At 28.4% G+C, this 51458-nt stretch carries 47 protein-coding genes, 1 rRNA gene and 1 pseudogene (1 of these 49 running past the window's edge); 43 read left to right on the forward strand and 6 right to left on the reverse strand.

Features of this window, described 5'->3' with window-relative positions:
• The 7 genes and pseudogenes from IC174_RS02925 to IC174_RS02955 form a co-directional block, all read left to right on the forward strand.
• Positions 1 to 1234, forward strand: partial view of an Eco57I restriction-modification methylase domain-containing protein gene (locus IC174_RS02925; protein WP_227434475.1) — the 3' portion only. It extends 500 nt beyond the left edge of the window; only the last 1234 of its 1734 coding nucleotides appear in the window; the start codon falls outside the window, past its left edge; it ends in the stop codon at positions 1232 to 1234.
• 230 nt (positions 1235 to 1464) lie between these two features.
• A complete protein-coding gene (locus tag IC174_RS02930) occupies positions 1465 to 2676 on the forward strand; it encodes a patatin-like phospholipase family protein (RefSeq protein ID WP_227434476.1) in 1212 nt (403 codons plus the stop codon).
• Positions 2677 to 2867: 191 nt separating this feature from the next.
• On the forward strand, positions 2868 to 3128 hold the full coding sequence (locus IC174_RS02935; RefSeq protein ID WP_003422895.1) for an HPr family phosphocarrier protein: 261 nt from the start codon (positions 2868 to 2870) through the stop codon (positions 3126 to 3128).
• 261 nt (positions 3129 to 3389) lie between these two features.
• Positions 3390 to 5102: a phosphoenolpyruvate--protein phosphotransferase gene (gene ptsP / locus IC174_RS02940; protein WP_227482129.1), complete on the forward strand. Its 1713-nt coding sequence runs from the start codon at positions 3390 to 3392 to the stop codon at positions 5100 to 5102.
• A 492-nt stretch (positions 5103 to 5594) separates the two neighbouring features.
• Positions 5595 to 5837, forward strand: a pseudogene (gene tnpA / locus IC174_RS02945) (IS200/IS605 family transposase); the annotation flags it as partial.
• Positions 5809 to 6873: an IS200/IS605 family element RNA-guided endonuclease TnpB gene (gene tnpB, locus IC174_RS02950; protein WP_227482130.1), complete on the forward strand. Its 1065-nt coding sequence runs from the start codon at positions 5809 to 5811 to the stop codon at positions 6871 to 6873. The pseudogene tnpA and the gene tnpB, both read left to right, overlap by 29 nt.
• Before the next feature lie 139 nt (positions 6874 to 7012).
• Positions 7013 to 7225 (forward strand): hypothetical protein, encoded by a 213-nt coding sequence (locus IC174_RS02955; RefSeq protein WP_227434479.1) that lies wholly within the window; start codon positions 7013 to 7015, stop codon positions 7223 to 7225.
• Positions 7226 to 7666: 441 nt separating this feature from the next.
• On the opposite strand, the gene IC174_RS02960 is transcribed toward IC174_RS02955, so the two are convergent.
• Positions 7667 to 8332: a hypothetical protein gene (locus IC174_RS02960; RefSeq protein WP_227434480.1), complete on the reverse strand. Its 666-nt coding sequence runs from the start codon at positions 8330 to 8332 to the stop codon at positions 7667 to 7669.
• Positions 8333 to 8675: 343 nt separating this feature from the next.
• On the opposite strand from IC174_RS02960, the gene IC174_RS02965 reads away from it, so the two are divergent.
• The 20 genes from IC174_RS02965 to IC174_RS03060 all read left to right on the forward strand — a co-directional run bounded on the left by IC174_RS02965 (position 8676) and on the right by IC174_RS03060 (position 30886).
• A complete protein-coding gene (locus tag IC174_RS02965) occupies positions 8676 to 10106 on the forward strand; it encodes a DUF4116 domain-containing protein (protein ID WP_227482131.1) in 1431 nt (476 codons plus the stop codon).
• A gap of 304 nt (positions 10107 to 10410) precedes the next feature.
• Positions 10411 to 11019 carry an accessory gene regulator ArgB-like protein gene (locus tag IC174_RS02970; RefSeq protein WP_227434482.1) on the forward strand — a complete coding sequence of 203 codons (609 nt, stop codon included), beginning with the start codon at positions 10411 to 10413 and terminating at the stop codon, positions 11017 to 11019.
• A 3-nt stretch (positions 11020 to 11022) separates the two neighbouring features.
• Entirely contained in the window at positions 11023 to 11169 is a 147-nt protein-coding gene (locus IC174_RS02975; RefSeq protein WP_227434483.1) for a cyclic lactone autoinducer peptide, read from the forward strand.
• 369 nt (positions 11170 to 11538) lie between these two features.
• The gene (gene scfB, locus IC174_RS02980; RefSeq protein ID WP_227434484.1) at positions 11539 to 12918 is read left to right on the forward strand and encodes a thioether cross-link-forming SCIFF peptide maturase; all 1380 of its coding nucleotides are present in this window, start codon (positions 11539 to 11541) and stop codon (positions 12916 to 12918) included.
• Positions 12919 to 12946: 28 nt separating this feature from the next.
• Complete coding sequence (locus tag IC174_RS02985; RefSeq protein ID WP_227434485.1) at positions 12947 to 13441, forward strand: gamma carbonic anhydrase family protein; 495 nt, start codon at positions 12947 to 12949, stop codon at positions 13439 to 13441.
• A 301-nt stretch (positions 13442 to 13742) separates the two neighbouring features.
• Positions 13743 to 15407, forward strand: a complete 1665-nt coding sequence (locus IC174_RS02990) for an ABC1 kinase family protein (protein WP_227482132.1) — start codon at positions 13743 to 13745, stop codon at positions 15405 to 15407.
• 12 nt (positions 15408 to 15419) lie between these two features.
• Entirely contained in the window at positions 15420 to 17870 is a 2451-nt protein-coding gene (recJ, locus tag IC174_RS02995) for a single-stranded-DNA-specific exonuclease RecJ (protein WP_227482133.1), read from the forward strand.
• A gap of 12 nt (positions 17871 to 17882) precedes the next feature.
• Positions 17883 to 18395, forward strand: a complete 513-nt coding sequence (locus tag IC174_RS03000; protein WP_227434488.1) for an adenine phosphoribosyltransferase — start codon at positions 17883 to 17885, stop codon at positions 18393 to 18395.
• Positions 18396 to 18468: 73 nt separating this feature from the next.
• Entirely contained in the window at positions 18469 to 20676 is a 2208-nt protein-coding gene (locus tag IC174_RS03005; RefSeq protein WP_227434489.1) for a RelA/SpoT family protein, read from the forward strand.
• A gap of 24 nt (positions 20677 to 20700) precedes the next feature.
• Positions 20701 to 21150, forward strand: coding sequence for a D-aminoacyl-tRNA deacylase (gene dtd / locus IC174_RS03010; protein ID WP_227434490.1), 450 nt, complete (start codon positions 20701 to 20703; stop codon positions 21148 to 21150).
• 14 nt (positions 21151 to 21164) lie between these two features.
• Positions 21165 to 21779 carry an MBL fold metallo-hydrolase gene (locus IC174_RS03015; protein WP_227434491.1) on the forward strand — a complete coding sequence of 205 codons (615 nt, stop codon included), beginning with the start codon at positions 21165 to 21167 and terminating at the stop codon, positions 21777 to 21779.
• 92 nt (positions 21780 to 21871) lie between these two features.
• Positions 21872 to 23431, forward strand: a complete 1560-nt coding sequence (locus tag IC174_RS03020) for a coproporphyrinogen III oxidase (RefSeq protein ID WP_227482134.1) — start codon at positions 21872 to 21874, stop codon at positions 23429 to 23431.
• Complete coding sequence (hisS, locus tag IC174_RS03025) at positions 23421 to 24683, forward strand: histidine--tRNA ligase (protein WP_227434493.1); 1263 nt, start codon at positions 23421 to 23423, stop codon at positions 24681 to 24683. Before IC174_RS03020 ends, hisS begins: the two co-directional genes overlap by 11 nt.
• 73 nt (positions 24684 to 24756) lie before the next feature.
• On the forward strand, positions 24757 to 26544 hold the full coding sequence (aspS, locus tag IC174_RS03030) for an aspartate--tRNA ligase (protein ID WP_227434494.1): 1788 nt from the start codon (positions 24757 to 24759) through the stop codon (positions 26542 to 26544).
• 333 nt (positions 26545 to 26877) lie between these two features.
• Complete coding sequence (locus tag IC174_RS03035) at positions 26878 to 27630, forward strand: GntR family transcriptional regulator (protein WP_227434495.1); 753 nt, start codon at positions 26878 to 26880, stop codon at positions 27628 to 27630.
• Between the two features lie 24 nt (positions 27631 to 27654).
• The gene (locus tag IC174_RS03040; protein ID WP_227434496.1) at positions 27655 to 28068 is read left to right on the forward strand and encodes a PTS sugar transporter subunit IIA; all 414 of its coding nucleotides are present in this window, start codon (positions 27655 to 27657) and stop codon (positions 28066 to 28068) included.
• A 3-nt stretch (positions 28069 to 28071) separates the two neighbouring features.
• On the forward strand, positions 28072 to 28815 hold the full coding sequence (locus IC174_RS03045) for a BtpA/SgcQ family protein (RefSeq protein WP_227434497.1): 744 nt from the start codon (positions 28072 to 28074) through the stop codon (positions 28813 to 28815).
• Complete coding sequence (locus IC174_RS03050; protein WP_227434498.1) at positions 28815 to 29285, forward strand: PTS sugar transporter subunit IIB; 471 nt, start codon at positions 28815 to 28817, stop codon at positions 29283 to 29285. Before IC174_RS03045 ends, IC174_RS03050 begins: the two co-directional genes overlap by 1 nt.
• A gap of 16 nt (positions 29286 to 29301) precedes the next feature.
• Positions 29302 to 30060 (forward strand): PTS mannose/fructose/sorbose/N-acetylgalactosamine transporter subunit IIC, encoded by a 759-nt coding sequence (locus IC174_RS03055; RefSeq protein WP_227482135.1) that lies wholly within the window; start codon positions 29302 to 29304, stop codon positions 30058 to 30060.
• Positions 30044 to 30886, forward strand: a complete 843-nt coding sequence (locus IC174_RS03060; RefSeq protein ID WP_227434500.1) for a PTS system mannose/fructose/sorbose family transporter subunit IID — start codon at positions 30044 to 30046, stop codon at positions 30884 to 30886. Before IC174_RS03055 ends, IC174_RS03060 begins: the two co-directional genes overlap by 17 nt.
• Before the next feature lie 6 nt (positions 30887 to 30892).
• Here IC174_RS03060 and IC174_RS03065 read toward each other — a convergent pair whose 3' ends face one another.
• Positions 30893 to 31090 carry a hypothetical protein gene (locus IC174_RS03065; RefSeq protein WP_227482136.1) on the reverse strand — a complete coding sequence of 66 codons (198 nt, stop codon included), beginning with the start codon at positions 31088 to 31090 and terminating at the stop codon, positions 30893 to 30895.
• A 505-nt stretch (positions 31091 to 31595) separates the two neighbouring features.
• Here IC174_RS03065 and IC174_RS03070 point away from each other — a divergent pair.
• Both IC174_RS03070 and IC174_RS03075 read left to right on the forward strand, forming a co-directional pair.
• Positions 31596 to 32828 carry a cytosine permease gene (locus tag IC174_RS03070; protein ID WP_227434502.1) on the forward strand — a complete coding sequence of 411 codons (1233 nt, stop codon included), beginning with the start codon at positions 31596 to 31598 and terminating at the stop codon, positions 32826 to 32828.
• A gap of 13 nt (positions 32829 to 32841) precedes the next feature.
• A complete protein-coding gene (locus tag IC174_RS03075; RefSeq protein ID WP_227482137.1) occupies positions 32842 to 33648 on the forward strand; it encodes a nitrilase-related carbon-nitrogen hydrolase in 807 nt (268 codons plus the stop codon).
• 121 nt (positions 33649 to 33769) lie between these two features.
• Here the strand turns inward: IC174_RS03075 and IC174_RS03080 are convergent, their stop codons facing one another.
• On the reverse strand, positions 33770 to 34639 hold the full coding sequence (locus tag IC174_RS03080) for a LysR family transcriptional regulator (RefSeq protein WP_227482138.1): 870 nt from the start codon (positions 34637 to 34639) through the stop codon (positions 33770 to 33772).
• Between the two features lie 171 nt (positions 34640 to 34810).
• Between IC174_RS03080 and IC174_RS03085 the strand changes: the two genes are divergently transcribed.
• From IC174_RS03085 to IC174_RS03110, 6 genes are all read left to right on the forward strand, one after another.
• The gene (locus IC174_RS03085) at positions 34811 to 35872 is read left to right on the forward strand and encodes a DUF917 domain-containing protein (RefSeq protein ID WP_227434505.1); all 1062 of its coding nucleotides are present in this window, start codon (positions 34811 to 34813) and stop codon (positions 35870 to 35872) included.
• Positions 35873 to 36136: 264 nt separating this feature from the next.
• Complete coding sequence (locus IC174_RS03090) at positions 36137 to 37072, forward strand: DUF1177 domain-containing protein (RefSeq protein ID WP_227482139.1); 936 nt, start codon at positions 36137 to 36139, stop codon at positions 37070 to 37072.
• 109 nt (positions 37073 to 37181) lie between these two features.
• Positions 37182 to 38609 carry a cell wall-binding repeat-containing protein gene (locus IC174_RS03095; RefSeq protein WP_227482140.1) on the forward strand — a complete coding sequence of 476 codons (1428 nt, stop codon included), beginning with the start codon at positions 37182 to 37184 and terminating at the stop codon, positions 38607 to 38609.
• 373 nt (positions 38610 to 38982) lie between these two features.
• A complete protein-coding gene (locus tag IC174_RS03100) occupies positions 38983 to 39384 on the forward strand; it encodes a hypothetical protein (protein WP_227434508.1) in 402 nt (133 codons plus the stop codon).
• Positions 39385 to 39426: 42 nt separating this feature from the next.
• The gene (locus tag IC174_RS03105; protein WP_227434509.1) at positions 39427 to 39720 is read left to right on the forward strand and encodes a metal-sensitive transcriptional regulator; all 294 of its coding nucleotides are present in this window, start codon (positions 39427 to 39429) and stop codon (positions 39718 to 39720) included.
• 14 nt (positions 39721 to 39734) lie between these two features.
• Entirely contained in the window at positions 39735 to 40175 is a 441-nt protein-coding gene (locus IC174_RS03110) for a SoxR reducing system RseC family protein (protein WP_227434510.1), read from the forward strand.
• An 88-nt stretch (positions 40176 to 40263) separates the two neighbouring features.
• Here IC174_RS03110 and IC174_RS03115 read toward each other — a convergent pair whose 3' ends face one another.
• On the reverse strand, positions 40264 to 40737 hold the full coding sequence (locus IC174_RS03115; protein WP_227434511.1) for a threonine/serine exporter family protein: 474 nt from the start codon (positions 40735 to 40737) through the stop codon (positions 40264 to 40266).
• A complete protein-coding gene (locus IC174_RS03120; RefSeq protein WP_227434512.1) occupies positions 40737 to 41525 on the reverse strand; it encodes a threonine/serine exporter family protein in 789 nt (262 codons plus the stop codon). Before IC174_RS03120 ends, IC174_RS03115 begins: the two co-directional genes overlap by 1 nt.
• 317 nt (positions 41526 to 41842) lie before the next feature.
• Here IC174_RS03120 and glyA point away from each other — a divergent pair, with 317 nt between their 5' ends.
• From glyA to IC174_RS03155, 7 genes are all read left to right on the forward strand, one after another.
• Positions 41843 to 43087 (forward strand): serine hydroxymethyltransferase, encoded by a 1245-nt coding sequence (gene glyA / locus IC174_RS03125; RefSeq protein WP_227434513.1) that lies wholly within the window; start codon positions 41843 to 41845, stop codon positions 43085 to 43087.
• Positions 43088 to 43334: 247 nt separating this feature from the next.
• Positions 43335 to 44432 (forward strand): MGDG synthase family glycosyltransferase, encoded by a 1098-nt coding sequence (locus IC174_RS03130; protein WP_227434514.1) that lies wholly within the window; start codon positions 43335 to 43337, stop codon positions 44430 to 44432.
• The gene (locus IC174_RS03135; protein ID WP_227434515.1) at positions 44423 to 45121 is read left to right on the forward strand and encodes a polysaccharide deacetylase family protein; all 699 of its coding nucleotides are present in this window, start codon (positions 44423 to 44425) and stop codon (positions 45119 to 45121) included. Before IC174_RS03130 ends, IC174_RS03135 begins: the two co-directional genes overlap by 10 nt.
• Positions 45122 to 45123: 2 nt before the next feature.
• Positions 45124 to 46188, forward strand: coding sequence for a lysylphosphatidylglycerol synthase transmembrane domain-containing protein (locus tag IC174_RS03140; protein ID WP_227434516.1), 1065 nt, complete (start codon positions 45124 to 45126; stop codon positions 46186 to 46188).
• A gap of 179 nt (positions 46189 to 46367) precedes the next feature.
• Positions 46368 to 47072 carry a response regulator transcription factor gene (locus tag IC174_RS03145; protein WP_227434517.1) on the forward strand — a complete coding sequence of 235 codons (705 nt, stop codon included), beginning with the start codon at positions 46368 to 46370 and terminating at the stop codon, positions 47070 to 47072.
• Positions 47065 to 48387 carry a sensor histidine kinase gene (locus IC174_RS03150; RefSeq protein WP_227482141.1) on the forward strand — a complete coding sequence of 441 codons (1323 nt, stop codon included), beginning with the start codon at positions 47065 to 47067 and terminating at the stop codon, positions 48385 to 48387. Before IC174_RS03145 ends, IC174_RS03150 begins: the two co-directional genes overlap by 8 nt.
• 112 nt (positions 48388 to 48499) lie before the next feature.
• Positions 48500 to 49873: a hypothetical protein gene (locus tag IC174_RS03155; protein ID WP_227434519.1), complete on the forward strand. Its 1374-nt coding sequence runs from the start codon at positions 48500 to 48502 to the stop codon at positions 49871 to 49873.
• A gap of 233 nt (positions 49874 to 50106) precedes the next feature.
• On the opposite strand, the gene pdaA is transcribed toward IC174_RS03155, so the two are convergent.
• A complete protein-coding gene (gene pdaA / locus IC174_RS03160; protein WP_227482142.1) occupies positions 50107 to 51048 on the reverse strand; it encodes a delta-lactam-biosynthetic de-N-acetylase in 942 nt (313 codons plus the stop codon).
• 343 nt (positions 51049 to 51391) lie between these two features.
• Between pdaA and IC174_RS03165 the strand changes: the two genes are divergently transcribed.
• Positions 51392 to 51458 (forward strand): 16S ribosomal RNA (locus IC174_RS03165); the annotation flags it as partial.

Consider the following 51458-nt stretch of genomic DNA (forward strand, 5'->3'; position numbering starts at 1 on the left):
GTATATTGGACATAAAAAACTTGAAAAAAAATATAAAAAATTTCTTTTAGAAAAGTACAGTGAAGTTTATAAAGATAAAGCTGACTTATATTTTTGTTTTTATAAAAAGATTATAGATATCTTAAAATGTGGAGGAACTGGAAGTGTTATAACGCCGAGATATTTCTTAGAAAGTTTGTCAGGAAAAGATTTGAGAGATTATATTAAGTCAAATGTTAATATTAAAGAAATAGTAGATTTTTTGGGTGCAAATATATTTAAAAATATAGGTGTTTCTAGTTGTATTCTTACTTTTAATAAAAAAAAATTGAATGATACGCCTATAGATATATTTAGAATAAAGAATGAAGATGTATCTATAAATAAATTTGAAACACTAGAAGAACTTTTAAATAGTAGTAAATTTGAATATTTTAATATAAATCAAAACTTGCTTTCTGATGAATGGATAATTGTAAATAAGGATAATGAATCTTTTTATAATAAAATACAAGAAAAAGGTAAATATAGCCTAGAAGACATAGCTGTAAGCTTTCAAGGCATAATTACAGGATGTGATAAGGCTTTTATTTTAAGTGAAGGGGATTTAAAATTAAATTTTGTAGATGAGAAGCTTTTAAAAGATTGGATAAAAAGCAAAAATATAAACAAGTATGTAGTAGAGAAAAGTAAATATAAGTTAATATACTCAAATGATATAGATGACGAGGTTAAAAACAAAAAAATACTTGATGAAATTATAGGTGTGTATAAGACTAAATTAGAAAACAGAAGAGAATGTAAAAGTGGAATAAGAAAGTGGTATGAGCTTCAATGGGGTAGAGAAAAGCTTTTTTTCGAAAGAAAAAAGATAATGTATCCATATAAATCCAAAGAAAATAGGTTTGCTATAGATTATGATAATAATTTTTCAAGTGCAGATGTATATTCTTTTTTCATAAAAGATGAGTATTTAGATAAATTTTCATATGAATATTTAGTTGGAATTTTAAATTCTAGTGTATATGATAAATACTTTAAAATAACAGCTAAAAAAATGAGTAAAAATATATATGATTATTATCCTAATAAGGTTATGAAGATAAGAATTTTTAGAGATAATAATTATGAAGCAATAGAGGATTTATCAAAACAAATAATATCAATTTTATTAAATGAAACAATAGACAAAGACAGAGTAGAAAAATTGCAGATAAAAATAGATAAATTAGTAATAGATTCTTTGGGAATATAAATAAGTATGGATATGAAAAAATATGTTGAATGTTAATAATTTATCTAAATTGATAAAGAAAAAGTTAACCATATAAAAAATATTAAAAATATATACTTTTGAATATTTTTTTGATAAAATAAAAATAAATTTGTACAATTTTATTTTTCTCCAATAGCTAAAAGTAGTTTTTTGAATTAATATTTGCTGAGGAATATAAATTAGGAACGCTTTAAATAGTAGGTGATAATATGAAAGGATTAGTTTTAGAAGGTGGAGGAACAAAAGGAGCTTATCAAATAGGTGCGTATAAAGCTTTAAGAGAACTTGGTATAGAATTTCAAGGAGTAACAGGAACATCAATTGGGGCTTTGAATGGAGCATATATAATTCAAAACGATATTGAGGTAATGGAAGATATATGGCTAAACTATGATTATACTCATTTTATGAATATTGACAAAGAAAGCTATGAGAGATTTAAAAATGTAGATTTTACTACGAAAAATATCAATGCAGTTTTTGAACTTATAAATAAAGCCAGAAAAAATGAAGGTATAGATATAAGCCCATTAAGACACTTGATGGAAACTACATTAAATGAAGATATAATAAGAAAATCAAAAAAAGACTTTGGACTTGTTACGGTTTGGTGGGATAAAAAAATTAATCCTCATCCATTGTATATAGAAGATATGCCACAAGGTAGATTGGTTGATTATTTAATTGCTAGTTCTAGTTTGCCTATTTTCCAAACAAATGTAATGGATGATAAATTGTATTTGGATGGAATGTTTTGTGATAATATGCCAATAGGGCTTTTAGAAGATAAAGGATATGAAGATGTTGTTGTAATTAGGTTAATTGATGATTTTCTTGGAAAAATGAACCTAAATAAACATCAAAATATAAATATAAAAACCATAATACCATCAGAATATTTAGGCGGTTCTCTTAATAAAGATAGAGATAATGTAGAAAAAAATATTCGATTAGGATATTTAGATACTATGAAAGCTTATGAAAGATGCGATGGTATTAAGTATTACTTTGATGTAGAGTATAAGTATGATGAAGAGTATTGTTTTGATAGATTTAGAAGAATGAGTAATGAAACAATACAATGTATTTGTAACTTATTGAATATAAAAAGAGATGTTTCGCTTAGAACTGTTATGGAAAATGTAATACCAAAGCTTGGTGAGACACTTGGTTTACCCAAAAATTTTTCATATAAAGATTTATTTTACTGTGTATATGAGAAAAAACTTGAAGAAAATAGTATAAATAGGGTAAAATTATATGATTTTAATAAGGTTATAGATGTTGTAAATACAAATATTGATTCTAATAAGAATTTAGCATCAAATTTTGAAATTAGACCTAAAATCAGTATTAAAAAGAACAAAAACACAAAATTATTGACAAATTGTATTATAAAAGACTTAAAAAGTCAAAGTTAAATAAAAAACAAAAAAAAATTTGTAATTATACTCGAAAAAAGTGTATATTAGTAGTATAATATTTTTGTAGCACTAGTGGGAACAAAAAATGACCATAGGACAAAAAAGTACCACTAAGTGCCATTAAAGTAAAAAATAGGAAAACAATTTTAAAAAATATAAAATGTTAGGTTTATAGGAGGATTTAAAAAATGGAAAAAGTAGTTAGTATCAAAAATGCAAGTGGATTACATGCTAGACCAGCAGGAATGTTTGTTAAGAAGGCTGCTGAGTTTAAATCAACAGTAGAAGTTGTGGCAAAAGACAAAACTGTAAATGCAAAATCAATCATGGGAATAATGAGTTTAGGTTTAGCTCAAGGAGAAGAATTAAAATTAGTTGTAAATGGAGAAGATGAAGAAGTAGCTTTAGCAGCAATGGTTGAATTAGTTGAAAGTGGATTTGGAGAGTAGATATAATAATTTCTAAAAATTTGGTATTTATAATCTAATCATTGCTTAGAGTAAAAGTAACAGAGAAACATTAAAAATGTACAGACAAAAGTTTGTAAATATTTAGTTTCTTTGTTACTTTCATGTTTATTTAATCAGAAGATTAAGATTATTATTAATTGGGTATGAAAATATAAATATTTTAAATGATGAAATAAGTAAGATATTTTTAATTATAAATTTGGAATCAAAATACAGAAGATATTTTTAGGAGGTAGGGTTATGGCTTACAAAGGAATAGGAGCTTCTCCTGGTATTGCTTTAGGGAAAGCGTTAGTAGTTGAGCATAGTGAATTAGTAATTGAGAAAAAAACTATAGATAATGTTGAAGCGGAAGTTGCTAAATTAGAAAATGCAGTTGTAGTTTCTAAAGAAGAATTAATAAAAGTTAAGGAAAAAGCTTCTCAAGAATTAGGAGAAGAAGAGGCAGAAATATTTGAAGCACATTTATTAGTTTTAGAAGACCCAGAGTTAATTGGTTCTGCAATTGATAAAATCAAAACTGAAAATGTAAATGCAGAATATGCTTTAAATGAAATAAAAGAAATGTTTGTTAGTATGTTTGAGTCTATGGACAATGAATATATGAAAGAAAGAGCAGCAGACATAAAGGACGTTACAAATAGAATACTTAGACATATACTAGGAATCAAAGTTGTTGATTTATCTGCTTTAAGTGAAGAAGTAGTATTAATAGCACATGATTTAACTCCATCAGATACAGCAACTATGAACAAAAAAATGGTTTTAGGATTTTTAACTGACATAGGTGGAAGAACTTCTCATACAGCTATAATGTCTAGAACTTTAGAAATCGCTGCAATCGTTGGACTAAGTGATATAACTTCAAATGTTAAAGATGGAGATTTTGTAGTTTTCAATGGAGATACTGGTGAAGTAATCGTTAATCCAGATGAAGAAACTATAAACAAATACACTGAGTTAAAAGCTAAGTATGAAGAGGAAAGAAAAGCATTACAATTATTAAAAGGAAAGCAATCAGTAACTCTTGATGGGAAACACGTGGAATTAGCTGGTAATATAGGAACTCCTAATGATATAGAAGGTCTAATAAAGAATGATGCTGAAGGTGTTGGTCTTTATAGAACAGAATTTTTATATATGGATAGAGATTCTTTCCCAACTGAGGAAATACAATATGAAGCTTATAAAGCTGTATTAGAAGGAATGGAAGGTAAACCTATAGTTATAAGAACATTAGATATAGGTGGAGATAAAGAGTTAAGTTACTTGACTATGGAACCTGAAATGAATCCATTTTTAGGTTACAGAGCAATAAGACTTTGTTTAGATAGAACAGATATATTTAAGACTCAATTAAGAGCTTTATATAGAGCAAGTGTTCATGGAAGATTGAGAATAATGTTCCCTATGATTTCATCTTTAGAAGAATTATTACAAGCTAAAGAAGTTGTAAAAGAAGTTTTAGCAGAACTTGATTCTGAAGGTATAGCTTATGCTAAAGATGTAGAAATCGGTATGATGATAGAAGTGCCATCTGCTGCTGTAATATCTGATATACTTGCTAAACATGTAGATTTCTTCTCAATAGGAACTAATGATTTAATACAATATACTTGTGCAGTTGATAGAATGAATCAAAAGATAAGCTATCTTTACAATCAATTTAATCCAGCTGTTTTAAGACTTATAAAGACAGTTATAGATAATGCACATAAAGAAGGTAAATGGGCAGGTATGTGTGGAGAATCTGCTGGAGACCAAAAAATGATACCAATACTTTTAGGTATGGGATTAGACGAGTTTTCTATGTCTCCAATATCAATACTTCCTGCTAGAAAATTAATAACTTCAGTTAAAGAAGCGGATATGAAAAAATTAGCTGATGAAGTACTTAATATGGGTACTGCGGAAGAAATAAAAAGATATATTGAAACAACTTTTAACATGTAATTTATAAAATATATAATATGTAATTTACAAACTTATATTATATAAAATATCCATGTAGATATGTTATAAATAATATGAATAACTTAATAAGTAAAGAAAAGCCATAGTTTATTTTATATGCTATGGCTTTTTTATTATTATAAATTAAAATTTATAATACCTTAATTATAGTTTGTGTTTTTTGTAGACTTATTTTTTAGGTAATTGCACCTGAATATGTATTAATGTTATGTGGATGTACTCTTGAAATATGGTAATATATATTAAGGGTGAATGGTTTAAAGAGTATATATTTAACCTCCTATGGCGAAATTCCTCTTCCTCGTCATAGGAGGTGGAGGATGTAAGCCTAACCGATAGGTTATTTATTTTACTTGATTTTCAAAAAATGTATTGTATTATAAAATCAGTAGTAAAAACTGAAAGGAAGTAACTACAATGAAATTAGATAGTAATAATCATTAAGTATTTTTGTTACACTATCACTTAGTTATGTGTATAAAATATAGAAGAAAAGTAATAGATAACTCTATATCAGATAGACTAAAAGATATATTTGTAGATATCTCCCAAAATTATGGAGTGGAGTTGCTAGAATGGAATCATGATATTGACCATGTGCACTTGTTATTCAAAGCAAAACCAAATACAGAGATATCTAAACTCCTAAATGCTTATAAATCAGCATCAAGTAGAAGAATAAAGAATGAATTTCCAAGTATTCGTAAGTCTTTATAGAAAGAATACTTTTGGATGTAGCAGACTTATATATAATCTTATGTTATCCGATAGGATTAAAGCATATGAGGAAAACAAGGACTTAGATATTAAAAAAATAAAATATCCTACACCTGCACATTACAAAAAGGAATATGAGTTCCTAAAAGAAGTTGATAGTTTAGCACTAGCAAATGAACAAATGAATTTAGATAAAGCCTATAAAAACTTTTTTAGAGATAAATCAGTAGGTTTTCCTAAATTCAAATCTAAGAAAATAAACTACCATAGTTATACTACTAACAACCAAAAAGGTACTGTAAGGATTGAAAATGGATATATAAAATTACCTAAACTAAAATCGATGGTTAGGATAAAACAACATAGAATGTTTGATGGAGAAATAAAGAGTTGTACTATATCGAGAACACCAGGTAATAGATATTATATTTCTATATTAGCAGAAACTGAAATAGAGAAACTAAAAACTATTGATAAGAAAATAGGTGTAGATGTTGGATTGAAAGAATTTGCAATATGTAGCGATGGATTTAGAGTAGATAATCCTAAACACTTTAGAAAATCAGAGAAAAGATTAACTAAACTACAAAAGGACTTACCAAGAAAACAAAAAGGAAGCAATAATAGATATAAAGCAAGATTGAAGGTAGCAAGGTTGCATCAAAAGATATCAGACCAAAGAGCAGATTTCCTAAATAAGTTATCAACTAAACTAATACACGAAAACCAAGTTATAGTTATTGAGGACTTGAAGGTAAAGAATATGGTGAAAAATCATAAGTTAGCGAAAGCTATAAGCGAAGCAAGTTGGTCGGAGTTCAGAAGAATGTTAGAATATAAAGCTAATTGGTATGGTAGAGAAATAATAGTAGCAGATAAGAATTTCGCATATAGTCAATTATGTTCTAAATGTGGATATAAAAATCCATTAGTGAAGAACTTAGGACTAAGAGAATGGGAATGTCCAGAGTGTGGAGCATTCCACGATAGAGATATCAATGCAAGTATCAATTTACTAAACTTAGCCATATAAATGGTAATCATAAGGGTTAGGAACTAGCCCAATAGCTTGGAGATACTGATAACAATAGTTATCTTGACCAAGAAGCCACCACTTCAAACATTACCGTAGGTAGTTAAGTGGATGGTAGTTCACTGATACTAGATTTGAAATGAATTTACCAGATTATATTAATAGCGATACAATTGTATATATAGAAAAAATGGATTTAGGAGAAGAAGAAGAAAAAGATAAAAGAAGTTATAATGTAATATTTGCCAATGATGGGGTAGAAAAAGCTGGTGGGAAGTTAGGTTTTTCTGATATTAATATTGATGTTATAAATGATGGTGGAGTGTGGAAAGTATCTGGATTTACGAAATAAATTTAAACTTAAAATTATTAATGTTAAAATTTGATATTATATTGAAAAATAATTAAAAGTATTTAATAATAGAATTAAGGGTAAAATAAATTAAGAACTTAAGATATTGAATATGAATGTATAATTCTAATGTGATATCCAGATAAATCCTGAATTTAATTTGAGTTTTAATATATATGGTCTAAGGTTTGATTATTAAAGATTTAATTGTAAGTGTTACAGTTGATGATATTGATGTAGAGATTAAAGTTTAGAGTAGAAAGTGCACCTTAAATTTTAAAATGTAAATTTAAAAATGTAAGCTAGTACAATCTAAAAATTATAATCACTCAATAGATTCAGGGATTTATTTGTTTATTATAAATAAGTGGGAGTAGATTTTTCTACTCCCACTTTGTATATTATTATTTAATCAAAAATTATCACATTAAAATCCTAAGATTAGTTGATATTTCCTGCTTTATTAGCAAATAACTCCTTAATAACATTGTTTCTAGTAGCTAAATCTCCATTAGAATTATTTGTTTTTTTCATAATTACAGAATAACGCTTTTTATTTATAAAAAATATTAAAATCTTATCATCATCAAAGTTATATTCTTTGTATCTATCAATAGATTCATAACCTAAATTTAAGATGTTTTTATCTTTTATGCTATCTACATCCAAAACATATGATGGGTCAGCCTTTAGTAATATATTAATTAAACATTTTTCTTCACCAGCACAAAATAAATCAACCTTATTTGATATAGACTTAGATTGTTCTGAAGTTATTTTTACAGGAATAAGATTACTATTGCTATCTCTTAAAAGAGAACCATATGTGTCTTGTTGATATACTAAATTAACTTTTTTCTTAGGAACACTTACCATCTTATCCAAATGTACATAATGATGATTTTCAACAAAGCCTTCATTTAATATTTCAACAAAGTTGTCAATTTTACCTAAACAAAAAGATTCTATAGATTCTTTACAGAATTTATTTGTAAATGGTATAATGTTTACGTTTTCCTCGTCTATATTCCATGCTATAGCATAATCCAATGAATATACTTCTTCCTCTATATCTGCAAAATTATATTGTACTATGTTTCCTTTCAAAATTACTCGACCTCCATCTTATAATATATTTAATATACTTTATAAAACTTATATTATACTTAAATAATATCATAAATTAAATGAATATGATATAGTAAATGATGAAAAAATTGAAAAAAATAACTATAAATGAGTATTAAATATAAATAGTATATACTAATGGGATGAAAAATGTCCACTATTAACTTTATTACCCCGCATGTTTATAATTAAATTATTAATATAAAATAGAATCTATCGACAATGAATGGACTTTTAAAAGAACTTAATATAAAATTAATTAAATAAATACTTAAAAATGATTTACTTTAATGATAAAATCGTATTAAAGGAGGTTAATTTTATGGATATAAAAAATAAAATTAAATCTATGTTTTTGCCAGATAAAGATGACTATTTAGATGATGAAGAATTTGAGGATGATATAAAAATTAATGAGGATAATTCAGAAGAAGATAATAATGTACATTTAAATGACTTAAGCAGAGTGAAATATGACTATAGAGAATTAAAAGACATAGAAAATCAAACTGAAGAAATGTGTTTACTAGCAGTAAGGCAAGATGGTACAATAATAGAATTTGTAAAAGATAAGACTGATAGGGTGTGCATGGAAGCAGTAAAGCAGACTTATAAAGCTCTCAAATACATAACAAATCAAACCGAAGCTATATGTATAGAAGCTGTAAAACAGAATTATAGAGCCTTATATTACGTAAACGACAAGACAGAAAATATATTAATTGAAGCTATAAGAAGTGCATCAACTCATGATGTTATGGAAGTTTTTAGATTTGTTGAAGAGCAGACAGAAGAGGTATGCTTAGAATTAATAGAAAGGGCATCAAAAAATGATGTGGCAGAAATATTAAAGGATATAAAAGAACAGACTCCAACAATATGCTTAGAAGCAGTAAAAAAAGATGGAAAGTCTTTAGCTTATGTTAAGGAACAAAATAATAGTATATGTTTAGAAGCAGTAAAGGAAAACTACAGTGCATTGCCTTGTGTAGAAGAACAGACAGAAGAAATATGTATAGAAGCAGTAAAGCAAAATGATTTTGCCTTGTATTATGTAAATGAACAGACAGAAAAAATATGTATAGAAGCAGTAAGACGAAGTTATATGGCTCTTCAATATGTAAATAAGCAGACAGAAGAAATCTGTTTAGAGGCAGTAAGAAATGATGGAAGAGCACTACAATATGTAAAAGAGCAGACAGAGAATATTTGTTTAGAGGCAGTAAGACAAAATGGGAAAGTATTACAATATGTAAAGAAACAGACAGAAGAAATATGTATAGAAGCTATAAGGGGCTCATTTAAAGATTTTGAAATAAAAGAAATATTGACCTATATAAAGATACTAACAGAAAAAGTATGTTTAGAGGCAGTAAAGCAAAATGGAAATATTCTTAAATATATAGAAGAGCAAACAGAATCAATGTGTATAGAGGCGGTAAAAGAAAATTACAGTGCTATACAATATGTAAAAGAGCAAACAGAAAAGGTTTGTTTGGAAGCAGTAAATCAAAGTTTTGAGGCACTTAAATATGTAAAAGAACAAACAGAGGATATTTGTTTAAGGGCAGTAAGACAAGATTATAGAATGATAAAATATGTTAAAAATCAAACAGAAAAGATATGTTTAGAAGCAGTAAAACAGAATTATAGAGCTTTGGAATATGTAGAAAATCAAACAGAAAAAGTTTGTTTAGAGGCAGTAAAACAGAATAGAAAAGCACTTCAATATGTGAAGCAAAAACAAAGTTAAACATATATATTACGAAAATAAAAGCAAAACTAAGGTATATCATAAAAATAAATATAAAATTAAGGATTTATAATAAAAATAAAAGCACATAACTTTATGCTATAAGTTATGTGCTTTTATGCATATAAAGCTTAATAAAACTCTTTTATTATAACTTTTTTATTATATAAAAAATAACAAAATGATTATATAGGTCTTTTTTTGACCAGTTTTACAATTTCAATAACTAGTTTTGAAAAATATATTGAATTTTCTCAAAAAAGACGCTATTCTATATATGTAAAATTTTTTTCTGGAGGTAATAATGTTTAAGAGATATGCTGATAAAATGACATCTGTTTTAATTTATAACAACATGATAGATAACCATGAATCTAGGGTGTATTCTTATGGATTTGAAATATTAATTGCTTTTATAGTTAATATAACGACCATACTACTCTTAGGTTTTTTATTTGGGAAATTTACATATATATTATTTTTTTTAATATGTTACTGTCCAATAAGACAATTTTCTGGAGGGTATCATGCAAATAACTATTTTAGATGTCTATTAACCTTTATTTTTATAATCTTATCTACAATATTTATTATAGAAAATCTAAATGTATATTTATTTAAAAATATTATTATGATTATTGCTAGTATTAGTTGGATTGGAATTTGCATCATGTGTCCAGTAGAGCATAAAAGTAATCCTATAAGTGAGATAGAAAAGTTAACTTATAAAAAAATTGCTATATCTATGTCTACAGTAGTCTTGTTAATGACAGTTTCAAGTTTTTCATCAAATGTATTTATGGATTACTTTATATATAGTGCTTTTGCAATGTTTTGGATTTGTATAATGCTAGTATTAGGTAAATTAAAATCTAAAAAGAATATAAGTAAAATGTGTACGAGGGAGAATTAAATTATGAAAAAGTTTATTGTGAAAATTATGAAGTGTGCTAGTTCATTAGCACTGAGTACTGCAATTTTGTCAGCAAATAGCACTTGTCCATGGATTATACATCAACCCAAGGTACCAAAAGAAATTAAGAATTTAAAAAAGATAAATTAAAAACAAGCAATTATTTATAAGAAATAATTATAAGAAATAATTATAAGAAATATTATGGTTTAATAAATACAAAATAAGCAAATTATTTATATAGAATTATTATAAAAAGAACTTATTATACTTTTAATAAATATAAAATAAGTAATTAGATACAAAAATTTTATTTTATGAGTACATAATATACTTTATTCTGTAATGTATAAGTGTGCTAATTTAGGGGGATATAGTGTATCCATTGAAATGACTTACGAGTAGTAAGTCATTTTTGTATTGTATGTATTTTAAGCAAACTGTATGATATAATGAAGGGTAAAGTTTAATTAAAACAGTAAAAAACTTTAGTATAGATAGTAGTTTAGGAGGTAGGTTATGAGTATAATACATAAATTTTCTATGAATGGATATAATATCGTTTTAGATGTGAATGGAGGAGCTGTTCATGTATTAGATGATGTTGCATACGATTTATTAGATTTTTATAAAGAAAAAAGTAAAGAAGAAGTACTAGATATATTAAAATCTAAATATCAAGAAGAAAAAATAAATGAAGCATATGAAGAAATATTAAATTTAGAAAAAGAAGGTCTTTTATATACAGAAGATACATATCAATATCATCCAAGCTTTGTACATAGAGAGCCTGTAGTAAAAGCATTATGTTTAAATGTAGCACATGATTGTAATTTGAAATGTAAGTATTGCTTTGCAGCTCAAGGGGATTTTGGTGGAGAAAAAGAACTTATGAGTTTTGAAGTCGGTAAAGCAGCAATAGATTATTTGATTGCCAATTCTGGAAGTAGAAAAAACTTAGAGATAGATTTCTTTGGTGGAGAGCCTCTAATGAACTTTGAAGTTGTAAAGCAATTAGTTGAATATGGAAAAAGTATTGAAAAGGATTATAATAAAAATATAAGATTTACAATAACTACAAATGGTGTGCTGTTAAATGATGAAATTATAGATTATATAAATGAAAATATGCATAATGTAGTTTTAAGTTTAGATGGAAGAAAAGAAGTCAATGATAATATGAGACCAACTTTAAATGACAAAGGTAGTTATGATATTACATTGCCAAGATTTAAAAAACTTGTAGAAGGAAGAGCAAAAGATAAGTATTACTATATAAGAGGTACATTCACAAGAGATAACTTAGATTTTTCTAAAGATGTTATGCATTTTGCAGATTTAGGGTTTAAATTAACATCTGTAGAGCCAGTTGTTGGAGATGAAAGTAATCCATATGCACTTAGAGAGGAAGATTTACCAAAAATATTTGATGAATATGAAAAATTTGCGGTGGAGTATGCAGATAGACAGTTACAAGGAGATGGATTTAAATTTTTCCATTTTATGATAGATTTAAATCAAGGACCATGCGTAATAAAGAGAATAACTGGATGTGGTGCTGGAAATGAGTATCTTTCTGTAACACCAAGTGGAGACATATACCCATGTCATCAATTTGTTGGAAATGAAGAATTTAAAATGGCAAATATATTGGATAAAGAAATTGTACTTCCAGAAAAGTTAAAAAATACATTTAGAGAAGCTCATGTATATACTAAGGAAGAGTGTAAAAAATGTTGGAATAAGTTCTATTGTTCAGGTGGATGTCATGCAAATGCAATAAACTTCAACAATGATATATCAAAACCATATGAGTTGGGCTGTGAAATGCAAAGAAAGCGTACAGAATGTTCTATTATGATACAAGCAAAATTAATGTTAGAAGGAGCAAATAATTAAATTTATATCTTAAAGGAGTTGTTTATATATGATTAGAGAGTATTTAGAAGATAAACCTTTAATTGATGAAAGTGTCTTTGTAGCAAAATCAGCAGATATAATTGGAAATGTTAAAATCGGTAAAGATTCAAGTGTATGGTACAATGCAGTAGTTAGAGGAGATGAAGGACCAATAACTATTGGAGAAAATACTAATATACAAGACTGTTCAATAGTACATGGAGATGAAAATACTGTAATTGGGAATAATGTAACAGTAGGGCATAGGTCAATAGTTCACGGTTGCAAAATTAGTGACAATGTTTTAATTGGAATGGGTTCAATAATACTAGATAATGCTGAAATAGGAGAATACACTTTAATTGGAGCAGGTACATTAATTACATCCAATAAAAAGTTCCCACCAGGAGTTTTAATAATGGGCTCTCCCGGAAAAGTAGTTAGAGAACTTACTGAAGAAGATAAAAAATATATTGATGAGTCATATCAATGGTATTTAGAAGCAGCACAAAATCAAAAATAACAATTAAAGAGTGGTTGTTTCAAAACATGCTTAAATTTGTTTTGAGGCAACCACTAATTTATTTTATTAGGTTAGTTGGTATTTTAATTTTGAGAAAGCAGTTGTTTAGAATAGGTATGAAATGTCAAAAATAAAAATTAACTGAGTTAAAGAAATTTAATAAAATTACTAGTATATGTGATAAAATTAAATATTAAAGAGGATATAAGATATTAGAGTATTAATTAGTAAAATAATGTCGTAGACAGAGATAAATTAAGGTGTAAGTTTTTGGGTATACCTATTCTAGGAGTGAAAAAATTTGAGAATAAGTTATAGGAATTTAAAGAGATATAGAGAAATTGGATATATTTTGATAAAGTATGGTTTTAGTTTTATTGTAGAAAGATTAAATATAGAGGGCATAGCATATAAAATACCACTATTTGACCCACCAGAAGAAATAAAAAATATGACAACTGGTGAGAGAATGAAAAGAGTCTTAGAAGAACTAGGACCTACATATGTAAAAATAGGTCAAATATTGAGTACAAGAAAAGACTTGTTAGACCAAGATATAATTGATGAAATATCAAAGCTTAGAGATGATGTAGAAAAATTTGATTCAAATATAGCCATTGAAATATTTAAAGAAGAAGTAGGCTTAAGCATAGAAGAAGTATTCTCAGAATTTAAAAAAGAACCAATAGCAGCAGCTTCAATTGGTCAAGTTTATGAAGGAATACTTAAAACAGGAGAAGAAGTGATTGTAAAAATTCAAAGGCCAAATATAGAGAAGATAATAAAATCTGACTTGGAGATTCTTAGAACTATTGCACATACATTAAAAGACTTAAAAAAAGATTTTAATTTAGATTTAGAGCAAATGATAGAAGAATTTCAAACTCAATTAATGAGAGAACTTGACTACAATTTTGAATCTATAAATGCAACTAAATTTTCTAGGATATTTAAAAATAGTGATGAAGTATATATACCAAAAGTATATTCAGAATATAACAGTAAGAGAATTTTAGTAATGGAGAAAGTTAATGGCACAAAGTTAAGTGATGTAGAAAAAATAAGAAAATTAGGCTACAATACAAAAACTATTGTCGAAATAGGTGTTAGGTCTTTTTTTATACAGGTATTGTCACATGGTTTTTTTCATGCAGACCCACATCCAGGTAATATATTTATAGTTGGCAGAAACAAGATAGCATATATAGACTTTGGAATGATTGGAATTATTGATAATAGAACTTTGAACCAATTAAATGAAATTGCATTAGCAGGTGTAGAAAAAAATGTTGATAAAATAATTTACTTATTAATAGAAATGGATGCATTAAATGGAGAAGCTGATGTTAAAGGTCTTAGACAGGATTTATTGTATCTCATACATTACTACTATGATATCTCTATAGAAAAGATAAATGTGACAGATATATTAAATGAATTGTTTAGATTTTTTAGACAGTATAAGATAATTATGCCTGCACAGTTTGTAACACTTGCAAAGACTATTATAACATTAGAGGGTACAAGTAGAACCTTGAATACAGATTTTTCTCTTGGCTCTATGGGAAAAGAGTTTATGAAGCATCATTATAAAAGTAAATTCAATCCTAAGAATGTAGTTTTAAATTCAAGACAAAATGTGGAAGAGATATTGCTTGACGTAAAAACTATTCCAAAACAGTTAAAAGCAATCTTAAGAAATGTAGAAAGAAATAATATAAAAATGCAAATTGAAGATGTTAAAATGACAAAATTAGAAATTTGTATAACAGAATTAACTTCTCAAATGTCATTAAGTTTAGTATTAGCATCCATCATAGTAGGTTCTTCACTTATAATTGCATCACCAAATATAGAAAATAATATATGGATAAAATTTACTGCTATAGCAGGGTTCTTTATTTCTTTTATAATAGGGCTATGCTTAGTTATAAGAAGTATTAGGTCAAAATACAAAAAAGATTAGGGGGAATTAAATTTGAAAAAATGGACACTGAAATATAAAGGGAAGATAGAGGAAAGTGAATTTAGCAAAAAACTTAATATTTCCCCGGAAATCTGCCAAATTTTAAAAAATAGAGGTATATATACTGAAAAAGATTCAGAAATATTCATGAATCCATCTTTAGACTATTTAAGAGACCCTTTATTAATGAAAGATATGCAAAAGGCTGTAGATAGAATAAAGTCAGCTATTGATAAAAAAGAAAAAATTTGGATTTATGGAGATTATGATGTTGATGGTGTATCTTCTACTTCTATTTTATGCTTATATTTTAATAGTATAGGATATCATGTGGATTACTATATTCCAAATAGACTAGAAGAAGGCTATGGTATAAATGAAGAGGCTATAAAGCTTATAAGCTCTAGGGGATGTGACTTGATTATAAGTGTTGATTGTGGAATTACATCAGTATCTGAGGTTAACCTAGCAAATAATTTGGGTATAGATGTTATAATAACAGACCATCATGAATGCCAAAATGAAATTCCCTCAGCTTTTGCAGTAATAAATCCAAAGCAAGAAGATTGTAACTATCCATTTGATGCATTATGTGGATGTGGTGTAGCATTTAAAATGATACAAGCACTTACTCCAAAAGAAGATTTTAAGACTAGCATGTATGATTATTTAGAAATAGTAACATTGGCAACTATTTGTGATATTGTTCCACTTGTGGATGAAAATAGAATAATTGTAAAAAATGGTTTAAAATTAATGAAAGAAGGCAAAAATATTGGATTAAGAGAGCTTATAAAAGTTTGTGGTGTAGAAAGTGAAAAAATAGGTTCTTCTCATATAGGCTTTGCAATTGGGCCTAGAATAAATGCATCAGGACGTTTAGGATATTCTTATTTGGGTGTTGAGTTATTTACTACTCAATCTAAAGATGAAGCTGTTGAAATAGCTAATATATTGGAAGAAAAAAATAATGAAAGACAGATGATTGAGGCTCAGATGTATCATGAAGCTGAGGAAATATTAAAGTCCAATAGTAGATATAATGAAGATAAAGTATTAGTTTTAGCTAAAGAAGGTTGGCAACATGGGATAATAGGAATTGTAGCATCTAAGTTGACTGAAAAATACTATAAACCAACGATTCTTTTAGGTGTAGAAGATGGAGAAGCTACTGGTTCAGCAAGGTCAATAAAAGGATTTAATATATTTGAGGCTCTTGTAAAGTGCAAAGACTTAATGACTAGGTTTGGTGGACATGAGCAAGCAGCTGGATTGTCTTTAAATTCAGAAAATGTGGAAGCTTTGGCTAATGAAATAAATAAGTTTGCAGATTATAATTTGACTGAAGATGATATGATAGAAAATGTAAATGTTGAATTTGAACTACAAGAAAATGTAATAAGTTTAAATCTTGTGGAGGAATTACATAAGTTAGAACCATTTGGATTAAATAATCCTAATCCTAGATTTATAGTTAGGAACTATATTCTAAAAGACTTAAAAATCATAGGTAAAAATCAACAACATTTGAAATTAAGCATAGAAAATGAAAAGTGCTATGAATGTATAGGATTTAACATGAGTCATTTAAAATCATTATTCAAGGTAGGAGATAAAGTAGATGTATTGTTTCAACTAGATGAGAACAACTATATGGGAAATAGGAAAGTGCAGTTTCTACTTAAAGATATTAGATTAGCTCGACCTAAAAGTGCAAGTAATGACAAACTTTCGCTAAAATTAATGTCAAAAATAATACCAAAAGATTCACAAAGCTTGTATAATATATCTGAGTCTGGTTTTGAATTATTTGATGGAAATACAGATATAAATATATTTGATTATTTTGAAAAAGAGACATTGATAATATCTAATTCTATAAATGGATTCTATAGAGCAATATCAGATGTATCACTTATAGATTTAGATTTTAACATAAATTACAATATTATTGAAGATATTAACAAAAATACTGATAAATTAGAGCTTATATTTTCTCCTAATATTGATAAAATAGACTTAAAAAGATATAATAATATTATTCTTTATGATTATTTATACAATAAAGGCGAATATTCGTATATATATGAGAATAAAAGAGAAGAAAGTGAAATTATAAAATATTATAATAAAACAGACCTATTATATTTAAAGAATGTAGTTAGTAATATAGTTCCATCAAGAGATGAATTTATAACAATTTATAAACAAGCACTTATAAAAAAAGAAATTGATTTGGATATGGTAAATATAAAGGGAACTTTTAATGTAATTCCATTAAAGTTTTTTACGATATTGAATGTGTTTAGAGAATTAAATTTACTTGACTTTAATTTAAATTATGAAAAAAATTCTGTACTCATAAGAATATTGCCAAAACCACAGAAAAAATTAGACTTAAATGAGAGTTTAATACTCAATAATTTAAAAAAATTAGAAAAACAATACAATAGCAGTTATTAGGAGGCGTTTCCCATGGATTTAAAAAACTTTATAAGGAATATTGATGATTTCCCAAAGCCAGGTATAGATTTTAAAGATGTTACAACTCTATTTAAAGACGGCGAGGCATTTAAATATGCAGTAGATTCTATGGCTGAAGAATTGAAAAGCAAGGGTGTGGATTTAGTAGTAGGTCCAGAAGCAAGAGGATTTTTGATGGGTACACCTGTAGCATATGCACTAGGAGTAGGATTTGTTCCAATTAGAAAACCTGGAAAGTTACCAGGAGAAGTTGAGAGTTATGAGTATGGATTAGAGTATGGTACGGATACTTTAGAAATACATAAAGATGCAATTAAAAAAGGTCAAAAAGTGGCAATAGTAGACGATTTATTGGCTACTGGTGGAACTATGGAAGCTGCTGCTAAGCTTGTAGAAAAATTAGGTGGAGAAGTAGTTTCTATGCAATTTTTAATTGAGCTAGAATTCTTAAATGGGAGAGAAAAGTTATCTAACTATGATGTTAATTCTCTTATAAAATACTAGTACTTTTACAATAGTTGGTATAGCACCAACTATTTTCATATATATTAAAATTTTATACAAAATAGGTGGTTATATGCATGATAAAGAATTACAAGAAATAATTGAAAAGATAAAAGTTTATGCACCTAATGCAAATTTTGAAAAGGTTGAAAAAGCCTACAATCTTGCAAAAAAAGCGCATGATGGACAATATAGAAAATCTGGGGAACCATACTTTATTCATCCATTGGCAGTGGCAAATATTTTAATAGAGATGGAATTAGATATTGAAACTATAACAGCAGGTTTGCTTCATGATGTTGTAGAAGATACAGAATATACCTATGAAGACATAACAAAAGAATTTGGAAAAGAAGTAGCGGATTTAGTTGATGGAGTAACAAAACTTGGTCAGATAAAATATCGTTCAAAAGAAGAAACTCAATCTGAAAATTTAAGAAAAATGTTTCTAGCAATGGCAAAAGATATAAGGGTTATACTTATAAAGCTTGCTGATAGATTGCATAATATGAGAACGTTAAAATACATGCCTCCAGAAAAAGCAAAGTATAAAGCAAAAGAAACTTTAGAGATTTATGGAGGTATAGCCCACAGATTAGGTATATCTAAGATAAAGTGGGAACTAGAAGACAGAGCATTAAGGTTTATGGACCCAGAAGGGTACTATGAATTAGTTGATAGAGTGTCAATGAAGAGAAGTCAAAGAGAAGACTATATACAAGGGATTGTTGAGCTTCTTAAAGATAAGTTTAAAGATTTAAGTATACCATGTGATGTATATGGTAGACCAAAGCATTTTTACAGTATTTATAGAAAGATGCAGAAAAAACACAAGACTTTTGAAGAAATTTTTGATTTAACGGCTGTAAGAATACTGGTAGATAATGTAAAAGACTGTTATGCTGTACTTGGTATAGTTCATACATTATGGAGACCTATCCCAGGCAGATTTAAAGACTATATAGCAATGCCAAAGCCAAATATGTACCAATCATTGCACACTACTGTTGTAGGGCCTGATGGAGAGCCTTTAGAGATACAAATAAGGACTCATGAAATGCATAATATAGCAGAAAATGGTATTGCAGCACACTGGAAATACAAAGAAGGTATTTCTGGCAAAGAAGTAAAAGTTGAAGAGAAACTTCAGTGGTTAAGACAAATGATGGAGTGGGAAAAAGATTTAAAAGACCCACAAGAATTTATGGATGCACTTAAAGAAGATGTATTTAATAGTCAAGTTTATGTATTTACTCCACGAGGAGATGTAATTGAATTACCAGCAGAATCAACTCCAATAGATTTTGCCTATAGAGTCCATACAAATGTAGGAAATAAATGTGTTGGAGCAAAAATTGATGGAAGAATAGTACCTATTGATTATAAGCTTCAAAATGGTAATATTGTTGAAGTACTTACATCATCTAATTCTAATGGTCCAAGTAGAGACTGGCTTAACATAGTAAAAACACCAAATGCAAAAAGTAGAATTAGACAATTTTTCAAGAAAGAAAGAAGAGAAGAAAATGTTGACCGTGGGAATACCATATTAGAAAGAGAGTTTAAGAAACATGATATACCACAGAAAGACCCTCTTGTTGAAAAATACATGGCATTAGTTGCCAAGAAGTTTAATCAGCCAAGTGTTGAAGACTTAGTTGCCACTGTAGGTTATGGTGGTATAATGTCATCTCAAGTTGTATCTAAAGTAAAAGATTTGTATTTAAAAGAAATTAAAAAAGTAAAAAAAGAACAACAGATGCAAGAAGAAGATTTAAATAAACACAATATGAGCGAAACAGAATACAGCAAAAAGAGAAAGAAAAATTCATCACAAGGTATTGTAGTAAAAGGACTTGATAATATCTTAGTAAGGTTTGCTAAATGTTGTAATCCACTTCCAGGAGATGAGATTGTAGGATATATCACTAAAGGTAGAGGTGTAGCTATACACAGAGCAGATTGTCCAAATGCAAATAACAATGGAGATTTCTTCCAAAATAGATTAGTGGAAGTGTCATGGAGTTCAGCAGGTAAAGGCAAGTTTGAAGCAGAGATTCAAATAAAGGCTGTTGACAGAAGAGGAATTGTTAATGAAATAACTCATATTGTTGCAATGGATAAACTTAGCTTAAATGGAATAAATGCAAGAAAAGGAAAAGATAGTATTGTAAGTATAAATCTACTTGTAGAAGTTAATGACACTGAGGAATTGAAAATTCTAATGAAAAAATTAAAAGCAATTCCTGGTGTAGAAAGTATTTATAGAATGACAAATTAGAGTTAAAATAATAGGGAGGAAAATATGAGAGCAGTAGTACAAAGAGTATCTTCATCTAAAGTTACAGTAGATGAAAACATTATAGGTCAAGTAAATAAGGGGTTGCTAGTACTGTTGGGAGTGACTCATGATGATAAATCAAGTGATGTAGACTACATGATTGATAAAATATTAAACCTAAGAATTTTTGAAGATGAAAATGATAAGATGAATTTATCTCTAATGGACATAGGTGGAGAACTTTTAGTAGTATCTCAATTTACTTTATATGGAGACTGTAGAAAAGGAAGAAGACCTGGATTTAGTAACGCAGCTAGACCAGAACTTGCAAATGATTTGTATGAAGAATTTGTAAAAAAAGCCAAAGATAAAGGTGTAACAGTAGGTACAGGTCAATTTGCAGCTCATATGATGGTAGAATTAACTAATGATGGACCAGTAACAATACTATTAGACTCAAGTAAATCTTTTTAAGGGGGAAAACTTTAATGGTTATAAAAAAATTTGTAGACAGTTATTTTGGAGTAAACACTTATGTGTTAGGTGATGAAAAAACTAAAAAATGTGCAGTTATAGACCCAGGAGGAAGTTTAGTAGATACATTAAGCTTTGTCAAAGAAAATGGATTGAATGTTGAATATATAATTCTTACTCATGGACATGGTGACCATATAGGGTATGTTAAAGATATTAAAGATAAGACTGGTGCTAAGGTAGTTGCACATACTGATGAAAAAGAATTATTAAATGATAAAAATAAAAACTTAAGTTACACAATGAGATGTGGCGCACAAGAATTTGATGCAGATATATATGTAAATGATAAAGATAAAATGGAACTTGGTGAATTAAAAATGACTTTCTTGCATACACCAGGTCATACACAAGGATGTATGTGTATAAGAGTTGAAGATGACATGTTCACAGGAGATACTTTGTTTGCTGGAAGTATTGGTAGAACTGATTTATATAGTGGAGATTTCCACCAAATGGAGAAATCACTTAAAAAATTATGTAAATATGAAGATGCTGTTAGAGTATATCCTGGTCATGGGCCAACTAGTACTTTAGGTGTTGAAAAGAAGACAAATCCTTACATGTAATTTTATATTAATATTTAAAAATAGTATCAAATATTTAATAAATGTATCAGTGATGGGGTTCTTCTAGTGTTTAAATAGAAGGAGTTAAGTTGATGTTGGATGTTTTTTTAAAAGGACATGATTATAAGTATGAAGTAGCAGAACTTATAAAATTGTTTACTAGTGAATTTAAATTTAATGACTTTGCTGATTGTAGCAATAGTATAGAGTCAAGATATTTAATAAATAGATTGATTTGTGAAAATGATACTTTACTTTCAATTACTGAATATTATGAAGGTGGTAACTTAAAGTATGAATCAATACAAAATATCAAAGATATAAATACGGAGTTTTTAAATGGATTTTGTAATAATAATACGATTGAAGAGTTTTTAGATAGACTAGACAGTGAAAGTAAGAGAAAGATTAGAAAATTATGCAAAGAAAGTATTAAAAAAAGTATGTTTATAGTACTTAAACAAATATTTAATTCTTATGTTCCATGGGGCATTTTGACTGGTATCAGACCAGTCAAAATTGTCCACAATCTGATGGATGAAAAACTAGATGATGATAGTATAAGAACTATTCTAAAAGAGAACTATTTTATAATGGATGAGAAAATAGATTTAGCTCTTGAAATAGCTAAAAGAGAACGCTTATTTATGTATCCGATAGACAAAAATAAAATTTCTCTTTATGTAAGTATTCCATTCTGCCCAACTAGATGTGTATACTGTTCATTTCCTTCAAACTCGTTAAAGCAATTTGGCCATTTAAAAAGAGAATATGTCTATAAATTGATTGAAGAAATTAAAGGGTTTGCCAAAGTTATTGAGGATACTAATAAAGAAATTGAAACTCTATATATCGGTGGTGGAACTCCTACTACATTGGATGAGGAAGAATTGGATTTACTTATAAATGCTCTCTTTAAAGAATTGGACTTAAGCAAAATTAAAGAATTTACGGTAGAAGCAGGTAGACCAGATACTATTACCAAAGAAAAATTAAGTGTATTAAAAAAACACAATGTAAGTAGAATTAGTATAAATCCTCAAACTATGAATGATGATACTTTAGTTAAAATTGGAAGAGAACATAAAGTTTCTGATTTAGTAGAATGTTTTAATATGGCTCGAAATATGGGATTTGACAATATAAATATGGATATAATTTTAGGTCTTATAGATGAAGACTTAGACATGGTAAGAAATACATTAGAGGAAATAAAAAAGCTTTCTCCTGAAAGTCTTACAGTTCATACATTAGCTATAAAAAGAGCTTCTAACCTAAATATAAATATGGATAAGTACAAAGAACATTTAACTCAGTATGAAGAAATGATAAAAATGATAGATTTATCAATGAAATATGCCAAGGATATGGGACTTAATCCATATTATATGTACAGACAAAAACATATGCTAGGTAACTTAGAAAATATAGGTTATGCTAAAGAAGGATATGAGTGTATTTACAATATACAAATTATGGAGGAAAAACAAAGCAACTATGCCTTGGGTGCAGGTGCTATATCAAAATTTGTCTATGTAGATGAAGATAGAATTGAAAGAGTAGAAAATGTAAAGAATGTTGAACAATACATTGATAGAGTAGATGAAATGATAAAAAGGAAGAAAGAAGAGGTATATAAAAATGTTGACTAAAGCTCCTAGAGGAACTAAAGACATAACTCCAAAAGAGGCTTATAAATGGCGTTATGTAGAAAATAAATTTAGAGAAATATGTGCTTTATATGGGTATGAGGAAATGGTAACTCCTATATTTGAACATACAGAACTTTTTAAGAGAAGTGTTGGAGATACTACAGATATAGTTCAAAAAGAAATGTATTCTTTTAAAGATAAAGGGGATAGAGAAATTACTCTAAAGCCAGAAGGTACAGCTGGTGTAGTAAGAGCATTTATAGAGAATAAATTATATGCAGATACTCAACCAACAAAATTATTTTATGTTACACCTTGTTTTAGATACGAAAGACCACAAGCTGGTAGACAGAGACAATTTCATCAATTTGGTATAGAAGCACTTGGAAGTGATACTCCTTCAATGGATGCTGAAATAATAGCACTAGCTGTTCAATTTTTTAATGAAGTTGGATTAAATGATTTGGTAGTGAGTATAAATTCAGTGGGTTGTCCAGTTTGTAGAAAAGAGTACAATGCTTTATTAAAAGAATATCTTGATTCAAAAGCAGATATATTATGTGAAACTTGTAATGAGAGAAGAGAAAAAAATCCAATGAGGGTTATAGACTGTAAAAACCCTACATGTAAAGAAAATATCAAAGATATACCATTTATTGCAGACCATTTGTGTGATGATTGTAAAGTTCACTTTGATAAACTTCAAGAATACTTAAAGGAAATGAATATAAACTTTGTAATTGATAAAACAATAGTTAGAGGGTTAGATTACTATAGAAAAACTGCTTTTGAAATTATATCTAATGATATAGGTGCTCAAAGTACTGTATGTGGTGGAGGCAGATATGATGGTCTTGTTGAACAACTAGGTGGTCCAAAAGGTATAAGTGGAATTGGATTTGGACTAGGGATTGAAAGACTTTTACTTACACTTGAAGGTAATGGAATTGAAATAGAAAACCCTCAATCTACAGACATATTTATAGTAACTATAGGTGAAGAAGCAAATACAAGAAGCTTTAAATTGTTGAAAGATTTAAGACAAAATCATATAAGTGCGGATAAAGACCATATAGAAAGAAGTGTAAAAGCACAATTTAAGTATTCAGATAAAATAAATTCAAAATTTACAATAGTAATTGGTGATGACGAGCTAAAAAATGACACTGCAACATTAAAAAATATGAAAACATCAGAGCAAACTACTGTAAAATTAAGTACATTAGTTGAAGAATTAAAGCAAAAGCTGTAAAATAAGAAAGTATGATGTTTTGTGTATTAGATAAATATATAGCATTAAAATTAAATAAAATGGAGGTAGTATCTTGGAAACTTTAAAGGGTTTAAAGAGAACTCACTACTGTGGAGAGTTGAGAGAAAAAAACATAAATGAAGAAGTTGTACTTATGGGATGGGTACAGAAAAAAAGAAACTTAGGAGGACTTGTATTTGTTGATTTAAGAGATACAAGTGGATTATGCCAAATAGTTTTTGATACAGATGTAGATAAAGAAGCTTTTGAAAAAGCTGAAAAATTAGGTGCTGAGTTTGTAATAGCAGTAAAAGGAAAAGTATGCGAAAGACAGTCTAAAAACCCTAACATGCCAACTGGGGACATAGAGATATTTGCAACTGAACTTAGACTTTTAAATAAATCAGAAACTCCACCTATTTATATAAAAGATGATGATGATGTTTCAGAAGCACTAAGACTAAAATATAGATACTTAGACTTGAGAAAATCATCTATGCAAAGAAATTTAAAGTTAAGACATAAAGTAATGAATATTACAAGAAATTACTTATCAAATAATAGATTTTGTGAAATAGAAACACCATTTTTAATTGCTCCAACACCAGAAGGAGCAAGGGATTATCTTGTACCAAGTAGAGTTAATCCAGGTAAATTTTATGCATTACCACAATCACCACAATTATACAAACAATTATTAATGGTAAGTGGTATGGATAGATATTTCCAAATTGTTAAGTGTTTTAGAGATGAAGACCTAAGAGCTGATAGACAACCAGAATTTACACAAATAGACTGTGAAATGTCTTTTGTTGAACAAGAAGATGTTATGAGTATGATTGAAGGATTACTTGAAGTTATATTTAAAGAAGTTTTAAATGTAGAATTGACACTTCCACTTCCTAAAATGACTTATGCAGAAGCTATGGCTAGATATGGTTCAGACAAACCAGACACTAGATTTGGTTATGAACTAACAGATATATCTGATGTCGTTTGTAATTGTGGATTTAAGGTGTTTGCTGATGCTACACAACCAGGAAAAAGCGTTAGAGGTATAAATGTAAAAGGAAAAGCTGACGATTTTACTAGAAAACAAATATCATCATTAGAAGAACATGCTAAAACATATAGAGCAAAAGGGCTTGCTTGGATGAAAGTAGGTCAAGATGGAGTAACTTCTCCAATAGCAAAATTCTTTAGCGAAGATGAAATGAATGCTATACTTACAAGAATGAATGCAGAAGCAGGAGATTTACTTTTATTTGTAGCTGATAAAAACTCAGTAGTATTTGATGCTTTAGGACAAGTTAGACTTGAAGTGGCAAATAGACTTAATATATTAGATAAGAATGTATATAATTTATTATGGGTAACTGAATTCCCTGTTTTTGAAGAAGATGAAGAAACAGGTAAGTTTGCAGCAATGCATCACCCATTTACATCACCTATGGATGAAGATTTAGATAAACTAGAAGATGGAGATAAAGCATCTTTAAGAGCTAAAGCTTATGACATTGTATTAAATGGATATGAAATAGGTGGAGGAAGTGTTAGAATATCAAATTCAGATGTTCAATCAAGAATGTTTAAGGCACTTGGGTTTACAGAAGAAAGAGCTAATGAGAAGTTTGGTTACTTATTAGAAGCATTCAAATATGGAACTCCTCCTCATGCTGGTCTAGCTTTTGGGCTTGATAGACTTGTTATGTTGCTTGCAGGAGCTGAAAATATAAGAGAAGTTATTGCATTCCCTAAAAATCAAAATGCTGTTTGTCCTATGACAAATGCTCCTACAGTAGCAGATGATGAGCAATTGGATGAATTAAGTATAAAAGTTGATATAAAAGATAAAGAATAATATATGAATAAGAAATAATATATAAAAGACTGTCGCACTAAAAATAGGGTGACGTCTTTTTTTTGTACTATTTAATAGTAATAATTGTCAATTAAAAGTAACATTAATTATTATTTACACAATTCTAAAAAAGAATTCTGTTAGATTAATAATCCAAACTATTCCTACCTGATACTACAAACAATAAAATACTATATTAGACAAAAAAATTAAAAAATTACCAAATTAAAAATTATTTAAAAATAAATTGACAACGATTTCGAGTTGTTATAATATGTAATAAAGAACTTGTTATATAATGTTATAAAAATACTACATGAGGGGGTGAGTAAAATGGATGAAAAAAAGCAAAAAAAAGAAATGGACTTAGAGGTAAATTCATTTATTCCTTTGTACCAACAACTATATGACAACATAAAAAAACAAATAGCAGCTGGTATATATAAGCCAGGAGATAAACTTCCATCTGAAGTAGACCTATGTAAGGAGTTTAATATAAGTCGTATAACTGTGAGAAATGCGCTTAATGAACTTGTAAAAGAAGATATATTATGTAAAAAGCGTGGAAAAGGAACTTATGTAACTATTCCAGAGAGAATAGAAGCAACATGTGCAGGAAATAGTTTTACTAATTCTTGTCATCGTATTAATGCAAAACCAAGTACTAAGATAATCTCTATTTTGATAAAAAAAGCTGATAAGCAGGTGGCTGAAGCTTTAAATATTGAACTAGAAGAGAAGATAATATGTATTAAAAGACTTCGATTAATAGATGAAGTACCTGTTATTTTTGAAGTTGATTACTTTAGAATAGATTACATGTTTTTATTAAAAGAAGAGCTGGAAGATAAGTCTTTAATGGAAGTTATATCTAATAATATAAGTACACTACCTAATCGTGTGGAAAATATATTTGAAGTAAAACACTCAAACAAAGAATATTCTGACCACCTTAAATGTGCAAGCAATATGGCATTATTAAAAGTAAGACAATTAGTATATACAGAGAATAATGATGTTTTATATTACAATGAACAATTTATAAGAAGTGATAAGTATAAATATGCAGTATCAGCAGAAATATAATTTACACTTAGGAGAGGAATAAATATGAGAAAAATAATATTAGCGTCTCATGGAGACTTTTCAAAAGGGCTTTTAGATTCAGTAAAAATGATAGTAGGAGATTTAGCAAATTGCGTTAATTCATACAGTTTATATCCTGGACAAAGCGCTTCAGATTTTGCTTTAGAGTTAGAAAAAACAATAGTAGAAGATAAAGAATGTGAATATATAATTTTATCTGATTTATACGGAGCAAGTGTATGTACTGCTATGTTAAGGTTAACTAAGTTACATAATGTTAAGTTATTTTCAGGAATGAATTTAAATATGGTATTAGAGCTTCTTACAAGATTTTCTGATAAATTAACAACTGAAGATGCAGAACAGTTAGCAAAAGAATCTAGAATGGGAATACAAAATGTAACATTACAAATAAATGAAGAAGAAGAGGTATTTTAGTTTATGGACAATAAGGGAATATTATCAGTTTTTAAAAACAAAAAGCCAATTATAGCAATGATACACCTAAAGGGAGATACTTCAGATGATATTTTTGAAAGAGCTAAAAAAGAAATTAGTATCTTAGAAGCAAATGGTGTAGATGGAATAATGTTAGAAAATTACTATGGCAATTACTATGATTTAGAAAGAATACTTGAATATGTATCTAAATCTAATTTGTCAATACCATATGGAGTAAATTGCTTAAATGTTGATACTATGGGATTTGAACTAGCAACAAGATATAATGCAAGCTATGTACAAGTTGACTCTGTAGTAGGTCATGTCAAACCTAGAGATGAGGCTACTTTAGAAGAATTTTTCAAATTACACCGCTCAAAATGTCAAGCTTATTTAATTGGAGGGGTACGTTTTAAGTATCAACCAGTTTTATCAGAAAATACTGTTGAAGAAGATTTAAAGATAGGAATGACAAGATGTGATGCTATAGCAGTTACAGAAAATGCTACAGGGCAAGAAACATCAATGGAAAAAATAGAGTTATTCCGCAAAAATGTAGGAGATTTCCCTTTAGTTATTGCAGCTGGAGTTACATTAGAAAATGCAAAAAAGCAGCTTGAGATAGGGGATATGGCAATAATAGGAAGTTACTTCAAAGATAATTACCAAGACTTTGGAGATGTTAGTGCAGAACATGTAAAAACATTTATGGATGAAATAAAAAAAATTAGGGAGGAATTATAATGATTAAATTAGTAAGGGTAGACCACAGACTTATACATGGACAAGTAGCATTTACATGGACAAAGTTTTTAAATACAGATTGTATATTAATAGCAAGTGATGAACTATTAAAGGATGATTTAAGAATGGCAGGGCTTAAAATGGCTAAGCCATCTAATGTCAAACTTGTAATGAAAAGTATCGCAGATTCTATAAAAGCACTTAATTCAGGTGTAACTGATAAATACAATCTTTTGATACTTTGTGAATCTGTAGAAGATGTTTATAGACTATCTAAAGAAGTTAAATCTATTAAATCAATAAACCTTGGTGGAACAAAATCAGATGATAATCGTGAAAATATATCTAAAGCAGTTCATGTATCAAAGGATGATATAAACATGATTAAAGAATTAGATTCAGAAGGTGTAAATGTATTCGTACAATTAGTTCCTGATGATGATGCTACAAATGTAATGAAACTAATATAATTTTAGGGGGATAAAAATGGAATTTACACAAGTTATTCTAATAACTCTAATTGCATTCTTTGCATATATGCATTGTTTTGTAGGTTCTACAATGCATAATAGACCTATAGTTGTTGCACCACTTGTTGGTTTAGCACTAGGAGATTTACGTACAGGTATAATAATAGGGTCAACATTAGAACTAGTATTTATGGGTGCATTCCCAGTTGGAGCAAGTAATCCTCCTGACTTTGTATCTGGTTCTATTATTGCTACAGCATTTGTAATATTAACTGGTCAAGATGTATCAGCAGCAGTTGTACTTGCAGTTCCTATAGCAACTTTAGTATTACTTATAGACAACTTCTTAATGACAGTAGTACTTACATGGGGAGCTCATCTTGCTGACCGTTATGCAGAAGATGGTAACATTGAAGGCGTAGAACGTATACAATTATTATTTGGTATAGGTAATAAATTAATACTAGCAATAATAGTAGGTACAGGATTCTCATTAGGTGTTCCAGTAATAGAAAAAATACTTTCATTTATACCATCATATGTAATTCATGGTATGGATGTTGCAGCAGGCGTGATACCAGCAATAGGTTTTGCCATGTTAGCTAGAATGATGCTTAATAAGAAAACGATAGCATTCCTATTATTAGGTTTTATAATGGTTGCTTATTTAAAAATAACAGTAACAGGAGTTGCATTATTTGGATTAGCAGTAGCTTTAATATATGTTAACTTTTTAGGAGAAAAGGAGGTAGTAGTAGATGACAACGAATTCTAAGAAATTAGAAACAATTTCGCCAGATAGCAAAATAACAAGAAAAGACTTTTGGAAATGTTTTAGAAGGTCTTTAACATTAGATTCATCTTGGAACTATGAACGTATGCAAAATATAGCATATGCATATACGATGGCACCAATAATCCGTAGATTATATAAAAATGATAAAGAAAAAAAATCTCAAGCTTTAAAAAGACATCTTGAATTTATGTCAGTTACACCTCATATAAGTACTCTTTTAGTTGGTATATCTGGAGCTATGGAAGAAGAAAATGCAAAGAATGAAGAGTTTGATGCAAAGAGTATAAATGCTGTTAAATCAAGTTTAATGGGTCCAGTTTCTGGAATAGGAGATTCATTTTTCTGGGGAACATTAAAGCTTATAGCAGCTGGAGTTGGTATAGCTTTAGCTTCTCAGGGGAATATAATGGGTCCAATTTTATTCCTTCTAATAATAAATATTCCTCACTTTATTATTCGTTATATATGTTTAGATAAAGGATTTAAGTATGGAACTCAATTTTTTAAAGATGTAAGTGGTTCAAATATAGTCTCAAAAGTTATGGAAGCAGCATCAATGCTAGGACTTATGGTAATTGGAGGGATGACCGCCTCTAATGTAATACTAAAACTTAGTGTTAATGTAGGGAGTGGAGAATGGGCAGAGCCTATTCAAACTTACTTAGACCAAATAATGCCATGTATGCTTCCAGCTATGATATTTGGAATTATGTATTGGTTATTAGGAAAAAAAGTCAAGACAACTACAATATTAATTTCAGTTATGATTATTTGTATAATATTAGCTGCAATTGGGGTAGTATAAGTAAAATTATGAATATGATTTTTGATAATCTTTTCTACAATTGAAATATATAAAGGGGAGGCGTACTAAAAAATAGGCGATTCCCCTTTTGAATAAAAAGTAAATACTAAGTTCAAATAAATCACCAATTTTATGCCTATAGTGGCAAGCACCTTTTTCTTTTTTATCCATTAAAGTTATCTTTATCTTTGGTCTTCTAGCCATAATCTTACACATCCTCCTTTGTATTCATATTCAATATAATAAAAATACTGTATTTTAAAATTTTATCATGAATTCGTTTTTAAGTAAATTTTGTTTTAAAAACTATTTTTATAATAATAATCAGAAAATTTAGACTAAATTTGATTAGTAAAGTTGTAATAAATTCACTAAAAATAAGTTAGAATAGGTGAAAATTGAAGTATTTATAAGCCTCATAAAAAATATTTGGGAATAAATTATACACTATAAAATTTTAATAAAATAAGTATAATTCTAATAAAACTGAAATAAATTTAAAATATGTGTGAATAGTCTAAATTTAAATAATAATTTTAGACTATTTATCTATCTATAACTTAAATTATATCAAATTGATAATAAACTATATATTATACTTTTTTGTAGAGTAGAATTATAATTATAGAAAGAAAAAAAACTATCAAGGGTGAAAAAAATGTAGAAAAAAGTAGAAAAGATTCTTTTACAAAGAAAGGGAGGGATAATCTTGCAAGAGAGAGAAGAATTAGTTTTAAATCCAGTTCCAAAAGAGGAAAGAGTTGGATGGTTAGCTCCATTATTTAATATGCTTGGCTCTAATATAGCCATATCAGAATTAATGGTTGGAGGAACCTTAATTTTAGGAATGACTCTTTCCAATATGATTATTACATCAATTATAGGGAACTTAATATTAGTCGCAATTATTATGATACAAGGTTATATTGGTTGTAAAGAAGGGTTAAATACATATGTATTAGCTAAGGGGGCATTTGGAGAGATAGGTGGAAAATATCTAATATCTCTATTGCTTGGAATAACTAGCTTTGGTTGGTTTGGTGTACAAGCAGGAGTTGCGGGATTATCAGTACAAAAAATATTTCCAAGTGTAAACTTAACTCTAGTCACAGTTATACTTGGATTATTAATGGTAGTTTTCGCTTTGTATGGTTTTAAGGCAATGGCTAAGTTTAATTACTTAGTTATACCACCACTTATAATATTAATGGCTTGGGGAGTTTTTAAAGCTTTTTCTACTTATGGAGTTGAAGCTATCTACAATTACACTCCTCAAACAACAATGAGCATGGTTGAAGGATTAAATATGGTTGTTGGTCTTATCATAGTCGGTGCGATTATATCACCTGACCAATTAAGATATACAAGGGGAGTAAAAGATATTTGGATAATTGGTTTTTTAGGATTAGGTATTATTTCATTGTTCCAGCAAGTTGCAGCAGGTGTAATGTCTATGGGTGCTCCTACTTGGGATATAACAGAAGTATTGGCTAATTTAGGATTTGGATGGATAGCATTTGTTATTTTAATACTTGCATCTTGGTCAACCAATGTATCAAATGCCTATTCTGGTGGATTGGCACTAAAAACTATTTTTCCAAATGTAAAGAGAAATGTATTAACTTTAGTTGCAGGTCTAATAGGTACAACAATAGCAGCTACTGGTATAATATTCAAATTCCAATCGTTCTTATCTTTCTTAGGAATAGCAGTTCCAGCTATAGCAGGAATTATGTGGTGTGAATATTATTTTATACAAGGAAGAACTTATAAACACAGAGAAGGAATAAATTGGATTGCAGTAATAAGTTGGTTAATTGGTTTTGCAGCATCATATTATACTTCAAAAATAAGTTTCTTAATACCACCAATAAATGGAATTGTAGTAAGTATGATTCTTTATTATATACTAATGAAATGTTTTGGAAGTAAGGATAAATAAAGGGGGAAATTGTATGAGTCATAAAGTGAAAATAGGTATAATTCAACAGCATAGTGTACTTGGAGATGTTAAAAAAAATATAGAAAAAGCAGTAGAGATGATAGATGATTTGGGAAATCAAGGTGCAGATATTATTTGTTTGCCAGAATTATTTGCTACAGGATATAACTTAGAATATTTAGGTGGAATTAAAACATTAGACCTAATAAGAGAACATAACAAATACATAGAAAAATCAATGTCAGAAGCAGCTAAAAGAAATAATGTATACCTAATATCTCCATATGGAACTTTAGAAAAGGACTCTACACATGTTTTCAACTCAGCTGTTATATTCGATAGACAAGGTAATATGATGGGAGAATACTGTAAAAATCACCTATGGTCATTAGAAGCAGTATACTTTAAATCAGGGGAAAAAGTAGATGTATATGATGCTGATTTTGGTAAATTTGGTGTAATGATATGCTATGATGCAGGATTCCCAGAAGTGGCTAGAGAATTGACATTAAAAGGCTCTGAAATAATATTTATACCTTCTGCATGGAGAATACAAGATGAAGATATGTGGGATTTAAACGTATCTCAAAGAGCTTTAGAAAATACTGTGTATACAGTAGGAGTAAATTTAGTAAGTAATGACCCTAATTTGATACTGTTTGGAAAGAGTAAAATATGCAATCCTAGAGGAACTATAATAAGTCAATTAGATACATATAGAGAAAAATATATATTAGCAGAGATTGACCTAGATGAAATAGAAAAATATAGGAACGATATTCCATACTTAAAAGACAGAAAAAATAGTTACAATATATAATTTTACATTATATGTTAAGGTACAATTTTGATAAAAAATAAAATAGGAGGATATGTCAAACGCTAAAGATAAAGTTATTAACTCTGTTTGATATATCCTCTTTAATAATACCAGCTTTGGTTTAAAGATTTTTGAAATAGTTTATAAGAAAGTCTTTAAATAATAAGACTGCTTTAGATGCATAATTCTCACTAAACCATGAAAGATTTAAATATCTTTTAAATTCAATATCTTTTATATGTAATAGTTTAATTTCAGGGTCTCGAGATAAGCCCCATGATTTTCCACATATAAATCCAACTCCTTGAAGTGATTTTATAAGAGCATAGATTGTATATGGAGAATCGGATTCAAAGGCTATTTTTGGCTTGAAATTAGCTGATTCACATAATATATCTATTATTTCTCTGTAATTCTCACCTTTAGTTATAACTATAAAATTTTCATCTGAAACTTCATTTAGATAAACCTCATCTTTTAAGGATAGAGAGTGGTTTATTGAAACTCCTAATAATATTTCCTCGCAGGTTAATGTTATATTATTTTCTGAGTTTAATTTTGTAAATGAAGAAGATATATACAAATCAAAATCACTTTTCTTATAAGACGATGGTAGAGTATGTGAAACATTAAAGGTAATATTAGGATATAGTTTTCTAAAGTTGCTCAAAAGTGGCGGTAATACATTAGCAGCTGCTGTAGCTAATATTTTTACTTCACCAGAGTTTTCTAAGGAAATATCTTGTAATTCTTTTTTTGACATTTCTACTAAATCTAAAATACTATCCACCCTTTTTAGAAATAATCTACCATATTCATTTAGTACAATATATCTTCCTTTTCTATCAAACAACTGAACTCCAAGTTCTTTTTCTAAAGAAGATATGGTTTTACTTAAAGCTGGTTGTGCTATATTTAGTTTTTGTGATGCTTTTGTTATGTGTTCCATTCTAGCGACAGTTTGAAAATACTTAAGATGCAATAAATCCATAATATAAAATACACCTCTTTTAATATAACTTGAATTATATAAATTTGATAATTAATTATATATTATACATTATAATACAAAGCTTGTATAATAAACTATAATATGGCATAAAGTTATGTAAATATTTACTAATACATTTACATAATCTAACTAATAAAGGAGATATTTAATATGAAATTAACTAAGGAAATATTAGAATATGCTTTAATAGGAGGTACAATTTTAGGTGGAGGAGGTGGTGGTGCAAAGGAAAGTGGAAGAGAGATGGGGGAATATGCCTTACAACATGGATTTCCAAATCTAATAAGTATAGATGAATTACATGATGATGCAATTGTCTTAAATGTATCAGCAGTAGGAGCTCCAGCAGCACCACTCAAGTATGCTGATAATGATGATTATATAAATACAGTCAAGATATTTATTGATAAACTAGGATTAGATATACAAGGTATTATTACAAATGAAAATGGAGGATGTGCAACAATAAATGGATGGATTCAGTCTTCTGTACTTAAAATACCACTAATAGATGCACCTTGCAATGGTAGAGCCCATCCAACAGGCCTGATGGGGAGCCTTGGATTACATAGAGATAAAACATATAAGTCTTATCAAGCTGTGTCTGGTGGAAATCCAGAACTTGATAATCATATAGAGGGATTTGTAGAGGGTTCTTTAAATAAGACAGCAGGACTTGTTAGACAGTGTGCTGTAGCAGCAGAAGGTTTAGTTGCTGTAGCTAGAAATCCTGTAAAAGCATCTGTTGTAAAAGAAAATGCTGCTATAGGAGGTATAAGCCATGCAATAGATTTGGGTAGAGAGTTTTACTTAGGTTTAGAAATATCAAAAGATAAAGCAATAAACAACGTTGTCGAATTTTTGAATGGAGATGTAGTTTCAGAAGGAACAATAGAAATTTTAGAGTTAGAAACTACAGGTGGATTTGATGTAGGTAAATTGATTGTAAATGGTTATGAGGTAACTTTTTGGAATGAATATATGACAATAGAAAAAGAGAATAATAGAATAGCAACATTTCCAGACTTAATTATGACTTTTGATAAAAACACAGGCATGCCTGTTACATCAGCAGAAATCAGAGAAGGGCAAGAGATAGTTTTAATAAAAACTTCTAAAGAAAATTTAAAACTTTCAATAACAATGACACAAGAAGAATTATTAAAAGATATAGAAGATATATTAAATAAAAAAATAATTGGAGTTAATTAGGATATGTAGTAATTTGATTGATTGAAGAATTAAAATTGATTAAATTTAATGAGCAATATAATACCTATAAAACTATAAATAAAACAAATACTTAGGAAAAAGTTTATAAAAATAAAAAAATAAATAAGATATGAAAGATAATAAGAAAAAGTTTATAAAAATATAGATAAAATAAAAAAATGCTGTAATATTTATAAAAATAAAAGTAAAAATATTTACACAAAAACTATAAATAAAAGAAATAAAATTGGATGGTGAGCAAATATGATGTTAAAACAAGTTTTGGAAGTTTATGATATTATTGATAGTGCAGAAGTAGATGGAGAATGTGTAAAAAAATATTTGGAAAGCTATGGTGGGAAGAATATATTAGTAAAAACTTTAGGTACGGAAAAAGGGTCTACTGACTTAGTAAAGCTTACAATACCAGGAAAAAATGGAAAATCATCAGGAGGAACAGCTAAGACATTAGGTGTTTTAGGAAGACTAGGAGGAATTGGAGCAAGACCAGAAATGATAGGTATGGTTTCTGACGCTGATGGAGCTTTAGTAGCAATAGCAGTAGGAGCAAAATTATTGGACATGCAAAATAAGGGAGATTTTATTGATGGAGATGTAATAGTTTCAACTCACATATGTCCAGATGCACCTACTAAAGAACATAAACCAGTTCCATTTATGGATTCTCCAATTGATATGAGAACTATGAATGAAAATGAAGTTGATTTAAGCTGTGATGCTATATTATCAATAGATACAACTAAAGGGAATAGAGTTATAAATACAAGAGGTTTTGCTATATCTCCCACAATAAAAGAAGGGTATATTCTAAAAACAAGTAATGATTTATTAGACATAATGCAGACTACTACAGGAAGACTTCCTTACGTATTTCCAGTGTCAATACAAGATATAACTCCATATGGAAATGGTTTATACCATATAAATAGTATTCTTCAGTCTGCTGTAGCTACAAAAGCACCTGTAGTAGGAGTTGCTATAACAACTGAGACAACAGTTGCTGGATGTGCAACTGGAGCAAGTAATTATTCTGATTTAGAGAGTGCAGGAAGATTTGTTGTTGAAGTAGCAAAACACTATTGTGGTGGAAATTGTGAGTTTTATGATGAACATGAATGGAATATTTTAATGAATAGATATGGAAGCTTAGATAAGTTTCAAACTTTTGGAGAAGAATAAAGTTGTCTTTTATTGATGTTTTAGAATGGATGATATAGGCTAAATTATTGTGATATAATATTTAGAGTAAATAAAAATTGTAGATATAATAATTTTAGGGGGAGTTAATATGAAATCAACAAAATCAATATCATCAGTATTGTGTTTATCTCTAGTTTTAAGCTTATCATCAATATCATATGCAAATGAAGTGGGTAGAACGGCAACAGAAAATACTTTAATAGGTAAAGATAGATATCAAACAGCTATTGAAGTAAGTAAAGAGGGTTGGAGTAGCGCAAATGAAGCTGTAATAGTGAATAGTGAATCTATTGTAGATGCATTATCTGTTACACCATTTGCTAAATTAAAGAACGCTCCAATACTACTTACAGAAAAAAATAATTTAAATTTACAAACAAAGAAAGAATTAGAAAGATTAGGTGTTAAAAAAGTTTATATAATTGGACTATCTGGTTCTGTATCAGATAGTGTAGAAAAACAACTAGAATCTAATAACTTAACAGTTGATAGAATTGGTGGTAGTGACAGACATCAGACAGCTTTAAACATAGCTAAAAAGATAGAAGGTTTAAAAGACATATCAGAAATAGCTGTGATAAATGGATATACAGGCCTTGCAGATGCAGTTAGTATAGCTTCTGTAGCTGCTACTAATGGTATGGTTATACTTCCGGTTTCTGATGCATCTGGAGTGTCTAGTTTTAAGGATTTTATAGCTTCTAAAAATATAAGTAAGTCATACATAATAGGCTCTACTAATGCTGTATCAGATAAAATAAAACAAAGTCTACCAAATTCAGAAAGAATAGGTGGAGCAGATAGAAATGAAACAAATGGAAAGGTAATAGAAAAATTTTATACATCAAATGACTTAGATAATGTATTTGTAGCTAAAGATGGAATGAAAAAACAAAATCAACTTATAGATGCTCTAGCAGTAGGTGTATTGGCATCAAAAGAAAATTCTCCAGTACTTATAGTAGGAGATAAATTGAGTGCAACTCAAAAGAGTATATTTACAAATAAAAAGGCGACTGCTATAACTCAAGTTGGTAGTGGTGGAAATGAAAATGCATTTGCAGAACTAAAAGATTTACAAGGGAGTAGTACTGGTAAGAGAGTAATGTATGTAGCTAATACAGATAAAGTAAATGTAAGAAGTGATGCTACAATAGAAGCTTCTGTAGTGGGTTATCTAAACAATGGTGATGAAGTAGAAGTTTTAGAAGTACTAAAAACGGGATGGGTTAAGATAAAATACAATGACGATATTGGATATGTCAGTGGGTCTTATCTAACAAGTAATAAACCTAATAACAGCAGTGAGAATGTTAAGATAAAATATGTAAAAGAAAAAGATGGTCTAAATGTTAGAAAAGGACCAAGTACGGAAGATGAAAAAATAGGACAACTTCCATATGGAAGTAAGGTAGAAACTGTAGAAATGTTTGCTACTGGATGGGTAAAAATAAAATACAATAGTGGATATGGTTATGTAAGTAATGATTACCTATCTGATACAACAGTTATCTAAACTTATAGATAATAAACAATAAAGAGACTGTCTTAATATTAATGACAGTCTCTTTATTGTTATGAAATGTAGATTTTAATAATGATTTATATTTTGATAACCTAACTTTAGAAGTTATTATTGTAGATATTATTAATATATAAATACTTAAAATCCGATGCTTAATACCAAAATTGCATATTAATATGATGAGATAATTTAAATATAAATAATTTTATCTAATTATTATTATAAATTAAGTAGTAATATAAAAGAAATAGCTAAAATGAGTCCTTTTATTTTTGTTTTTTGTATCTATTTGGTATAATAGTATTGAAACATATAATAATTTAGATAAAATTTCTTAAGAGGAATACTATGAGGAGAACATAAAATGAAAAAATGTCTTTACTGTAATAGGGATATAAAGTCACCAAATAATAAATTGGCTATAAAATACGATGACAATACCAATATATATCCATGCCGTACAGAATGTAAGGAAAAAATTGAAGAATATATAATAAAAAAACCTACTTATAAGTTTATAAATATATTGGAGGTTCTTTTAGGTGTAGGTGGAATATTTTGCTTTTTGAGCAAATGGACTATTGCAGCCCAAATTGTACTTGGAATTGACGCATTAGTTATATTTTTATTTCCATTAGCAGGGTTTAAGATGAATGGTAAATTAAGTATGGAGCAAACTAAGCATCAGAGCAGGTCTATAGCAATATCAATTTTAGCATTTATAATAGTAATAACTGTATTATATTTTAAGCAAATTGGTAAGTAAATCATAATTGTATAGAACATCATAAGAGTATGAGGTGAGTTTATGGAAGAAAGAAAATTAGCACCAAACAATGAGCGAGAAGCTCTTATAAAAAGATTAAAAAGAATAGAGGGTCAAGTTAAAGGGATACAAAAGATGGTAGAAGAGGAGCGTTATTGTGTTGATATATTAGTTCAAATATCTGCTATAAGGTCTGCTATAAATAGAGTGGGTACAATTATTTTGGAAAATCATATAAAAGGATGTGTAGCAGAAAGTATCAAACATGATGATAGTGAAAAAACTGAAGAGATGATAAAAGAACTTATGGATACCATAAATAAATTTACAAAATAAGGGGGCGGTTAGGTATGAATCAACAAGGATTTATTATGGAGATTGTTGATGATAGAACTGCAAAATTAAAAATGCAAAGACACTCAGCTTGTGCTGCTTGTGGAAAATGTGCTACTGCTGACTCATCAGAGTCAAAAGAGATATTAGTGGAGGTAGACAATACAATTGGTGCGAAGGTTGGTGACCATGTAGAAGTAAGTATGGATAACATGAATGTATTAAAAGCAGCTGTGATGGCTTATATAATACCTCTTGTAGCACTTCTTGTTGGAACAATAGGAACATACTATATATTGGGAGCGATTGGCATGACATCTGGCGTTGAAGCGATAAGTGGATTAGTTGGGATTTGTCTTACAATAATTTGTTATTTGTATTTAAAGAAGAATGATAAAAAATTTAGAGATAGTAGAGAATTTATACCAGTAATCACAAGAATCTTAATTGACCTTTAAAATGATTATAATTTAAAAATAGCAATGTACTCTTATAAACACTTAATGTATATTTATAGGATTTGGGTACATTGCTATTTTTATATTTTTATTTTGATTTTCTTTGAGGAATAAAGTTCTTTCGTATTTTTAAAAGGTTTAATGTTCTTACAAAAGAAGTTACAACCAATACACCAAGCGATATTGCAGCACTTAAAAATAGTGCATCAGTACCTTTTGACATAGCTAAATCATAATTTTTTTGAATTAAAGATAACATTGTATTGTATAATCCAATTCCTGGTATCAGAGGAAGAATACCTGGAATTACAAATACAATAGCTGGTTGCTTTAGTTTTCTAGCCAATATCTCACTACATGCTGAAACCAAAGCGGCAGCTATAAAACCCGCAAAAATTGAGTTTGTAGTGAAATTAAATAAATATACATACACAATCCAACCAACTCCACCAGTTATTCCAGCTGGAAGAAGTAGATAAAGTGGTGCATTAAAAAAAACAGCAAATCCAGCAGTTGCAATGCCTGAAAATAAAAAATGTAAAATCATTGACATATCAGTCATTAGAAAGGACCTCCAATTCTATACCATGTATCAAGGACAAAACCGACTCCAGAAGCAATTGCAATAATAATCATAGCAGCATCGAAAGCACGAGAAATTCCTGATATTAAATTACCTGATATTAAATCTCTGATGGCTTTTATAAAAGCAACTCCTGGGAGTAGTGGCATTATTGCTCCAACTATAAGCATTTTAGGGTCATTCAAAATACCTATTTCAACTAGTAAAACTCCTGAAAGTGCTATTAAAAAAGAAGATACTAAACATGAAAATGCAGATATTGCACTTATCTTCATGGTTTTATCATAAGTAATTGCAGCAAATATTGCTATTATAAATGTAAGAATAAAATTTAATATATAATTCCCTCCAAGCAAGCAAGCAAAGCAAGCAGATGCAATTCCTGTACAAGAGTAAAACAACCATAAAGGATAAGGTTTTACCTCTTGGATTTCATAAAGACGTGCAATAGCAGTATCAATATCATATTCTTTATCATTTACAAATTCTCGAGAAAAACTGTTTAATAAGGAAATCTTATTTAAGTTTATACCTCTTGATTGAATCGTTTTCATAAACGAAAAACCGTCAAATTTTTCATCTGAAATAATTATTACTGTAGGAGTTGTAAAAATATTTACATGATAAAATCCTCTTGACCTGCATATTCTAAGGACACTGTCTTCAACCCTAGATGTTTCAGCTCCATTTTTTATCATAAGTTCCCCTACAAATAGAGCTAATTTTAGAATATTTTTTTTATATTCAAGTTCCTCATTTTGATTCATAAATACACCTCCAAATTAAAAAACATAATATTGAAATTATATCAAATTTTTAAGTAATATTCCTTATATATATATAAATTATATTATCTTTTTTTTATTTAAAAATAGTCACATCTAAATTATATCCAATTAAAAGAATTAGACAATATTATTTATTATATTTTAACTTAAAATACAGAAAGAAAACATGTAAAAGTAGTAAAACACTTGACTATTAATTTATAAAAGACTATAATAATAAATTATCATATTGATAAAAACGAAAATTATGAAATGTCTGTAAAAGTAAAATTTAAATAATAACTAGGAGGAGTAATATGTTTGAGAACTTGAAAAAAGCGGACCCTGAGATTTATGAAAGTATGAAAAGAGAGTTAAAAAGACAACAAAGGAATATTGAGTTGATAGCATCTGAAAATATAGTATCAGTTCCAGTAATGGAAACTATGGGAAGTCATCTTACTAATAAATATGCAGAAGGTTACTCAGGCAAAAGATATTATGGTGGATGTGAGTACATAGATGAAGTTGAAACTCTTGCAATAGATAGAATTAAAAAGATATTTGGGGCAGAACATGCTAATGTTCAACCTCATTCTGGAGCAAATGCAAATATCGGTGTATATTTTGCTATGCTAAAACCAGGTGATGTTGTTATGGGAATGAATTTATCTCAAGGTGGGCATTTAACTCATGGTGCTCCAGTTAATATTTCTGGTCAATATTATAAATTTTATGAATATGGAATAGATAGAGATAGTGGACTTATAGATTTTGATGATGTTAGAAAAATAGCACATGAAGTAAAACCTAAAATGATAGTTGCAGGAGCAAGTGCATATCCTAGAGAGATAGATTTTAAAAAATTTAGAGAAATAGCTGATGAGGTTGGAGCATTACTTATGGTAGATATGGCTCATATAGCAGGTCTTGTAGCTGCTGGTCTTCATCAAAATCCATGTGAAGTAGCTGATTTTGTTACAACAACAACTCATAAAACTTTAAGAGGACCTCGTGGAGGAGTTATCCTTTGTAAAGAAAAATATGCTAAAGCTATAGACAAAGCAATATTCCCTGGAATTCAAGGGGGACCTCTTGAGCATATAATTGCATCTAAAGCAGTATGTTTTAAAGAAGCTTTAAGTGATGAATTTAAAACATACCAACAACAGGTTGCTAAAAATGCAAAAGCTTTAGCTGAAGAACTTATTAAGAGAGATTTTAAATTGATTTCTGGAGGAACAGATAATCACTTAATATTATTAGATTTAACTAATAAAAATATAACTGGTAAAGCCGCAGAAAAAAGATTAGATGATGCTTACATAACTGCTAATAAAAATACAATACCATTTGATCCAAATGGCGCACTTGTTACAAGTGGAGTAAGACTTGGTACTCCAGCTGTAACTACTAGAGGCATGAAAGAGGAAGATATGGCAGTAATTGCTGAGGCTATAGACCTATGTTTAACTTATGATGAAGAATCTAAGGCAAGAACATTGGTTGTTGGTTTAACTGAAAAATATCCTCTATATGAAGAATATAATATTATGGATTAATTAAAAGTATAATTAAATAAGACATATTTAAAGAATTAAAATGATAGTATTTATGTTTAAGTATGTTTATAAAGACAAAACCCAATTAATTAGGAGATAGCTTCCAATATTAATTGGGTTTTGTATTTTTTAATTAAAACTTTAAGATTTCTTAAGAATTATACTAGGTTTTTCTAAAGATTTAAAGTTTATACTTATAAATATAGTAATTAAAGGTATTTAAAGGCTTTAATGAGGAGGGAATCTTATGAAAGTATTAATTCTTACAGGAAAATTTGGTATGGGTCATTACTCAGCATCAAACTCTTTAAGTGAAGATATAAAAACAAAATTTAATAATTCTGAAATAATAATTAAGGATATATTTGAATATATTATGCCTAACTACTCAGATAAAATGTATAAAACTTTTTCTATTCTTGTAAATCGGGGAAGTAGTCTTTATAATTTATTTTACAAATGTACTGAAAATGGTAAAAAAGATATAAAATTTACATTTTCAGATTATTTCTTAACTAAACTAGACAAGTTACTTAATGAAATACAACCAACAGTAGTTATTTCAACTTTTCCATTTTGTTCTCAAGTAGTATCAAGATATAAAGAAAAGTATAATTCAAATCTTCCTTTGATAACATGTATAACAGATATAAGTAGTCATTCAGAATGGATTAGTAAAAATACAGATTGTTACTTAGTGGCTAGTGAATCTACTAAAGAAGAACTTATTTTAAAAGGAATAGATGAAGATAAAGTAAAAGTTAATGGGATACCTGTAAAAAAAGAATTTAAAAAAATAGAACATATAAATCATTTAGATAAAAAAAACATCCTCATAATGGGTGGGGGCTTAGGTTTATTGCCTAAGTCAGAACAATTTTATAGAGAACTAAATAGTTTAGAAGGAGTAAAAACTACTGTAATAACTGGTAATAATAAAAAAATGTACTATAAATTGTACAATAGATATGAAAATATTGAGGTTGTAGGCTATACTAATGAAGTATACAACTATATGGAGAGTGCTGACCTTATTATTTCTAAACCAGGTGGAATAACATTATTTGAAACAATTTACTCAGAGCTTCCAATATTAGCATTCAATCCATTTTTGCAACAAGAGATAAATAATGCTGATTTTATACTAAATAATGGAATTGGAAGAATACTTGATAAAAATAAAAAATACTATGTAGATGAGATAAAAGACTTAATCTATGATGATGTTACACTTAAAGAAATGAGTTTGAATATGAAAAAACTTAAAAAACAATTTGATAATAATTCATTAGAAAATATTTTATTTTCATTTGATGGACAAGGAGTGTGTAGAGAATGTATGTAGTAGGTTTAATTATAGTTGTTGCTTTGATTTTTTTAATCCATTCAATTATACCTACATATTATAATAAATTATTAAATAAAGATGTATTGAAAAATATGACTGAGAAGAATGAAATTGCTCTTACATTTGATGATGGACCAGACAAAAGATATACAGAAAAATTGTTGGATGTACTAAAAGAAAATAATATAAAGGCCATGTTTTTCGTAGTGGCAAAGAATGCTGAAAAAGAGCCTGAAATTATAAAAAGAATGTTAAGAGAAAATCACATAGTTGGTTTACATTCACTAGAACATAAGAATGCATGGCTTTATAGTTATAATTATGTTAAAAAAGATTTTATTGAAAGTACAAATACAATGAAAAATTTAGGTGTAGATGTAAACTACTATCGTCCACCATGGGGTCATACTAATATATTTTCATATCAATTTGTTAAAAAATATAACTTAAAGATGACCTTATGGGATGTAATGGCAGAAGATTGGAGTAAAGATAGTACAGTAGAGATTATAGTAAATAAGTTAATAGATAGAACAAAAGAAAATTCTATAATTTGTTTGCATGATGCAGGAGAAAACTCAGGAGGAGCAGTTGGCGCACCTGAACGTACTATCGAAGCATTAAAGATAGCTATTCCAAAACTCAAAGCTAGTGGTTTTAAATTTGTAACACCAGAAAGGATGTAGTTATGATAAGTAAAACTGAAAAGAAAAATAAGTGTCTAGGTAGTGTAACCTTCTTAGTTTTACTAATGGGTATAACTGGATACTTTGTTTTTAGAGGTCAATCAATTGAATCGTTAATAAAATCATTAAAAGGTGCAAGTCCTGTGTTTATATTAATTGGATTTGCAATGATGTTTATATATGTTGCTTGTGAAGGTATAAATATATATTTAGGTATAAAGGCTTTAAATCAAAAAACTACATTTTTAAAATGTATGGGATATGCGTTTGTTGGATTTTATTTTAGTTCAATTACACCTTCAGCGTCTGGAGGTCAACCAGCGCAAGTTTATTACATGAAGAAAGATGATATAAACATATCTTATTCTTCACTTATACTATTAGTTATTGTTGTCATTCACCAAGTTGTTGTATTGGCATATAGCGGAATAATGTTCATTATGGAACGTGAATTTATACTAAACAATGTAAGAGGAATGAGTATTTTATTGATATATGGTGTAATAACGAATGTTGCTCTTGTTGTTGGAGTAATTGCAGTTATATTTTCAAAAAAATTAGTAAATAACTTCATAATATTCATAACGAATTTATTAGGAAAATTAAGAATAATAAAAGATGTTGAAGGTTCACGAAAAGTGATAACTTCTCAAATTGAAGAATATGTTAAAGGTGCTCAATATATAAAACAAAATCCAAAGTTAGTAATTAAGATTTTACTTATAACTATTGTGCAAATAACAGCTATGTTTTTAGTACCATTCTTTGTATATAAAGCTTTCCATCTATCAACATATACTGTGTTTGAAATATTAGCAATACAATCATTACTCAATATTGCTGTTTCATCTTTACCATTACCAGGAGCTGTTGGGGCATCTGAAAATAGTTTTATGACATTATTTAAGATATTTTTCCCAGGGCATTTATTAGTGCCAGCGATGTTACTTAGCAGAGGAATAAGTTTTTATGCATTCGTTGCTATAAGTGGTTTAGTATGTATTGTAGCACATGTTAAATCTTCTGAAAAAGTTAAGTCAGTAAAAGAAGTTGTTTATGTAAGATAGTATTGTATAGTTTATTTTTTACATCAAGGATATGTGTGTACGTTTTGATTAAACTTTGAGCATACTTACAATAGTAGAAAGTATTAAAACGTATGACATTGCTAAGCTTTTACTAATAAAGTATAATATTTTATATAGTTTGAAATATTTAAGAAATATAGTAAAAAAGGAGCTTAGCGATGAATAAAGAGATTCAAAAAAAAATTTTAGTAGCTGATGATAATCCAGAAATTAGGGAAATTGTAGAAATACTTTTAACTGGTGAAGGTTATGAAGTTGTTATGGCGACGAACGGAGAAGAGGCTGTAAATTTAGTAGACAGTACAATTGATTTGATTATTTTGGATGTTGTTATGCCAGTAAAGACAGGGTTTGTTGCATGTAATGAGATTAGAGAAAAAACAACAGCTCCAATATTATTTCTAACTGCGAAAACTCAAGATTCCGACAAGGTTATTGGGTTTTCAGCAGGAGGAGATGACTATTTATCAAAGCCTTTTTCATATTCTGAGTTAATTTCAAGAGTTAAGTCACTACTTAGACGTTATTATATATATCAGGGGAAGGAAAAGAATAAGGAGCAAAATATATTGAAAACAAGAGGTTTAAGTGTAAATTTGGATACTCAAGATGTCATATTGGATGGAGAAACTATATTTTTGACAACTATAGAATATAGCATACTAGTTCTTATGCTAAAAAATAGAAAAAAAGTTTTCTCGTCTGAAAATATATATGAAAGTATTTGGGATGAGCAATATTTTTATACAGCAAATAATACTATAATGGTACATATTAGAAATTTAAGAAAAAAATTAGAGAAAGATCAGAAAAATCCACAATATGTAAAAACTGCATGGGGAAAGGGGTACTATATTGATTAGCAAAATTAAACCATCAAAGTTGGGTGTCATACTATTGATATATGTAGTAATCTCAGCTGGGGTGGCTTTTATTTTAAATATACCATTTTATTCTGCCGTTGAGTCAATAGTAAAAGATGTATCAGAAGGTAGAACCTATTTTAAAAGAGAAGCAGACCAGTTAATGGCTGATTTTCAAATCTATGTGAATGATAAAAATTTAAGTTCAAATGATGGAGAAGATATATCAAATTGGAATAATGACAATTGGTTTGTATCTATGAAAGTATATAAAGGAAATGAGCTTTTTTATGATACACTGTACTATCCAGATGAAGTACCTGATAAGAGTGAAGAAAATGAATTTTATAGTAGCTCTATGGCTAGACATTATGAGATACAATTTTCTGATATTAAAGCTAGTGTAGTTATAGTAGCACTGTTTAGATTTCGATTTCAAAACTTTATAGAAGCTGTTTCTATCACATTTATGGCAATTACATTTATTGTAACATTTTTATTGCTGTTGAGTAGAAAGATTAAATATCTAAGAAAAATAGAGATGGGCATAAAGATAGTAGAAAGTGGTAGTTTAAAGTATAGAATTCCTGTTAAGGGTAACGATGAATTATCATCACTTGCATCTAGTATTAATGAGATGAGTCAGGCACTTGATAATCAGATTATAAAAGAAAGAGAAATGAAGAATAAAAATAAGGATATAGTAACTTCAATATCACATGATGTCAGAACTCCATTGACATCAGTAATTTGTTATTTGGATTTAATTAAAGATCATAAGTATAATAGCCCTGAGCAATTGGAGCAATATATAAAAAATGTGAGATTAAAAGCATATCAGATAAAAGATTTGACAGATGACCTTTTTACACATTTTGTTAATTCGGAAGAAGAAGTTTCTAAAAAATATGAAAAGATTAATGCAAATGAATTTATATTTCAACTGCTTTTAGATAGTTCATATACATTGGAAGAAAAGGGATTTCATATAAAAATAGAAAATGAACTTTATAATCAATATCATATTTATGTAGATGTAACACAATTTAGAAGAATATTTGATAATCTATGTTCCAACATAATAAAGTATGCAAGAAGGGATAGACCAATAGTATTTTTAATTAAAGTTGAAGATGGTAAGCTGTTAATTATACAAAAAAACAAAGTTAGTAACATTCATAAAAATGTAGAAAGTTTTGGAATTGGCATAAAAAACTGTGAAAAGATAATTGCATATCACAATGGAAGTATAAATGTAAAATCAGGTGACAAAGAGTTTTCTATTGAAATATCTATTCCAGTAAATGAATCATAAATGTCTAAATTAAGTACTGCACATGCCAATTGTTATGTGCCTATGACCAAGTAACAAGTTTACTTGTAAGACCATATAATATTATTATCTTAAAAAAAGGGGACATAATAATATGGTTTTAACAGGAGCGCATTATATTTACATTGTATTTATGGTAATTATCTTAATTACTATGCTTATGAAAAAAGATACTATAGTACCATGTATATTAGGTGTTTTTTTCATGGGGCTATTCTTTGAAAAAAATATCTTTGGAGCTATAACAGCAGTGTTTAACTCGTTTATTATATCTTTAAATGAGTTGGGACCTATTATTTTAATCATAGCTATTATGGTAGCTTTATCTAAAGCTCTAGAAGCAAATAATGCCATACAGTATATGGTAAGACCATTTTCCAAAGTTATAAAAAATTCTAACACAGCATTTTTTGTAACTGGATTTGTAATGTTGATTCTTTCTTGGTTTTTTTGGCCAACTCCAGCTGTTGCCTTAGTCGGAGCTGTATTTTTACCTGTTGCTATTAGAGCTGGATTACCAGCGATTGGTGTTGCAGTAGCATTAAACTTATTTGGTCATGGTCTTGCCTTATCTACAGACTTTGTTATTCAGGGAGCCCCAAGTATAACAGCTGGTGCCGCAGGAGTAGCAGTATCATATGTCATAAATGATGGTATGATTTTATTTTGGGTAATGGGAATTGTAACGATATCGATGGCGTTTTATACATTAAAAAGAGATATCAATAAAGGAATGTTTAGAGAAGAGCTTAAAGATTTTGAAAGTGAAGAAGTAAAAGAATTTAATGGAAAGTCTAAGATAGCAACTATTTTAGTAGCTTTAGGATTTCTTGCTGATATAATTGCTATGTATATGTTTGACCTAAAAGGAGGAGATGCATCAGCTCTTTTAGGAGGAACAGCAGTGTTTCTGATAATTATTATAAACACTATAAATTTCGGTAAAAATAGTCTTGAAAATGTGTGTGAAAATATAATAGATGGTTTTGTGTTTGGTATAAAGATATTTGGAGCTATTATACCAATAGCAGCGTTTTTCTACATGGGAGAAGTTGCACCTTTAACTGGTGTATTTGGAAAGGTATTAGCCCCTGGTTCTCAAGGATTATTATCAGATATAGGGATAGCTCTTTCTCAAACTATACCACTTAATAAATTTGCAGTATCAGGTATAGAAACTGTAGTAGGAGCAATAACTGGGCTTGATGGTTCTGGGTTCTCTGGAATCTCATTAGTTGGTTCACTTGCATCTGTATTTGGAACTGCTATTAATGCAAGTGTTGGTGCATTAGCTGCATTAGGTCAAATTAGTGGTATTTGGGTTGGTGGAGGATGTCTAGTTCCTTGGGGGCTTATTTCAGCAGCAGCAATTTGTGGAGTTAGCCCTATTGAATTGGCAAAAAGGAACTTTATTCCTGTGATAACAGGTCTCATTGTAACAACAATAGTAGCAGTATTCATTATTTAGAAAATAAAAGCTAATATTATTTTACTTGTAGATTAACAAAGCTTATATAAATTAAAAATAAAAAATCATATAAATTAAAAATAGATGTACAGTTATTATCTACTAAAAGACTTTTGTATCATGTAAAAACTATACATCTATTTTTTTTTGAAGTATTTAATTTGAAATAGTTTATGTAAATTAATATCTGAATATTACATTTAAAATATAGCTTTTAAATATATTTCTAAATGTTAATAATTTAGAAGCTCAAAATTGTATCCTAGTTTTCTAGCATCTGATATAAAATCACTTAGAATTTCTGTACTAGTTTTAGAAACAGCATGTAGTAATAAGATAGAACCATCATGTAAATTATCCATTATTTTCTTCTTAGCTTCCTCATGTGATGGTTGTTTTTCAGTATCCCAATCTCTATATGCGAAACTCCAAAATATAGTTTTATAACCTAGGTTTTTAGTCATTGCTAAGCTTTTTTCTGAATATTTACCCATAGGAGGTCTGAAAAACTTAACTATGTTTTTTCCAGTTAATTCTTTATAAAGTTTTTCAACATCTTCAAATTCATCATTAAAGCTTTCTAGATTGCTTGTTTTTGTTGGCATAGAAGGATGAGTTTTACTATGACTTCCAACTATGTGACCTTCTGCAACCATTCTTCTTATCAAATCTTCATTTTCCTTTATATATGGAGAGGTAACGAAAAAAATGGCCTTTACTTTATTTTTTTTTAAAACATTTAGTATCTTTGATGTATATCCATTTTCATAACCTTCATCAAATGTAAGATATAATGTTTTTTGACCATCTTTGATGGGTCCATTATATATAGCATTATAGTCAGAAAAATTAAATTTGATGTCAGTATTTACTTCTGGAGTTTGATGTTTAGTATTTGGTATATAAAACCAATCAAGAGCAGTATTATCCAAAGATGACACATCTAACTTTTCATTATCATTGTTCACAGTATTTTTATTTGATGGACTGTCTGTTCCATCTGAAACAGCTACATTGGAAGTATTTTTACTATCATCAGCATTTTGAGAATCTTCTTGTGTTGATATTTCTTTATTCTGTTCCGTGTTTTGTTTTTTTTGTGAGTTTGAACATCCTACAACGAAAAAAATAGATATAGAAAGTATTGTCAAAACGTATAGTATCTTTCTAAGCATTTTTTAGCTCCCTTCTAAATTAATTGTAATTATATATAGTATTATTATAGTTTGAAATTGTTATTATTAATAGTTACATATTTGAAAATAAAGTCGCAATAGTATTATAAAATATGAATAATTAATAAATTTAAGAAAAAATGTAAAAAAGTAGTTGACCATATTATAATAAGATGTTATTATAATAAATGTGCTCAACAAGGAACTAAAAAATAATGAGTACAAAATGATTTATTTAATAAAATGAACTTTGAAAATTAAACAGTAGGTTAATTTATAAAACAAGAAACAAACCATAAAGCCAGATATTTAGATAACAATAGTATCTGAGCCTGATAAACTTTTATTTGAGAGTTTGATCCTGGCTCAGGATGAACGCTGGCGGCGTGCCTAACACATGCAAGTTGAGC

The sequence above is a fragment of the Clostridioides sp. ES-S-0001-03 genome, assembly GCF_020676075.1.
GTDB lineage: Bacteria > Bacillota > Clostridia > Peptostreptococcales > Peptostreptococcaceae > Clostridioides.

Coding starts and splice junctions, on each gene's coding strand:
- IC174_RS03065 (WP_227482136.1), bottom strand. CDS start 31,090: ATGGCTAGAAGACCAAAGATAAAGATAACTTTAATGGATAAAAAAGAA.
- IC174_RS03035 (WP_227434495.1), top strand. CDS start 26,878: ATGGATGAAAAAAAGCAAAAAAAAGAAATGGACTTAGAGGTAAATTCA.
- IC174_RS03055 (WP_227482135.1), top strand. CDS start 29,302: ATGGAATTTACACAAGTTATTCTAATAACTCTAATTGCATTCTTTGCA.
- IC174_RS03135 (WP_227434515.1), top strand. CDS start 44,423: ATGTATGTAGTAGGTTTAATTATAGTTGTTGCTTTGATTTTTTTAATC.
- IC174_RS03095 (WP_227482140.1), top strand. CDS start 37,182: ATGAAATCAACAAAATCAATATCATCAGTATTGTGTTTATCTCTAGTT.
- IC174_RS03145 (WP_227434517.1), top strand. CDS start 46,368: ATGAATAAAGAGATTCAAAAAAAAATTTTAGTAGCTGATGATAATCCA.
- IC174_RS02935 (WP_003422895.1), top strand. CDS start 2,868: ATGGAAAAAGTAGTTAGTATCAAAAATGCAAGTGGATTACATGCTAGA.
- IC174_RS03060 (WP_227434500.1), top strand. CDS start 30,044: ATGACAACGAATTCTAAGAAATTAGAAACAATTTCGCCAGATAGCAAA.
- IC174_RS02955 (WP_227434479.1), top strand. CDS start 7,013: ATGAATTTACCAGATTATATTAATAGCGATACAATTGTATATATAGAA.
- ptsP (WP_227482129.1), top strand. CDS start 3,390: ATGGCTTACAAAGGAATAGGAGCTTCTCCTGGTATTGCTTTAGGGAAA.
- pdaA (WP_227482142.1), bottom strand. CDS start 51,048: ATGCTTAGAAAGATACTATACGTTTTGACAATACTTTCTATATCTATT.
- IC174_RS02970 (WP_227434482.1), top strand. CDS start 10,411: ATGTTTAAGAGATATGCTGATAAAATGACATCTGTTTTAATTTATAAC.
- IC174_RS02975 (WP_227434483.1), top strand. CDS start 11,023: ATGAAAAAGTTTATTGTGAAAATTATGAAGTGTGCTAGTTCATTAGCA.
- hisS (WP_227434493.1), top strand. CDS start 23,421: ATGTTGACTAAAGCTCCTAGAGGAACTAAAGACATAACTCCAAAAGAG.
- IC174_RS02930 (WP_227434476.1), top strand. CDS start 1,465: ATGAAAGGATTAGTTTTAGAAGGTGGAGGAACAAAAGGAGCTTATCAA.
- IC174_RS03100 (WP_227434508.1), top strand. CDS start 38,983: ATGAAAAAATGTCTTTACTGTAATAGGGATATAAAGTCACCAAATAAT.
- IC174_RS03015 (WP_227434491.1), top strand. CDS start 21,165: ATGGTTATAAAAAAATTTGTAGACAGTTATTTTGGAGTAAACACTTAT.
- glyA (WP_227434513.1), top strand. CDS start 41,843: ATGTTTGAGAACTTGAAAAAAGCGGACCCTGAGATTTATGAAAGTATG.
- IC174_RS03000 (WP_227434488.1), top strand. CDS start 17,883: ATGGATTTAAAAAACTTTATAAGGAATATTGATGATTTCCCAAAGCCA.
- IC174_RS03085 (WP_227434505.1), top strand. CDS start 34,811: ATGAAATTAACTAAGGAAATATTAGAATATGCTTTAATAGGAGGTACA.
- IC174_RS03040 (WP_227434496.1), top strand. CDS start 27,655: ATGAGAAAAATAATATTAGCGTCTCATGGAGACTTTTCAAAAGGGCTT.
- IC174_RS03110 (WP_227434510.1), top strand. CDS start 39,735: ATGAATCAACAAGGATTTATTATGGAGATTGTTGATGATAGAACTGCA.
- IC174_RS03115 (WP_227434511.1), bottom strand. CDS start 40,737: ATGACTGATATGTCAATGATTTTACATTTTTTATTTTCAGGCATTGCA.
- tnpB (WP_227482130.1), top strand. CDS start 5,809: ATGAATTTCCAAGTATTCGTAAGTCTTTATAGAAAGAATACTTTTGGA.
- IC174_RS03005 (WP_227434489.1), top strand. CDS start 18,469: ATGCATGATAAAGAATTACAAGAAATAATTGAAAAGATAAAAGTTTAT.
- IC174_RS03050 (WP_227434498.1), top strand. CDS start 28,815: ATGATTAAATTAGTAAGGGTAGACCACAGACTTATACATGGACAAGTA.
- dtd (WP_227434490.1), top strand. CDS start 20,701: ATGAGAGCAGTAGTACAAAGAGTATCTTCATCTAAAGTTACAGTAGAT.
- IC174_RS03120 (WP_227434512.1), bottom strand. CDS start 41,525: ATGAATCAAAATGAGGAACTTGAATATAAAAAAAATATTCTAAAATTA.
- IC174_RS03140 (WP_227434516.1), top strand. CDS start 45,124: ATGATAAGTAAAACTGAAAAGAAAAATAAGTGTCTAGGTAGTGTAACC.
- IC174_RS02985 (WP_227434485.1), top strand. CDS start 12,947: ATGATTAGAGAGTATTTAGAAGATAAACCTTTAATTGATGAAAGTGTC.
- IC174_RS02965 (WP_227482131.1), top strand. CDS start 8,676: ATGGATATAAAAAATAAAATTAAATCTATGTTTTTGCCAGATAAAGAT.
- IC174_RS03080 (WP_227482138.1), bottom strand. CDS start 34,639: ATGGATTTATTGCATCTTAAGTATTTTCAAACTGTCGCTAGAATGGAA.
- IC174_RS03075 (WP_227482137.1), top strand. CDS start 32,842: ATGAGTCATAAAGTGAAAATAGGTATAATTCAACAGCATAGTGTACTT.
- IC174_RS03090 (WP_227482139.1), top strand. CDS start 36,137: ATGATGTTAAAACAAGTTTTGGAAGTTTATGATATTATTGATAGTGCA.
- scfB (WP_227434484.1), top strand. CDS start 11,539: ATGAGTATAATACATAAATTTTCTATGAATGGATATAATATCGTTTTA.
- IC174_RS03130 (WP_227434514.1), top strand. CDS start 43,335: ATGAAAGTATTAATTCTTACAGGAAAATTTGGTATGGGTCATTACTCA.
- IC174_RS03105 (WP_227434509.1), top strand. CDS start 39,427: ATGGAAGAAAGAAAATTAGCACCAAACAATGAGCGAGAAGCTCTTATA.
- IC174_RS03155 (WP_227434519.1), top strand. CDS start 48,500: ATGGTTTTAACAGGAGCGCATTATATTTACATTGTATTTATGGTAATT.
- IC174_RS03045 (WP_227434497.1), top strand. CDS start 28,072: ATGGACAATAAGGGAATATTATCAGTTTTTAAAAACAAAAAGCCAATT.
- IC174_RS03020 (WP_227482134.1), top strand. CDS start 21,872: ATGTTGGATGTTTTTTTAAAAGGACATGATTATAAGTATGAAGTAGCA.